Origin of the sequence: Paenarthrobacter sp. NPDC090517, from assembly GCF_044769165.1 — a bacterium.
GTDB lineage: Bacteria > Actinomycetota > Actinomycetes > Actinomycetales > Micrococcaceae > Arthrobacter.
Genome location: NZ_JBIVXN010000001.1, coordinates 1,859,553 through 1,917,223, shown reverse-complemented (window position 1 = coordinate 1,917,223; position 57,671 = coordinate 1,859,553). Strand labels below are relative to the sequence as shown.

General features: G+C 63.2%; 49 protein-coding genes (2 of these 49 cut by a window edge). 20 read left to right on the top strand and 29 right to left on the bottom strand.

Annotated elements, in window-relative coordinates:
• The 3 genes from ACIQTW_RS08895 to ACIQTW_RS08885 all read left to right on the top strand — a co-directional run.
• Window positions 1–570, top strand: partial view of a cytochrome c oxidase assembly protein gene (locus ACIQTW_RS08895; RefSeq protein WP_402936142.1) — the 3' end only. The gene continues 1,686 nt to the left of window position 1, outside the view; the window shows 570 of its 2,256 coding nt (coding positions 1,687–2,256); its start codon lies beyond the left edge, outside the window; the stop codon is at window positions 568–570.
• Window positions 570–2,543, top strand: coding sequence for an NHL domain-containing thioredoxin family protein (locus tag ACIQTW_RS08890; protein ID WP_402936140.1), 1,974 nt, complete (start codon window positions 570–572; stop codon window positions 2,541–2,543). Before ACIQTW_RS08895 ends, ACIQTW_RS08890 begins: the two co-directional genes overlap by 1 nt.
• A gap of 163 nt (window positions 2,544–2,706) precedes the next feature.
• Window positions 2,707–3,546 carry a DUF559 domain-containing protein gene (locus tag ACIQTW_RS08885; RefSeq protein WP_402936138.1) on the top strand — a complete coding sequence of 280 codons (840 nt, stop codon included), beginning with the start codon at window positions 2,707–2,709 and terminating at the stop codon, window positions 3,544–3,546.
• Window positions 3,547–3,638: 92 nt separating this feature from the next.
• Here the strand turns inward: ACIQTW_RS08885 and ACIQTW_RS08880 are convergent, their stop codons facing one another.
• The 4 genes from ACIQTW_RS08880 to ACIQTW_RS08865 form a co-directional block, all read right to left on the bottom strand.
• The gene (locus ACIQTW_RS08880; RefSeq protein WP_402936284.1) at window positions 3,639–4,667 is read right to left on the bottom strand and encodes a hypothetical protein; all 1,029 of its coding nucleotides are present in this window, start codon (window positions 4,665–4,667) and stop codon (window positions 3,639–3,641) included.
• 124 nt (window positions 4,668–4,791) lie between these two features.
• The gene (locus tag ACIQTW_RS08875; RefSeq protein WP_402936136.1) at window positions 4,792–6,534 is read right to left on the bottom strand and encodes a helicase HerA-like domain-containing protein; all 1,743 of its coding nucleotides are present in this window, start codon (window positions 6,532–6,534) and stop codon (window positions 4,792–4,794) included.
• A 3-nt stretch (window positions 6,535–6,537) separates the two neighbouring features.
• Window positions 6,538–7,056: a GNAT family N-acetyltransferase gene (locus ACIQTW_RS08870; protein WP_402936134.1), complete on the bottom strand. Its 519-nt coding sequence runs from the start codon at window positions 7,054–7,056 to the stop codon at window positions 6,538–6,540.
• A 57-nt stretch (window positions 7,057–7,113) separates the two neighbouring features.
• Entirely contained in the window at window positions 7,114–9,039 is a 1,926-nt protein-coding gene (locus ACIQTW_RS08865) for an FAD/NAD(P)-binding protein (RefSeq protein WP_402936132.1), read from the bottom strand.
• A 288-nt stretch (window positions 9,040–9,327) separates the two neighbouring features.
• Between ACIQTW_RS08865 and ACIQTW_RS08860 the strand changes: the two genes are divergently transcribed.
• Genes ACIQTW_RS08860 through ACIQTW_RS08825 form a run of 8 tightly spaced genes read left to right on the top strand, consistent with a single transcriptional unit; the run spans window position 9,328 to window position 16,772 of the window.
• Window positions 9,328–10,293: an amino acid ABC transporter permease gene (locus ACIQTW_RS08860; protein ID WP_192812011.1), complete on the top strand. Its 966-nt coding sequence runs from the start codon at window positions 9,328–9,330 to the stop codon at window positions 10,291–10,293.
• The gene (locus ACIQTW_RS08855; RefSeq protein ID WP_402936129.1) at window positions 10,290–11,195 is read left to right on the top strand and encodes an amino acid ABC transporter ATP-binding protein; all 906 of its coding nucleotides are present in this window, start codon (window positions 10,290–10,292) and stop codon (window positions 11,193–11,195) included. The genes ACIQTW_RS08860 and ACIQTW_RS08855 overlap by 4 nt, the downstream gene beginning before the upstream one ends.
• Before the next feature lie 8 nt (window positions 11,196–11,203).
• Window positions 11,204–12,202: an ABC transporter substrate-binding protein gene (locus ACIQTW_RS08850; RefSeq protein ID WP_402936127.1), complete on the top strand. Its 999-nt coding sequence runs from the start codon at window positions 11,204–11,206 to the stop codon at window positions 12,200–12,202.
• Entirely contained in the window at window positions 12,199–13,365 is a 1,167-nt protein-coding gene (locus ACIQTW_RS08845) for an LLM class flavin-dependent oxidoreductase (RefSeq protein WP_402936125.1), read from the top strand. Before ACIQTW_RS08850 ends, ACIQTW_RS08845 begins: the two co-directional genes overlap by 4 nt.
• Window positions 13,349–14,194, top strand: a complete 846-nt coding sequence (locus ACIQTW_RS08840; RefSeq protein WP_402936123.1) for a DUF1684 domain-containing protein — start codon at window positions 13,349–13,351, stop codon at window positions 14,192–14,194. Before ACIQTW_RS08845 ends, ACIQTW_RS08840 begins: the two co-directional genes overlap by 17 nt.
• Window positions 14,191–15,258 (top strand): LLM class flavin-dependent oxidoreductase, encoded by a 1,068-nt coding sequence (locus ACIQTW_RS08835; RefSeq protein ID WP_402936121.1) that lies wholly within the window; start codon window positions 14,191–14,193, stop codon window positions 15,256–15,258. Before ACIQTW_RS08840 ends, ACIQTW_RS08835 begins: the two co-directional genes overlap by 4 nt.
• A gap of 9 nt (window positions 15,259–15,267) precedes the next feature.
• Complete coding sequence (locus tag ACIQTW_RS08830) at window positions 15,268–16,611, top strand: NtaA/DmoA family FMN-dependent monooxygenase (RefSeq protein WP_402936119.1); 1,344 nt, start codon at window positions 15,268–15,270, stop codon at window positions 16,609–16,611.
• Entirely contained in the window at window positions 16,611–16,772 is a 162-nt protein-coding gene (locus tag ACIQTW_RS08825) for a hypothetical protein (protein WP_402936117.1), read from the top strand. Before ACIQTW_RS08830 ends, ACIQTW_RS08825 begins: the two co-directional genes overlap by 1 nt.
• Window positions 16,773–16,785: 13 nt before the next feature.
• Here the strand turns inward: ACIQTW_RS08825 and ACIQTW_RS08820 are convergent, their stop codons facing one another.
• A complete protein-coding gene (locus ACIQTW_RS08820) occupies window positions 16,786–18,003 on the bottom strand; it encodes an FG-GAP repeat domain-containing protein (RefSeq protein WP_402936116.1) in 1,218 nt (405 codons plus the stop codon).
• A 70-nt stretch (window positions 18,004–18,073) separates the two neighbouring features.
• Window positions 18,074–18,517: a GNAT family N-acetyltransferase gene (locus ACIQTW_RS08815; protein WP_402936114.1), complete on the bottom strand. Its 444-nt coding sequence runs from the start codon at window positions 18,515–18,517 to the stop codon at window positions 18,074–18,076.
• A gap of 77 nt (window positions 18,518–18,594) precedes the next feature.
• Here ACIQTW_RS08815 and ACIQTW_RS08810 point away from each other — a divergent pair, with 77 nt between their 5' ends.
• Window positions 18,595–19,524, top strand: a complete 930-nt coding sequence (locus tag ACIQTW_RS08810) for a threonine/serine dehydratase (protein ID WP_402936112.1) — start codon at window positions 18,595–18,597, stop codon at window positions 19,522–19,524.
• Between the two features lie 80 nt (window positions 19,525–19,604).
• Here ACIQTW_RS08810 and ACIQTW_RS08805 read toward each other — a convergent pair whose 3' ends face one another.
• Complete coding sequence (locus ACIQTW_RS08805) at window positions 19,605–20,594, bottom strand: ABC transporter substrate-binding protein (RefSeq protein ID WP_402936110.1); 990 nt, start codon at window positions 20,592–20,594, stop codon at window positions 19,605–19,607.
• 280 nt (window positions 20,595–20,874) lie between these two features.
• Between ACIQTW_RS08805 and ACIQTW_RS08800 the strand changes: the two genes are divergently transcribed.
• Window positions 20,875–21,864, top strand: coding sequence for an LLM class flavin-dependent oxidoreductase (locus ACIQTW_RS08800; protein ID WP_402936108.1), 990 nt, complete (start codon window positions 20,875–20,877; stop codon window positions 21,862–21,864).
• 13 nt (window positions 21,865–21,877) lie between these two features.
• Here ACIQTW_RS08800 and ACIQTW_RS08795 read toward each other — a convergent pair whose 3' ends face one another.
• The 5 genes from ACIQTW_RS08795 to ACIQTW_RS08775 all read right to left on the bottom strand — a co-directional run bounded on the left by ACIQTW_RS08795 (window position 21,878) and on the right by ACIQTW_RS08775 (window position 28,879).
• Window positions 21,878–23,314 (bottom strand): amidase, encoded by a 1,437-nt coding sequence (locus ACIQTW_RS08795; RefSeq protein ID WP_402936106.1) that lies wholly within the window; start codon window positions 23,312–23,314, stop codon window positions 21,878–21,880.
• Window positions 23,311–24,543, bottom strand: a complete 1,233-nt coding sequence (locus ACIQTW_RS08790) for a M20 family metallo-hydrolase (protein ID WP_402936104.1) — start codon at window positions 24,541–24,543, stop codon at window positions 23,311–23,313. The genes ACIQTW_RS08795 and ACIQTW_RS08790 overlap by 4 nt, the downstream gene beginning before the upstream one ends.
• Before the next feature lie 44 nt (window positions 24,544–24,587).
• The gene (locus ACIQTW_RS08785) at window positions 24,588–25,937 is read right to left on the bottom strand and encodes an MFS transporter (RefSeq protein WP_402936102.1); all 1,350 of its coding nucleotides are present in this window, start codon (window positions 25,935–25,937) and stop codon (window positions 24,588–24,590) included.
• A 342-nt stretch (window positions 25,938–26,279) separates the two neighbouring features.
• Complete coding sequence (locus ACIQTW_RS08780; protein ID WP_402936100.1) at window positions 26,280–27,197, bottom strand: LysR family transcriptional regulator; 918 nt, start codon at window positions 27,195–27,197, stop codon at window positions 26,280–26,282.
• 29 nt (window positions 27,198–27,226) lie between these two features.
• A complete protein-coding gene (locus ACIQTW_RS08775; protein WP_402936098.1) occupies window positions 27,227–28,879 on the bottom strand; it encodes a PucR family transcriptional regulator in 1,653 nt (550 codons plus the stop codon).
• Between the two features lie 113 nt (window positions 28,880–28,992).
• On the opposite strand from ACIQTW_RS08775, the gene ACIQTW_RS08770 reads away from it, so the two are divergent.
• From ACIQTW_RS08770 to ACIQTW_RS08760, 3 genes are all read left to right on the top strand, one after another.
• Complete coding sequence (locus tag ACIQTW_RS08770; RefSeq protein ID WP_402936096.1) at window positions 28,993–30,480, top strand: CoA-acylating methylmalonate-semialdehyde dehydrogenase; 1,488 nt, start codon at window positions 28,993–28,995, stop codon at window positions 30,478–30,480.
• Between the two features lie 26 nt (window positions 30,481–30,506).
• Window positions 30,507–31,868, top strand: a complete 1,362-nt coding sequence (locus ACIQTW_RS08765) for an aspartate aminotransferase family protein (protein WP_402936094.1) — start codon at window positions 30,507–30,509, stop codon at window positions 31,866–31,868.
• Between the two features lie 154 nt (window positions 31,869–32,022).
• On the top strand, window positions 32,023–34,659 hold the full coding sequence (locus tag ACIQTW_RS08760; RefSeq protein ID WP_402936092.1) for a trehalase-like domain-containing protein: 2,637 nt from the start codon (window positions 32,023–32,025) through the stop codon (window positions 34,657–34,659).
• A gap of 79 nt (window positions 34,660–34,738) precedes the next feature.
• On the opposite strand, the gene ACIQTW_RS08755 is transcribed toward ACIQTW_RS08760, so the two are convergent.
• From ACIQTW_RS08755 to ACIQTW_RS08730, 6 genes are all read right to left on the bottom strand, one after another.
• A complete protein-coding gene (locus tag ACIQTW_RS08755; RefSeq protein ID WP_402936090.1) occupies window positions 34,739–35,665 on the bottom strand; it encodes an AEC family transporter in 927 nt (308 codons plus the stop codon).
• Window positions 35,666–35,827: 162 nt separating this feature from the next.
• Window positions 35,828–36,259 (bottom strand): aspartate 1-decarboxylase, encoded by a 432-nt coding sequence (gene panD / locus ACIQTW_RS08750; RefSeq protein WP_026267226.1) that lies wholly within the window; start codon window positions 36,257–36,259, stop codon window positions 35,828–35,830.
• A gap of 151 nt (window positions 36,260–36,410) precedes the next feature.
• Window positions 36,411–37,928, bottom strand: coding sequence for a rhamnulokinase family protein (locus ACIQTW_RS08745; RefSeq protein ID WP_402936088.1), 1,518 nt, complete (start codon window positions 37,926–37,928; stop codon window positions 36,411–36,413).
• A gap of 9 nt (window positions 37,929–37,937) precedes the next feature.
• Window positions 37,938–39,989, bottom strand: a complete 2,052-nt coding sequence (locus ACIQTW_RS08740) for a bifunctional aldolase/short-chain dehydrogenase (RefSeq protein WP_402936086.1) — start codon at window positions 39,987–39,989, stop codon at window positions 37,938–37,940.
• A gap of 2 nt (window positions 39,990–39,991) precedes the next feature.
• Entirely contained in the window at window positions 39,992–41,158 is a 1,167-nt protein-coding gene (rhaI, locus tag ACIQTW_RS08735) for an L-rhamnose isomerase (RefSeq protein ID WP_402936084.1), read from the bottom strand.
• Entirely contained in the window at window positions 41,155–41,562 is a 408-nt protein-coding gene (locus ACIQTW_RS08730; protein ID WP_402936082.1) for an L-rhamnose mutarotase, read from the bottom strand. The genes rhaI and ACIQTW_RS08730 overlap by 4 nt, the downstream gene beginning before the upstream one ends.
• Before the next feature lie 126 nt (window positions 41,563–41,688).
• Here ACIQTW_RS08730 and ACIQTW_RS08725 point away from each other — a divergent pair, with 126 nt between their 5' ends.
• The gene (locus ACIQTW_RS08725) at window positions 41,689–42,705 is read left to right on the top strand and encodes a LacI family DNA-binding transcriptional regulator (RefSeq protein WP_402936080.1); all 1,017 of its coding nucleotides are present in this window, start codon (window positions 41,689–41,691) and stop codon (window positions 42,703–42,705) included.
• Window positions 42,706–42,784: 79 nt separating this feature from the next.
• Here ACIQTW_RS08725 and ACIQTW_RS08720 read toward each other — a convergent pair whose 3' ends face one another.
• The 7 genes from ACIQTW_RS08720 to xylA form a co-directional block, all read right to left on the bottom strand.
• On the bottom strand, window positions 42,785–43,681 hold the full coding sequence (locus tag ACIQTW_RS08720; protein ID WP_402936078.1) for an aldose 1-epimerase family protein: 897 nt from the start codon (window positions 43,679–43,681) through the stop codon (window positions 42,785–42,787).
• Window positions 43,678–45,207: an L-arabinose isomerase gene (araA, locus tag ACIQTW_RS08715; RefSeq protein WP_402936076.1), complete on the bottom strand. Its 1,530-nt coding sequence runs from the start codon at window positions 45,205–45,207 to the stop codon at window positions 43,678–43,680. Before araA ends, ACIQTW_RS08720 begins: the two co-directional genes overlap by 4 nt.
• 60 nt (window positions 45,208–45,267) lie before the next feature.
• On the bottom strand, window positions 45,268–45,975 hold the full coding sequence (locus ACIQTW_RS08710) for an L-ribulose-5-phosphate 4-epimerase (protein WP_402936074.1): 708 nt from the start codon (window positions 45,973–45,975) through the stop codon (window positions 45,268–45,270).
• A complete protein-coding gene (gene araB / locus ACIQTW_RS08705) occupies window positions 45,972–47,708 on the bottom strand; it encodes a ribulokinase (RefSeq protein ID WP_402936072.1) in 1,737 nt (578 codons plus the stop codon). The genes ACIQTW_RS08710 and araB overlap by 4 nt, the downstream gene beginning before the upstream one ends.
• Before the next feature lie 205 nt (window positions 47,709–47,913).
• Complete coding sequence (locus ACIQTW_RS08700) at window positions 47,914–48,900, bottom strand: LacI family DNA-binding transcriptional regulator (protein WP_402936282.1); 987 nt, start codon at window positions 48,898–48,900, stop codon at window positions 47,914–47,916.
• A gap of 69 nt (window positions 48,901–48,969) precedes the next feature.
• A complete protein-coding gene (locus ACIQTW_RS08695; protein WP_402936070.1) occupies window positions 48,970–50,400 on the bottom strand; it encodes a xylulokinase in 1,431 nt (476 codons plus the stop codon).
• A gap of 100 nt (window positions 50,401–50,500) precedes the next feature.
• Window positions 50,501–51,688, bottom strand: a complete 1,188-nt coding sequence (gene xylA / locus ACIQTW_RS08690; protein WP_402936068.1) for a xylose isomerase — start codon at window positions 51,686–51,688, stop codon at window positions 50,501–50,503.
• Window positions 51,689–51,833: 145 nt separating this feature from the next.
• Between xylA and ACIQTW_RS08685 the strand changes: the two genes are divergently transcribed.
• From ACIQTW_RS08685 to ACIQTW_RS08675, 3 genes are all read left to right on the top strand, one after another.
• A complete protein-coding gene (locus tag ACIQTW_RS08685; RefSeq protein WP_402936066.1) occupies window positions 51,834–53,039 on the top strand; it encodes an ROK family protein in 1,206 nt (401 codons plus the stop codon).
• A gap of 148 nt (window positions 53,040–53,187) precedes the next feature.
• On the top strand, window positions 53,188–54,297 hold the full coding sequence (locus tag ACIQTW_RS08680) for a YihY/virulence factor BrkB family protein (protein WP_402936064.1): 1,110 nt from the start codon (window positions 53,188–53,190) through the stop codon (window positions 54,295–54,297).
• A 20-nt stretch (window positions 54,298–54,317) separates the two neighbouring features.
• Window positions 54,318–54,527: a hypothetical protein gene (locus tag ACIQTW_RS08675; protein ID WP_402936063.1), complete on the top strand. Its 210-nt coding sequence runs from the start codon at window positions 54,318–54,320 to the stop codon at window positions 54,525–54,527.
• Window positions 54,528–54,553: 26 nt separating this feature from the next.
• On the opposite strand, the gene ACIQTW_RS08670 is transcribed toward ACIQTW_RS08675, so the two are convergent.
• From ACIQTW_RS08670 to ACIQTW_RS08655, 4 genes are all read right to left on the bottom strand, one after another.
• Complete coding sequence (locus ACIQTW_RS08670) at window positions 54,554–54,727, bottom strand: hypothetical protein (RefSeq protein WP_402936061.1); 174 nt, start codon at window positions 54,725–54,727, stop codon at window positions 54,554–54,556.
• Between the two features lie 695 nt (window positions 54,728–55,422).
• Window positions 55,423–56,262: a sugar phosphate isomerase/epimerase family protein gene (locus ACIQTW_RS08665; RefSeq protein WP_402936059.1), complete on the bottom strand. Its 840-nt coding sequence runs from the start codon at window positions 56,260–56,262 to the stop codon at window positions 55,423–55,425.
• Complete coding sequence (locus tag ACIQTW_RS08660; protein WP_402936057.1) at window positions 56,259–57,473, bottom strand: dihydrodipicolinate synthase family protein; 1,215 nt, start codon at window positions 57,471–57,473, stop codon at window positions 56,259–56,261. The genes ACIQTW_RS08665 and ACIQTW_RS08660 overlap by 4 nt, the downstream gene beginning before the upstream one ends.
• Window positions 57,473–57,671, bottom strand: partial view of a Gfo/Idh/MocA family protein gene (locus ACIQTW_RS08655; RefSeq protein ID WP_026543316.1) — the final stretch only. It continues 971 nt past the right edge of the window; 199 of the gene's 1,170 nt are visible here — the last part of the coding sequence; the start codon falls outside the window, past its right edge; the stop codon is at window positions 57,473–57,475. Before ACIQTW_RS08655 ends, ACIQTW_RS08660 begins: the two co-directional genes overlap by 1 nt.

Here is a 57,671-nt window from a genome sequence, read left to right as displayed (position 1 = left end):
CACGAGCTCATGAACGTGCACTTCCTGCTGACTGGCTACATCTTTGTGCTGAGCATGATCGGTAGCGATCCTCTTCCCCGCCGTGCCCCCTACCCCATGCGCCTGCTGCTATTGCTGGCCACCATGGGCTTCCACGCGTTCTTCGGTGTGGCCATCATGGGCGGGACAGGGCTGCTGGCAGCGGACTACTTCGGCAACCTGGGCCGGGCTTGGGGCCCATCGGCCATTGGGGACCAGCAACTGGGCGGTGCCGTAGCGTGGGGTATCGGCGAAGTTCCTACTCTGCTGGTGGCAATCGGCGTGGCCGTAATGTGGTCGCGCTCGGACGAACGGGAGACCCGGCGGGTTGATCGGGCAGCCGACAGGAATAACGACGCCGATCTCAGTGCTTACAACGATATGTTTGCCCGGCTTGCTGACCGCGACGCCAAGATGGCCAACCGCACCACCCAAGCAGCCAGGACGCCCCAAGCAACCACAACGGCGCAGGCGGAAGGCAGGAACGCCGAACGCCCCGCCACGGATACCTCCGGGCAAACTGAACCGAACACCAAGCTGGAAGGACGCTGATGAGCGAAACCGTACGTACCCAACACCGGGTCCGGGCCTCCGAACTGGAGGGCCGCGGCTGGCTCAACACGGGCGGGAAATCCCTTGACCTCGAGTCCTTGCGCGGCAAGATCGTGCTGCTCGATTTCTGGACTTTCTGCTGCATCAACTGCCTGCACGTGCTGGACGAGCTGCGCCCGCTTGAGGAAAAGTACTCGGACGTGCTGGTGACGGTCGGCGTGCATTCGCCCAAGTTCGAACACGAAGCGGATCCCGTAGCACTGGCTTCTGCCGTGGAACGCTACGAAATCCACCACCCTGTCCTGGACGATCCTGAGCTCGCGACGTGGAAGGCGTACACCGCTCGCGCATGGCCCACGCTGGTGGTCGTTGACCCCGAGGGCTATATTGTGGCCCACCTCTCCGGCGAGGGCCACGCCGACGGCCTCGCTGTCCTCCTTGAGGAACTCGTGGCCGAGCATGAAGCCAAGGGGACCCTCCACCGCGGTAACGGCCCGTATGTGGCTCCCGAGCCGACGTCGGGCACCTTGCGCTTCCCCGGGAAAGCAACCCAGCTTGCCAACGGCAACTACCTGGTAGTGGACTCCGGCCATCACCGCTTGGTGGAACTCCGCCCCGATCTTGAGACCGTGGAGCGCGTCATCGGCTCCGGCACCAAGGGGTACCTGGACGGACAGTCTGAGATCGCGCAGTTCAACGAACCCCAGGGTGTCACCCTGCTGCCCTCCGAATTGGCGTGGAAGCTCGGCTACGACGCGGTGGTCGCTGACACCGTCAACCATCGCCTGCGCGGCGTCACCTTGAGCTCCGGCTACGTGCAGACCCTCGCAGGCAACGGTGTCCAGCGGCTGCTCGACGCCGGTCCTGCCCGGGTGACAGACACGGGCGCCGGCACTTGGTCCGAACACCACGACGGCGGCCCGGCTGACTTCGCTGCCGACGCGATCGATGTTGGGGCGTTGGGTCTCGGCACCGAGGTTTCCCTGTCCTCACCGTGGGACGTGGTCTGGAGCGAAAAGCTGCAGCGGGTTGTGATCGCCATGGCGGGAACCCACCAGATCTTCGCCTTCGACCCCCTGGCCAACGAGGTTTCCATCCTTGCCGGGTCCGGACTTGAAGGCCTGCTGGACGGCAAGGCCGAGGAAGCCTGGTTCGCGCAGTCGTCCGGACTGGCCATCGATGGTGAAGACAACATCTGGGTGGCTGACTCGGAAACATCCTCGCTGCGTCGCTTGGTGGTCAGCGATTCCGGTGTGAGCGTGGAAACCGCCATTGGCAAGGGCCTGTTTGATTTCGGGTTCCGTGATGGAGAGGCTGCTGAAGCTCGTCTGCAGCACCCCTTGGGTGTCACGGTTCTGCCGGACAATTCCGTGGCCATCGCTGACACCTACAACGGGGCCGTCCGCCGCTACGACCCTGCCACCAAGTCTGTATCCACCTTGGCGAGGGGCCTCGCTGAGCCGAGCGACGTCGTCGTGGTTCAAGTAGAAGGCAGCGATCCGCTCCTGGTAGTTGTGGAGTCGAACAAGCACCAACTGGTTCTGGTTCCCATTCCCAAGGAAGCCCAGCAGGTGGATGAGGGAGCATCACAGACTCACCGTCCCAAGAGCCCCGTAACTCCCGGGAACCTTGAGCTCGCGGTGCGTTTCCAAGCTCCTACCGGCCAGAAACTGGACGACCGTTGGGGCGATCCCACACAACTGAAGATTTCCTCCACACCGCCGGAACTGCTGGTCTCCGGTGGGGGCACATCGGTGGGCCTGCTGCGCACCCTCGAGCTGTCTGCTGACGTTCCCGAGGGCATCCTTCACATCACCGCCCGCGCTGCAGCCTGCGATGGCCCCGAGACCGAAGACGGCGAAATTCCCGATCACGCGGCTTGCCACCTCTATCAACAGGACTGGGGCATCCCGGTAGTCCTGCAAGCCGACGGTGAGTCCGAGCTGGTGCTGGACCTGCGCGGCATGGACTAAGCCTTACAACTGAAATGGCCCGGGTCTGACTCCTCAGGGGTTGCCCCGGGCCTTTCTTATGCCCTGGGAGCCGTCAAAAGTGGGCTGCCCCGTAGCTCCGGCTTATCCACATAGCTCACTTTGGCAGTGCCGGCCTTATGCCTGAAACTGCAGGCTGGGGCTTATGGAGCCAGAGGAAGCCCTGCGACGATTGGGCGGCGTTGCCATGACCCGGCAGGTGCATGCTCAGGGTGCCAGCGACACGGCAATTCGCTCCGCGGTGAGGAGGGGAAGCATTCAGCGCGTCGAGCGCGGAGTTTTGGGTCTTCCCGGCGCGGATCCGGTCCTTGTGGCCGCGGTGTCGTCGAAATCCCTGCTGACGTGCGCATCAGCTGCAGACCGCTATGGCTTGTGGCTGCTTCATAAACCCATCGAGCCCCACTACTGGCAGAGCAACGGGCGACGCACGGCAGGGTGCATCAGTCATCGGTTGTCCCTGTCCCAACCGCGGCCGAGTGAGCCGTATGTCGCACTGCCTGATGTGCTACTACACGCCCTTTTCTGCCTCCCCAGGTTGGAAGCGCTGGTGATGGTTGAAAGCGCCTACATCCGTGGGGATATCACCCTTGATTACCTGAATCGCCACTTACCGGGCAACCGTGCCGGGCAGGCCCGCGACGTTTTGGCCAACGTGGACAGGGGTGCGGGGTCGCTGCTGGAAACCTTGGCGCGGGTCCTTTTCCGTGACGTTGGCATTCGCACTGAGACCCAGGTTTGGATCGAGGGCATAGGGACCGTCGACTTTCTCCTTGAAGGATTCCTCATAGTTGAACTCGACGGCATTGCTTTCCATCTGGATCCACGCCAATTCAAGAAGGATCGTCGGCGGGACAACGAAGCAATCAGGCAAGGAATGCTGGTGTTGAGGTTCTTCTACGACGACGTGGTGTACGAACCGGAGAAGATGCTCCGGCATGTGCGTGAAGTTCTTCTTCGTGGGCCGGCTCGCATGTGGTCGAACTAGCCCATTTTAGGTTCGCTTTGGTGCCGGTGAGAGCATTGACCGCGGTCCGTCTCCATGGAAACTGGGCCATTCCAGCGCGTGAACCAAAAAAATCAGAAGGTCAGCATGGGCGTGACGGTTACAGTGTCTGCGCCCACGTCCAGCTGGGTGGTGAAGCTGAAGTCGTGCTCCACGTTGAGGTCGTTGACCAACCCGGTGAAAAGGTTGATCTCCCGGGCAGTGAGAGTGGCTTTACCGTTGAGCGGAGCCACCACCCATTTACCGCTGAACGGCTCAATGGTGATCTTGGGGTACTCGGTGATTTGCCACTTGATGGTTCCGTCTACGACGCGGGCGTTGCTTGCGTGATAGAACGGGCAATCCGGCTGCAGGCGCTGTTGCTCGGTAGCTTGGGCGGCGCACGTGTCCAGGAATTCCCTGACCTTGCCAGCCACGGCTTCGTTCATGGCAGCGGTGGACCGTGTCTGCAGATTCAGGGGTGCCGTGCCGCCGTCGCGTGTTGAAACAAGGGCCGATGTGGTCGGTGCTTCGAAGTACGTACCATTCAGGCTTGCCTCGTACTTGCCGGGGAAGAACACGGCAAAGTTGTTGCGGCCGTTGGGCATATTCACGGGTACCCCGTTGAGCGTGGCCTCGCTGGCGTTGACCACGGTGACTTCAATGGTGGGAAGCGTTGTGGGCACGAACGCCCATTTTGCGAAGAACAGCCACTGGGTCCCGGTCCGTTCCATCAGGAATTCCGTATGAAGCCGGCTGCCGTCAAGGGTGTAGTCCACCGGCACAGCCATCCGGTTGCTGCCCCGCGGTTCGGGGTTTCCCACCTTGATATCGGACAACTTGGAGGCGGCCGTTTGTAAGGCTGTACCGTCCAGCATGGCGGGGTTCGCACTGGGCACTTTGGCGCGAAGCAACCCCAACGCTTCTTCGCCTTCGCCCTTTTGCAGGGCCTCCAGGTATTCCTTGACGGGCTGTTGAGGACTGGCCACAGAGGAGCTCACCAGGTTGATGCACACGATGGCTCCGGCGGCAGCAAGCATCAGACCGAGCAGCCATCCGGCTGCGGTCTTGACGAACGCTTGACTCAACTGCACGCCCTTTACGTTACCTGCCGCGGCCGCTATCGCCGCGCAGGAAGGCCTCGGAGCGACTTATATCCACCGATTGGAGAAGGCACGACGCCGGGCGGCAGCGGGCGCTGCTGCCACCCGGCGTCGTGGTTCCGCCGGCAAACAAGAGCAAACAGGACTAGCGGCGACGCCGCGAGGAAGTGCCGAAGACGCCACGCATGAGATCACGGCCAAGCTGCGTTCCCATGGATCGGACCATGCTCTTGAGCCCACCGCCCAACGCTCCACCGAGGGCGCCGGCGATGTCACCGAACACGCCGTCCTGAGGGGACGGCTGCGGGGATGAACGTGGGGAGGACTTCGGCGCTGGCACCGGCTCAGGCGGTGCCGGGAAAGGCTCAGGCGACGAGGACCGGGAGCTGGGACGGCCGAGGATTTCTTCCTCAATACGGCGGGCTTCGGCGTCGATGTCCGCTTGCGAATTACCGGAAGACGAAGAGGCAGACGCCGGTACCGGTGGCAACCCGGGCGCTGCGTCTCCGGTAGGAACGGCCGCTTGGCCAGTGAGTTTCTCGTAGGCGGACAGGTTGTCCACGGCCGTGCCGTACTTGACCAGCAAGGAGGACGCAGCAACCGTACTGCGAATGAGCTCGTCAGCGCTGGGCCCCATCACGGACTCGGGAGCGCGGAGCCGGGTCAGGGCAACGGGGGTGGGCGCACCCTTCTCGTTCATCACGGTGATGACGGCCTCGCCGATGCCAGCGGAGGTGAGGGTCTCTTCGAGGTCGTAGTCGCTGACAGGGAATGTGGACACCGTGGCCTTCAACGCTTTGGCGTCCTCCGGGGTGAAGGCGCGCAGAGCGTGCTGCACGCGGTTGGCCAGCTGGCCGAGGACGTCTGCCGGAACATCCTTGGGTGTCTGGGTGACAAAGAAGATGCCCACGCCCTTTGAACGGATGAGCCGGACCGTGGTGGTAATGGCTTCGAGGAAGGCCTTGGAAGCACCATTGAACAACAGGTGGGCCTCGTCCAGGAAGAAGACGAGTTTGGGCTTGTCCAGGTCGCCGGCTTCGGGCAGGTCCTCGAACAGGTCGGCTAGGAGCCACATGAGGAACGTGGAGAACAGCAACGGCTTGGTTTGCAGCGTGGGGAGCTCCAAGCAGCTGATGACGCCGCGGCCGTCGGGTGCGGTGCGGAGGAGTTCAGCGGTGTCGAACTCGGGCTCGCCGAAGAACTTTTCCATCCCTTGTGCCTCCAGTGTGACCAGCTCACGCAGGATCACACCGGCTGTGGCCTTTGACAGCCCGCCAAGGTTTGCGAGTTCGGCCTTGCCTTCGTCAGAGGTGAGGAATTGGATGACGGCGCGGAGGTCCTTGAGGTCGATCAGCTCGAGATTGTTCTTGTCCGCAAAATGGAAGATCAACTGGAGGCTGGATTCCTGGGTGTCGTTCAGATCCATGATGCGCGAGAGCAGGATGGGACCGAACGAGGTAATGGTGGCGCGGACGGGGATGCCATGACCGTCGCCGCCAAGGCTCAGGAACTCAACCGGAAAATTCTTCGCGGACCACTCCTGACCAAGCGCCGAGGTGCGGGCCGTCAGCTTCTCACTGCCAGTGGCCGGCGTCGCCAACCCTGACAGGTCACCCTTGATGTCCGCGAGAAAAACCGGAACACCCGCCGTGCACAGCTGTTCGGCGATCATGTGCAGCGTGACGGTTTTGCCGGTGCCCGTGGCGCCGGCCACCAGTCCATGCCGGTTCATCATGGCCAGCGGCAGGCGAACCTGTGCCTCTTTGTGGATTTCGCCGTCGACGATCGCGGCACCCAGCTCGATGGTTGCACCCTCCAGGGTGTAGCCCTGCTGGATGGTGGCGAGTTTTTCGGCAGTTGTTGCGGTGGGTTTGTTGGCCATGCGCATAGCTTAGCTGTGCACGGCAAGATCCTTGCTGAAGGCCAAATGCTTGATTTCCTCGGGGTCTGCGGCGAGGTCGAACAGTGCTTTGTAACCTGTGGCGAGGTAGAGGTTTTTCGCTTCGGGCTGGCGCGGACCCGTGGTCAGGTACAGCTTCCGGTAGCCCCGCCGTCGAGCCTCATTTTCCAGTTCGGCCAGCACCAGCCGCGCCAGACCTCGACGACGATGTGCTGAATGCGTCCAGATCCGCTTCAGCTCCGCGGTGTGCTGGTCGTAGCGGCGGAACGCGCCGCCAGCCACGGACTCGCCGTTCTCCTGGATGATGATCAACGCGCCGTGCGGAGCTTCAAATTCATCGGCAGGGTACCTGTTCAGTTCCTCCGCAGCGCCGCCGGTTCCGAACAGGTTGCCGTAGCGGGTTTCGTATTCGACGGCGAGCTCGTCCAGGAGCGGGCGGACGCGGGGATCGCGCATGGGCAGGCTGAGGACGGTAAGGCCCGACGTCGGCAGGGTTGGCGTTGTTGTCATGTCAGGCCTTTCGTAGGTGGAACCCAAGTAGGTAGCAGTTAACGTCGTTTTGAGGGCTCATAACGACGTTAACTGCGACTCAGTTGGGCGGGTGGCGGCAACCGTGGACAGGATCCGGCGGGCCAGGGCGTCGTTCTCCCGGAAGGGTGCGGCATTGGTGTTGGGACGGGCAAACGCCCCCGCGCCCCACCCCGACGTCCACGGGCCCACCGCGAAAAGACCCTTCCGAGGAGTAGCAACAGGGGACAGGACCTCGTGATTCCCGGAGACCAGGAGTTTGCCGGTGGAGTGGGCGCCCTCGGACGTGAGGAGCCTCTGCTCGGTGCCCCATCCGGCGTCGTGCAGGTCAGCCAGTGCGGGATTCGCCGAACGTTCCACGGAAGCGGCCGGCAGCCGCGCCTCAATGTACGCAGCGGCATCCACCACCACCGGCGACTGGAACGTCCCGGCCACGAACCTGCCTACGGAGTCATCAGCTCGAACCCACATGCCCGGTCCCAGGAACTTCAGGAGCCCGGCCCTGTGCAGGGCAAGCATCTCGCGAAGCCGGTGCGCGGGCGGCCCCGAGTCCACGAAACTGAAGAAGCCATGCCACCAACCATGGATGGTCTGCTGGGAGCGCGCGTTGAGCCGCTCCTGGGGGACCAGGCGACCCAGGTCCATATAAACGAACAATAAAGCGGTGAACAGGGCCAGGGTCTCCGAATGGTCGGGGCTGGTCCGGAGGTCAAGGTCGTTCTGGATGTACGCGGCCACGGAGCGCTGGACCGATTCATGGCTGGCGAACGCGCAGCCGCTCAGCGGGTGGTCCAATTTTTCGAGGTCCAGGCGCAGGGCAGGGTCCGGCACGGAAAACGCCACCAGTTCTTCCCGATCGGCGCTGTACCAATCAACGGCGTCGAACCTCACCTCGAAGCTGGCCCACGTCCCGAGCACCCGCGACGGGTACCCGGTAAACAGCTCGCGGTAATAGGCGTAGCCCGCATCCTTGGCGATCAACGGCCACAGGTGTGCACGGAAGTCGAGTTCCTGGTGCTCTGCGAGCAGGGCACCGATGGCCTCGGCCGTGAAGTACTGCGGACGGTTGACCGGCTCGCCGCGCAGAACGGAAGAGATCTTGGAGTGGTAAGGCACACCTCGTCGCGACCCGGCCCAGACCCGCGGCTCGGCACCGGAGGGCACGTACTCGAGCTCGCCGTCGGGCTTTTCTTCAAAGCGGCCGCCGCGACCCTCGAATAACAGCACCATCAGGTCCACAAAGGCGAGCCCCATGCCGGAGACGATCACGTCCTGCCCGGGTTCAATCGCGGAGTAATCTACATCCGTGGTGTACGACGGCGGCGCATGGAACCCGCCGTGCCGGGCGGCGAACTCAGTGAGCCTGGCCGATTCGGGATCAGGCAGGGAATCGGTGTGGCCCAGGGCGTAAACCACGACGTCGGCAACCACCTCGGTGCCCGAGGCCAAGTGCACGCCGTGCACACCGCCATCCGAAGAACGCACGACGCCGGTGGCCGTGTCGCGATGCACTGTCACGGTCACGTCAGGACCAAGTGAGGAAACGGCCCGGCGGAAGAACCACTCAAGATACTTACTCTGCAGCTGCCGCGTGGGGAATGTCGCGGGAGTCAGTGCGCGAAGTTGGGCAAGGATGTGGGGCTCGAAAGCGGGAACGTCCCGGATACTGCCATCCAGCACCCCCGCAGCCCAGGTGGAGAGACCGGGTCCGTCAATCGAAGGTCCGTCGCAGGCAACCGACGCATCCGTGAACATGGTGACGTCCGCAGCCGTGGAGTTCAGCAGCAGCCCGGGATCCTGGTCATAGCGCCAGATCCTCCCGGAGCCGGGTTCGTGCGGTTCGATGACATGGACTTGCAGGGAACCGTGGAACAGTGCGGGACGGTTGGCCGCGAGCCGTTCCAGGACGCCGGCCGTGCGCGGGCCGCCGCCAATGAAGGCGATAGCGGGTACTCGTGGCGGCATGGGATCTCCTGAAAAGCAGTGGGTGGTGATGCCCAATCTAGGGACGAAACAGGCTGCCGGTCGAGGCGGCGGTAACCGCCGTTCACCACACGTCACGAAGCGTTAAGACGCGCAAAACCACGTCTCATTTCAGGGTTCGGGAAGGAAATTGTGACGCTGTGCGAACTCCTGCGAAGCCACGCGAAGTCCAGTGAAGAAGTGCAAATTCCCGCCTTGCTGCCGGGTTTCGCGCGGCCCTAGATTGGCAGCCATCCGATAGTCAACAACCGATCTGAAATGAGGTGGCGCATGAGTGCAATCGCACCGCCTGCCACGGCGGAAACGTCACCGCCCACCCCGGACTACTCCGAGTACAAGCTGGTGCCGGCCCGGCATCCCTGGCGATGGGTGGGCACCGTTCTGGTAGCCGCAGGTGTCGCAGCCATTGCATGGTCGCTGGTTACCAACCCGCGCTGGGAGTGGGGAGTGGTGGCTGAATGGTTCACTGCCCAGTCGGTGGTCAACGGACTCATCGAGACCCTTAAGCTCACTGCCATTTCCGGGGTCCTTGGCTTCGTCCTCGGGTTCATCCTGGCCCTCATGCGCCTGTCCGCCTCGCCGCTGCTGGTCTCGGTGTCCTGGACGTTCTCATGGATCTTCCGCTCTACGCCGCTGCTGGTCCAACTTCTGCTTTGGTACAACCTGGGCTACCTGTACGAGAAGATCAGCCTGGGCATCCCGTTCACTGATGTCCGCTTCTTCGAGGCACAGACCACAACGCTGATCAGCCAGTTCGCCGCAGCCGTCCTGGGGCTCACCCTGAACCAGGCAGCCTACTCCGCCGAAATTATCCGCGGCGGCATCCTCTCCGTGGACCAGGGCCAGCTGGAAGCTGCTTCCGCCTTGGGCATCCCGGCATGGAAGCGTTCCACCAGGATCGTGCTGCCGCAAGCCATGCGCGCCATTCTGCCCAACGCGTTCAACGAGATCATCGGCCTGGTCAAGGGCACCTCGATTGTTTACGTCCTGGCCTACTCCGAGCTCTTCTACACTGTGCAGGTCATCTACAACCGGACCCAGCAAGTGCTTCCACTGCTGCTCGTCGCCACGCTCTGGTACGTGGTGATCACCTCGGTGCTGAGCGTTTTCCAGTACTACATTGAACGCCACTTCTCCAAGGGCGCCCTGCGGACCCTGCCGCTCACGCCGTTGCAGAAGGCCCGGAAGTTCTTCACCACCCACGTTGCTGCCACTCCCACCAAGGACGCCCGATGAGCATCATCGCTGCACGCAAAGAATCCACGACGGCGGCCCAGGCTGGCGGTTCAGCCGGCGGTTCAGCCAGCGTTCCTGCGGGTACGACGGCGGCCCGGCCCGCCTCGGCGGACAGGAAGGCCACCCGCGGTCAGGTGGACATCACCAACGTCCGGAAATCCTTCGGCGCTACCGAGGTCCTCAAAGGCGTTTCGTTGTCCGTGCCGCCGGGAGGCGTTGCCGTGATCGTCGGTCCGTCCGGCTCCGGCAAGTCCACCCTGTTGCGCACCATCAACCACTTGGAAAAAGTCGACGGCGGTTACATCACCATCGACGGCGAACTGGTGGGTTACGAGGTCCGCGGCAACAAGCTCCACGAGCTTCGTGAGAAGGACATCCTCAAGCAGCGCACCCACATTGGCATGGTGTTTCAGAGCTTCAACCTGTTCCCGCACCTCACCGCCTTGGAGAACGTCATCGAGGCACCGATCGTGGCTCAGAAGCGGTCCAAGGCCGAAGCCCGGAAACGCGGCCTCGAACTCCTGGACAGGGTTGGCCTGAAGGATCGCGCCGACGCTTACCCTCGGCAGCTTTCCGGCGGCCAGCAGCAGCGTGTCGCGATTGCCCGGGCGCTGGCACTCGATCCCAAAATCCTGCTCTTCGACGAGCCAACCTCGGCGCTGGACCCTGAACTCGTCAATGAGGTCCTGGACGTCATCCGTGAACTGGCCAAGTCCGGCACCACTCTCATTGTGGTGACACACGAGATGGGCTTCGCCCGGGACGTCGCGGACACTGTGGTGTTCATGGACCAGGGCCAGATTGTCGAGTCCGGCACGCCGCAGGAGATCTTCGCCAACCCCCGCGAGGAACGCACCCGCAGTTTCTTCTCCAAAGTCATCGAACCAGCTTTCAACATCTAGGACATCCCATGCTTCGCAACACCCGCGCCTTCACCTCCAACAAAAGCAGGCTTCTGGCACTTGCTGTACTTCCCGCCGTCGTGCTTCCAGTGCTGGCCGGGTGCTCCGACCCTGGGGCGTCGGCAGCCCAACCGGAGTCCGAGGCTGCCAAGAACGGGATCGTCTACAACACGTCCGTAGAGCAGAACCGGATCCGCGGCGAGAAAGACGCTGCTGCGGCGGGGGCCGTTCCTGCCGCCATCGCCAAGGACGGCAAGCTGACCGTTGCCACCACCGCGGGTTCCATTCCGCTGTCCTTCCACGCCACGGATGACAAGACGCCGATCGGTGTTGAGGTGGACATCGCGCAGCTCGTGGCCGACAAGCTCGGGTTGGACCTGGACCTCCAGGTGACGTCGTGGGAGAACTGGCCGCTGAAGACCCAGTCCGGTGATTTTGAGGCCGTCTTCTCCAACGTGGGCATCAACGCCGCCCGCGTGAAGTTGTTCGACTTCTCCACCTACCGCGCCGCGTACATGGGATTCGAAGCGAAGAAGAGCTCCACATACGACATCAAGGGTTCGGACGACATTTCGGGCTTGAAGATCTCCGTCGGCTCGGGCACTAACCAGGAGAAGATCCTGCTGGCGTGGAACAAGGAGCTTGAGGCCAAGGGTAAGGCGCCGGCCACCCTGCAGTACTACTCCTCCGACGCCGACACCATCCTGGCGCTCTCCTCGGGCCGCACGGACCTGAACCTGGCACCATTCCCATCGGTGACCTACCGGGAGAACACCCGCGACGACCTCAAAGTGGTTGGCAAGGTCAACGCCGGATGGCCTGCAGAAACACTCGTTGCTGCCACCACCCTCAAGGGCAACGGGCTGGCTCCTGCCATCACCGATGCCCTGAACTCCACCATCAAGGACGGCTCCTACGGCAAGGTCCTGGAACGCTGGGGGCTCTCCGAAGAAGCCATCCCGGAATCCAAGACGGTCACCGAAGCCACGTTCGGGACCGGCAAATGAAGTTCCAAGTCCTGGACATCATTCCCCACGTGAAGAACCCGGTCACGGGGGAGATCGTCTCTACCTCTGACCGGCTGAACCAGGTGGTGGAAACGGCCCGGCGTGCCGAGGAACTCGGCTTCGACAGTTTCTCCGTCGGGGAACGCCACGCAGGCGGGTTCGTTTCCTCATCCCCGACGACGGTCCTCGCCGCGATTGCCGCGGTGACCAGCCGAATCCGGCTCCAAACCGGTGTCACCGTGCTCTCCGTGCTTGACCCGTTGCGCGTGGCCGAAGATTACGCCACCATCGACCAACTGAGCCGGGGCCGTTTGGAACTGGTGATCGGCAAAGGCAACGAAGTCCTGCAGTACCCGCTCTTCGGGCTGTCCCTGGACGATCAGTGGGACCTCCTGGCCGAGAAGTACGCGCTCCTCCGCACGCTGTGGCGCAAGGAAAGCGTCACCTGGTCCGGCCGCTTCAGGTCACCGCTCGCCGAGCCAACCACGACGACGCCCCGCCCCTTTGCGGGGTCGCCGCGGATTTGGCACGGCTCGGCTACAACCCTGACGTCCGCTGCGCTCGCCGCCAAATGGGGTGACCCATTGTTTACGGCCAACGCCATCCAGCCCCGCGGGAACTACAAGGTCCTGATCGACCACTACCGCGAAGAGTACGGGCGTCACGGGCACGATCCGCGGCACCAGTACCTCGGCGCGGGCAGTGGCGCAGGAGGTGTTTTCATCGCGGACACAACCCAGGAAGCCATCCGCCAGTACGGGCCTGTTTATGAAGGGCTAACCGCCAGCCGAAATGTCCCCGGCAACAACTCTCCCTTCAGGGACATCCAACACGCCGTAGCCGAAGGTCCGGCACTCGTGGGCAGCCCTGAGCAAGTGATCGACAAAATCCTCAGCTACCACTCCCTGTATCAACACGACCTTCAGTCGATCTCCTTGCCCACCACGCTGCCTTTTGAACAGCAGCTGGAGATCCTGGAGCGCTTCGCGCTGGAGGTTATTCCGGCCGTCCGGGCTTCCGCGCCGAGCACATTGTGGGAAGCCGAAGATCCCTTCGGAGGCCGGCCAGAATTCGCCGGAGCCACCGAACCCGACGCCGCAGCAACCGTCACAGCTGACCACGCCTTCAACAGGAGCGATACCGCCAATGTCTTTGCACACTAAGAGCGCTACGCACGCCGCAACCGCCTCGGAATCCTTTGACGAGGAATGGCAGGAGTGGCACGAGGCCCATGAGCGGCACCGTGCCCACCCGCATGGTTTCCTCGCCGTGACCCACCTGCATTGGCTTAGCAACGAGGCGAAACCGCTGGAAGGCGTGCCCGGCAGCTGGAGTGCGGAGGACGACGTCGTGCGTGTTGTCCTCAAGCCGGGCGAAAGCCTGCAGCAGGACGGCGTTGAACTGAACACCGGCAAGACGCTTGAGTTCGGCCCTATAGAGGAACGCGGCGGCATCAACCTGGTTTCCGGCGATACCGTGATCGAGGTGGCCAAACGCGGCGGCGAGTACATCGTGCGGCCACGGAACCCGTCCAACGCTCTCTTGAAGGAATACCAGGGCACACCCGCCTATACGCCCAATGCCGCGTTTGCCGTAGCCGGTACGTTCGTCCCGTTCGAGGCTCCGCGCCCCACCACGGTGGGCGCCGCCGTCGAAGGCATCCACCACGTCTACGAAGCGCCCGGTGAGATTCGCTTCAAGCTGGCCGGTGAGGAACTGGCGCTGACGGCGGTCAACGGCCATGAGCCGGGTTCGTTGTCCGTGCTGTTCACGGATCAGACCTCCGGCAAAACCACCTACGCGGCCAACCGTTCGCTCTCCGTGGTCCCGGCCGCCGATGGCTCCGTGCAACTCGACTTCAACCGGGCCGTCAACCTCCCGTGTGCCTACACCGACCTTGCCACCTGCCCTTTGCCACCCGCCGAAAACCGGCTTCCGGTGGCCATCGAGGCGGGCGAGAAGATTCCCTACGAACGTCAGGACCAGCAGTGAGCACCTTCGAAGAACGCAAGGCCGGATTCCTTGCCATTGAACTCGACGACGCGGGGTATGGGAACCTTGCCGCCGCCGTCCTCGCGGCCGAGTCGGCCGGTTTCCATGTGGCAACTTTCAAGGACACGCCGGAGGCCGGAAGGGTCAACGCCCTGCAGCGTGCGGCTTTCGCCGGACCAGTGACCCGGACCATCGCCGTGGTCCCCGAGGTGGATACCGTCTATACGGAGCCTTTCCACGTCTCCACGCAGCTCGCGAGCCTGGACTACGTGTCGCGCGGCCGGGCCGGGTGGATCGCGACCGCGGCGGAGTCACCCGAGGCTGCTGCCGCCGTCGGACGCTCTTTTGTCCAGGGCGAGGCGCTGGCACAGGAAGCAGCGGCGTCCATCGAGGTTAGCCGGAGGTTGTGGGACTCCTGGGAGGACGACGCCGTGATCCGCGATGTTCCCACCGGGCGGTATATCGACGTCGACAAGCTGCACTATGCGGACTTCGAAACTCCCGCGGACTTTGCAGGACCGGCCTATTCGGTGAAGGGCCCTTCCATCATTCCCCGGCCGCTGCAGGGTCAGCTGCCCGTGTTGGCCGCGGCATCGCTGGTGGGGGAGGGTTTGGTGCCGGTGGAGTCTGCGGACGCCGTGCTGGTGACGGCGCCGACGCCGGAGCTGCTCACTGCCGAGATCCGCGACGTGCGGGCCCGGCTTGGTGCTTCGGTAGCGATTGTTGCAGAGCTCGACGTCGTACTGGACGCGCGCGGGCAGGCTGCGGACTCGCGTTCCGGAGCCGCAGAGGAGACCGGACAAGCGCGTTTTGTCGGTTCGGCTGCCGGCCTCGCCGATCTCCTCGATTCGCTCCTCCAGGAAGCCGACGGTGTTCGACTCCACCCGGCTGTCCTGGAAGTGGACCTGGAAGAACTTTCACGGCTCGTCCTTCCCGAGCTGCGACGCCGCGGTGCCCTGCAACCTCCCATCCAAGACGGCACGTTCCGTAACGTGCTGGGTCTTGCTCCGGCGGAGAACCGCTATTCGACCACTGCCGCGGCTACTGTTGCCGCCGGAAAGTAGGGGAACACCATGACACGCCACATTTTCCAGCCAAGCGGCAGGATCCAGTTCGGGATCTTCTTCCAAGGGGTCAACTCCGGCACCATCTGGAAAGCACCCCAAGCAGGCTCGCAGACGGACTTCGAATCGTTCCGCCACATCGCCCAGACCGCGGAACGGGGCAAGTTCGCAGCGTTCTTCCTGGGTGAAGGGCTCCGCCTCCGCGAACATCTAGGACGTCCCCATGCGCTCGATGTCGTGGGCCGGCCCGACGCGCAGACCATGCTTGCCGCATTGGCAGCAGTCACCAGGAACATCGGCTTGGTGGCTACGCAGAACACCACGTACAACGACCCCGCGGACCTCGCGCATCGCTTGTCTTCCCTGGACCTGATCTCCGGTGGCCGGGCCGCATGGAACATCGTCACCACAGACAACGCCTGGACCGGTGCCAACTTCCGCCGTGGCGGATACCTGGACCATGCTGACCGGTACAAGCACGCCGAAGCGTTCGTGGAAACCGCCAAGCGTATTTGGGACTCGTGGGAAACCCCCACCGGACCTGCGCGACGAGTACTTCACGAAGGCCAGCACTACACCGTTGACGTCACTCCGCGCCTGCCACGTAGCGCCCAGTACCGCCCCGTGCTCTTCCAAGCCGGCGATTCCCCGGACGGGCGCGACTTCGCAGCCCGCCAAGCAGATGTGATCTTCTCCGCCCACCCCAAATTCGACGACGCTGTAGAGTTCCGCCGCGACATCGTTGCACGCTCCGTCGCAGCCGGCCGCAGTGCCAACTCCGTGCAGATCATGCCTGCCAGTGAGTTCATCCTTGCCGCCACGGACCAGGAAGCCCAGGAGAAGAAAGCTTGGGTGCGGAGCCTGCAGATCGGCCCGCAACAGGCCATTGCTTATTTGGAACAGTTCTGGGGCCGCGAACTCTCGTCCTACGATCCCGACGGCCCTCTTCCGGAGATCGATCCCGTGGTGGAGGAAACTTCCGAAACCCGCGGCAGCGGCTTCCATGGTGCCAAGGCCCGCCAGCTTGCCGATCAGTGGAGGGCCGAGGCCAAGGACAAGGGCCTCTCCATCCGCCAGTTCGTCACCTCCAAGACGGCACGCATCGACGCCACTTTTACCGGTTCGTACACGGCGGTGGCCGACCACCTCGCCGAATACGCCCGCGTGGGCGCCGTGGATGGATTCAACATCTCGCCATGGCTCATCCCCACAGGTTTGGACGACATCGTGAACCACCTGGTGCCCGAGCTCCAGGAACGCGGCGTTTACCCTACGGAATACAGGGGCACTACGCTCCGCGAAAACCTGGGACTGGAGACGCCGGTGCGGTCCGAAGATTCGGTGCACGTCTGATGAGGGCAGAACGCCTGCTGAAGAACTTTCTGCGTCGGCTCGGCTTGCATCCGGGCCTACGCGGGACAGAGCCCGACGGCGGCGGCTCGAGTGCCGCCGTCGTCGACGTTTCGCGCGGAGCGGTCAGCCTCCAGCTGACGGTGTGGGGGCAGGCGCTTTAGCGGCCCAAGGGCGCTAGAGGAGTTCCCTGAATACGTTCCAGCCGGTGCCGATGGGTCCGTACGGACCATAAAGGCTTGTGGTCGCGGCGCCCGTTGAGTACAGGACAAGATCACCATCTCGATCGATGGCAGCAAGATTGTTGTATTTCTGATGGGCGGCACTACCTAGGCCCGCCACATCCAGGAAGTCATTCCAGCCGCCACCCATGTACGCCTGGGCGCCCCAGCCGCCTTGACCGTCGGCGGAGTACAGCTGCAGGCCACCACTGTGATCGCGGCCGAAGACCTCCACGGTGCCGTCGCCGTTCATATCGCCGCCGGGGATGATCTTGTTCATGACCTGCCAGCCCCAACCCACCTTGGTTGGCGCGAGCCAGCCGCCGTTTCCATTGCCCGGGTACAGGAACAGATCGCCGCCCGCGTTTCGTGCCAGGACGTCGTTGGTGCCGTCGCCGTTGAAATCCCCAGGGCCCACGATGGAATCGAAGATGTTCCACCCGGCACCTACTTGGCGGGTAGGAAGCCAACCGCCGTCGCCGTCTCCGCGGTAAAGGAACAACTGGCCGGACGCGTTCCTCGCCAGGAGGTCATTGAATCCGTCGCCATCAAAATCTCCGGGAGAGAAGACGATGTTGAACATGTTCCAGCCGGCCCCGACTTGCCGGGGTTCATCCCACGAACCGATATAGGCCGGGCAAGGGCCCTCGCACCGGCCTTCGTTATAGACGTACGTCCTCGGGTACAGGATGAGCCTGCCATCATGCGTGCGGGCGAGGGGTTCGAAGTTGCCCCGGCCTGTCCAGCCCATGGCGCGACTGGAGGCTTTGATGGGTTTGGTCTCGGCGCTCAGCTGTGTCCCGGTGGGGCAGCCTGGTTCGCCGGGGGTTAGCGGGTAGACCCTCAGGGAGATGCGGCTGCCTTGATCCTCGGGGAGGACCCGCAAGGTTTCACCCTGACGCTCGGCAGGAAGTGGTTCGCCGTCGCGCAACCATTCCAAGGTGATCGCATCGCCGGAGCCGTCCGGGTTCCTGCACCCCCAATAGTCATAGTTGTACTGTCGTCTCATCTCAGAACCGACGTAAGGAACGCCGTCGATAATCGGTGTCGGCTGGGACGCTGCAGAGGCTGGCCCCACCCCCAGCACCCCCGCCCCCAGCACGGAACCCAAAAGTCCCATTGCCATTACGGTCGTGACAGAGCGCCTCAACGAGCGCGATCGAAAGATCCCCATTTTTCCCCCCGGAAAGTATCGCGTCGTTGCCGCGTGGTGTGCTGAGGTTACCGCACTTCCGTCCGTGGAGTCAGGGGGTTGACGGGGCCACCATGAACACATCGATGGGGTCCTCGGATTCCAGCACGAAGCCGTGACGCTCGTAGAGGCGACGGGCCGCGCTTCCCTGCAACACGTCCAGACGGAACGGGCGTTCGTCCACGGATGCAGACATAACGTGGCGGAGCACTGCACTGCCCAACCCTTTGCCCTGATGTGCCGGAGCAACATAGAAGTGTTCAATCCACCGGCTATCCGGCTCGGGGCGGACAGCAATCACGCCGGCGTCTACGCCGTCCGAATGAATGATGTACGTGTGCTCGGGCTGGAATCCGTTCAAGAAGCGCTCGCGGACCCGCACAGGATCGAAACGCTGTAACCGCTCAAGGTCGGCTCGCATCACTACAGCACGAAGTTCGGCAATCCACGCGGCGTCGGTAGCTACGGAGGGGCGGAGGACAAAGTCAGCGGACATGCCATCAAGCCTATGCCGACCAGTTCGAGGCCGCCCACGAAAACCATAGGATGAAACCGACGAAAGGTGCAGCCACGATGGTCACACGCGAAGAAGTAGAAGCAGCGTACTCCCGGACAGCCGGCTGGGTTCGCCACACGCCGCTCGCCGAGAGTGGCAACCAGGAGCCGTACCACCTGTGGTTCAAGTGCGAGTACATGCAGCACACCGGCTCCTTCAAGGCCCGTGGTGCTTTCAATCGCCTGCTCACGGCGAAGGAAAGCGGGGAGCTCAATCCGGAGGTGGGCATCGTGGTCGCTTCAGGTGGCAACGCTGGCCTGGCCAACGCTTACGCCGCAGCCAAGCTGGGAGTCCCTGCAACAGTTTTCGTTCCAGAATCGGCCCCGGCAAACAAGGTCCACAAGCTCTACGCAAGTGGTGCGAAGGTAGTTCAAGGCGGCGCAGAGTACGCGGAGGCCTATGCCGCTGCGATCCGCTTCGCTGAAGAAAAGGGGGCCGTCTACTGCCATGCCTATGATCAGCCCGAGATCGTGGCCGGCGCAGGTGGCGTTGGGCTTGAGCTCCTGGACGAACTGCCCGACGTCGACACGATCCTGGTTGCTGTGGGCGGTGGTGGGCTGATGGGCGGCATCGCTGCGGCCGTCGAAGGAAGGGCGCACGTGGTGGGCGTCGAACCTGAAACTGTCCCAACCTTGCACACCGCGTTGGCCAAGGGCGAACCGGTGGATGTGGCGGTCTCCGGGATTGCCGCGGACTCCCTCGGAGCCCGGCGGATCGGAGAGATCGGCTTCGGAGTTGCCCGGCGTACGGGTGTCCAAAGCCTGCTGGTCACGGACGAGGACATTGTCCAAGCCCGCCGTGCCTTGTGGGAGAAGCATCGCATCGTGGTGGAGCACGGCGCAGCCGCAGCCTACGCCGCGCTGCTGTCCGGCGCCTACACCCCACGAGCAGGCGAAACCGTTGCTGTCATTCTTTGCGGCGCCAACACGGACCCCGCCCACTTCTAACCGCACCCAACTGAGTGACAGCAAACGCTCCATTGAGCGTTCATTGCGACATGTGCTGTTACTCAGTTGGGTCAGCGAGCTTACTTCTTGGGCAGGCCTGCCGGGTTCAATTCGGACGACGGAATGGCCTCGGAGGAAAGTCCCCAGCGGTCCAGGATCCTGGCGTAGCTTCCATCCTTGATGAGGGTGTTGAGTGCAGCCTGGGCGGCGACGGCGAGTCCGTTGCCCTTTTGGGTGGTGAAGGCAATTTCGGCCTTCAGCGGCCAGCCGCCTTCGAGCGTGCCCACTTCCTTGGTCTTTCCATCTTTCGCAGCCTTGTACGCTGCGGACGCATTGGGTCCGAACGTCAAGTCCGCGCGGCCTGACTGGAGGGCGAGCTGGGACGCGGAGTCGTCGTCGTAATACTGGAACTCAACCGGCTTCAAGCCGTTCTTCTTGTTCTCCTCGTCCCAGCGCACCAGGATGGCTTCCTGGTTGGTGCCCGAGCCGACGATGATGCGCTTGCCGGCCACGTCCTTGGCTTCCTTGATGGTTGCGATGTCCGAGTCGGTCTTGGCATAGAAGCCCAGGAGGTCATTGCGGTACGTGGCGAAGTCGAACTTCTCCTTACGCGCCTCGGTCACGGTGACGTTGGAGAGGACGGCCTCGTACTTGCCGGATTCGACGCCAAGCGGCCAGTCCGCCCACGCCACCGGCAGCACTTCCACTTGGAGGCCCAGGCTCTCACCCACTGCGTAGGCAATGTCCACTTCACTGCCAATGAGCGTCTTGTTATCCGTGGCGAAGGTGCTCAGCGGGGGAGTGCCGCCGGTGGTCACAACGGTCAGCTTGCCGTCCGCTTTGATGGCGTCGGGAACCAGTGCGGCCGCGGCGGAGTCCACCGTGACCTTGATGCGATCCTGCTGCGGGGTCAGGTTGAACTCTTTGGTGGCATTGGATGAAGCGCTCGACGCCGGGGCGGTCGCCCCTGTTGCGGCCGTCGCCCCGGGATCGGAGCAGGCCGCCAGCCCCAGTAACGCCGTAGCGGCCAGCGCCGCGGTGACGCCGGTCTTGAGAGCAAAGCGTGCCATTATTTCTCCTTGGTTTGCCCGAATCGGGAAGGCTGATGCGTACTTGTGGCTGCAACTATCCGGCAGCTATCAGGAGGGGTCAAAGCGATCTGAAACGCTGGGATACAGGGGTTCACGGCGGTTAATCGGGCGTCGAACGGTGTCACAAAACTGTCGCTAAACCTTGGGGAAAAAGCGCGCGACGCAACTCACAGAAATAAGCCAGGTGTCGTCGTCGTTGTCGCTAGAGTGCCCGGCAATCAACGGTGCGGGCACAAAAACGTATCGAAAGGCTTTTCCTGTGACTGTTCCTCTTTCCATCCTCGACCTGGCAACCATCGGGAAGGGCCAGACGGCGGCGGAAAGCCTCGCAGGCAGCGTCGCCATGGCGCAGAAGGCCGAAGAGCTGGGCTATCGCCGGGTTTGGTACGCCGAGCACCACAACATGTCCGCCATTGCTTCCTCCGCTACCAGCGTGCTGATCGCCCACGTCGCCGCCCACACCAACACCATCCGCCTGGGTGCCGGTGGCGTCATGCTGCCCAACCACTCGCCCCTGACCATCGCTGAGCAGTTCGGCACGTTGGAGACGCTGCACCCGGGGCGGATCGACCTCGGCCTCGGCCGTGCACCCGGGAGTGACCAGAACACCATGCGCGCGCTGCGCCGCGACCACACGTCCTCGGACAGGTTCCCGCAGGATGTGCTGGAACTGCAGGGCTACCTCACTGGCCCTACCCGCATCCAAGGTGTTGAAGCGACGCCGGGCAAGGGCACCAACGTGCCGCTGTACATCCTGGGGTCCTCGCTGTTCGGTGCCCAGCTGGCCGCCCAACTTGGCCTTCCGTACGCTTTCGCTTCACACTTTGCCCCGGCCGCGCTTCAGGATGCCGTAGCTGTTTATCGCCGCGAATTCCAGCCCTCGGACCAGCTGGCCGAGCCGCACGTGATCGCCGGCGTGAACGTTACGGCCGCGGACTCCAACTCCGAAGCACAGGCGATCCACCTCGCCGTGAAGCGGGCCCGCGTTTCACTGTTCTTCGGCGGCGGGCGCGAGTTCACCGACGACGAAGCAGACATGGTGCTCGACTCCCCGCAGGGCCAGCACATTGCCCAGATGATGAAGTTCTCCGCCGTGGGCACCAAGGATGTGGTGCGCGATTACCTCGACGAGTTCGCGGCGTTCGCTGATGCCGATGAACTGATCGTGGCGCACCAGAGCATCGGCACCGAAGAGCGCCTCCGGTCGGTGGAACTCGTGGCCGAGGTTGCGGGGCTTGTCCGCGCGTAGGGCCTAGGCTCCGTCACCCCAAACGCCCTGCCAGTTCGGGTGCCATGGGGTGGCGATCAGCCCACGGAAGCGCGGATTCCACGGCTGCACCGATGTGGAATACGGTCGCGTCGTCGAACGGATGGCCCACGATCTGCACCCCTGTGGGGATGCCGCAGTCTGCCATCCCACTGGGAACGGCCAGGACCGGGCAGCGGTTGGCAATGTTGAACGGCGCGGTCATATGTGCCTGCCAGTAATGGCTGAGATGTTGGCCATTGGCGTCGATTCCGTTGAGATAGTCGGCGTCGGCGTCCAAAGCTGGAATAGCCGATGCCGGACACAGCAGCGCGTTGAACCCGGTCATGGCCTCTGCCAGCTGCGCCTGCAGGAGGGTTTCGGCCCGCAGCCCGTCTACATATCGGTTAGCCTCGGCTGCCGCTCGGGCGTCAGCCATGAAGCGCTTGGTGTAGGCGGCAAGCTGGGGTTCGCTACCGGCCGTTTCGTCCTCCATGGCTGGGCCCAGCAGATACCCGAAGTGGGTAAACATGGTTCTGCTGATCTGCTCGACGGTCCAGGGGAGGACGATCTCCTCCACCACGGCCCCCGCCGCCGTCAGTGCTTCCGCCACTCGACGGGTGTTGGCCTCGACGTCGGGAGCTACCGCGTAATTGCCCAAACGTAGGCAAAGGGCGATCCGTAAGCCGGCCACCGATGCCGGATCCGGAGTTATCGACGCAGCGTCGGCCACTGTGGTGTGATCACCGGGGTGCCGCCCGGACATGATGTTCGCCAGCAATGCCGTGTCTGCCACGGTACGTGCCATGGGCCCATCACCCCGGTAGTGGTCCGCTGACAACGGGGCTAACCCTGGAATCCTTCCGTAGGGCGCCTTGTAGCCAACTGTTCCAGTGAACGACGCCGGTAACCGGGTTGATCCAGCGATGTCAGACGCCGTAGCCAGGGGTGCGAACCCCGCAGCCAATGCCGCACCGGAGCCCCCCGATGACCCACCGGGGGAGAACTGCTGGTTCCACGGGTTCCGGGTGACGCCCCAGAGCGGGCTGTGCGTGATAGTGGCACAGCTCAATTCCGGTGTGGTGGTTCGCGCATGGATGATCCCGCCGGCCCGTCGAATCCTGTCAATCACAGGATGGTCCGCCGCTGCAATGGTGTCCTTCCGCGCCACTAGCCCCTGGGAGAGTGTGCGGCCTTGGAGCCCGTGCTTTTCCTTCGCGGCCACCGGTAATCCCAGCAGGGGAGTTAGGTCCCGGCCGCGGGCATAGCGGGTGGCTGCCTTTCGTGCCGCCGGCAGGGCCTCCTCAAAGAGTGTCTCCGTCAGCGCATTGACGCCGCCATTTACCTCCCCGATGCGGTCGATCACCCCTTGCAATAGTTCCACCGGAGAAAGCTCACGGCGCCGGAACAAACCCAGGGCCGTACTGGCGTCGAGGTAATGCAGCGCGGTCATGCCAGCTCTCCCTGCACCAGCTCCCGGGCAACACCCGTCAGCATCTGCACGCCCGTCACCATATCCTCGTCGCTGGTGAATTCGCGCTCGCAGTGGGATACGCCGTCCACGCTCGGGACAAACAACATCACAGAAGGAACGGCCGTGTTCATGGCTACGGAATCGTGCCCGGCCATGGTCTGGATACGGCGGGAAGACAGCCCAAGGTTGGCCGCGACCTTGGCTGATAGTTCCAGCCCGGCTTCCGGGAAACGCCGGATGGGGCGGATATCGAAGTCTTTGACGTTGACCTTGATGTCATGTTCAGCGGCCAGTTTCCCGATGTCGGCCAGCAACCTGGCTCGGGCCGCATTGACGATCCCGGGGTCGCCGGACCTCAAATCCGCCACCAGGTGCACACGCCGGGCGACGACGATGGGCGAATTGGGCTCCAGCGTCAGCTGGCCTACGGAGGAGACCAATGCTTCCTCGTCGAAGTCTTTGGTGACCTCGTGAACCATCAGGATGATTTTTGATGCCGCCACCAGGGCATCGTGCCGGTCTGCCATGGCGGTGGCACCAGTGTGGGACTGTTCGCCCAGCACTTCAATGTCCAGCTTCTGCGTGTACCAGCTGCTGTCCACCAAACCGATGCTGATTCCTTCCCGTTCCAGGATGCGGCCCTGCTCTATATGGATTTCCGCGTAGCCCGCGGCTTTCGGTCCGGCGTCCGTACCGAGGTAACCAATGCCTTCCAGAGCCTCGCGGACTGAGACGCCCTGGAGGTCTTTGACGGACAACATCTGTTCGCGGTCAAACAGCCCCGTGAAAACAGAACTTCCCATGACGGAAGGGGCGAACCTGCCACCTTCCTCATTGAACCAGTTGACAACGGCCAGGTTGAAGCGGGGCGCAGTTCCGGCCGCCCTGACGTCGAGGTCAATGGCCCGGGCCGCGTGCAGGGCGGCAATCACACCGTAGGCGCCGTCGAATCGGCCACCCAACGGCTGACTGTCCAGATGGGAACCGATCAGGATGAAGGGCGCTCCGGGCGTCCACTCAAGCAGCCCGAACATATTGCCGATGCCATCCACCTGAAGCTGCCATCCGGCGTCGTGAATCCACTGCCCAAACCAGGCGCGGGTCTTTGCGTCATCAGGCGTTGCGGCTTGGCGGTCGACGCCGTTGTTGGCTGTGGCACCGATGGTGGCCACATGGTGGAAGTCCTGAAGAAAAGCTGAGGAGGTCATGGAGGTCCTTAGAGTGCTTGGAAGGGCAATGGGTGCGGTGGGTCTTAGCCCATGCGGCCGCGGGTCTCAGGCACCTTGGTGAAGAGGATCAGGAGAAGCACGACGGCGGCAGCTGCCGCCATGTAGAGGCCTGGCGCATGCGGTACCCCGGTAGCGCCTACCAGTGCAGTGCCGATCAGTGGAGCGGTGCCGCCGAAGATCGCGTAGGCGCCGTTGTAACTAACAGCTGCCGAGGTGAAGCGTGTTTTGGTGGTGAAGATTTCGACGAAGAACGTGTAACACCCGCCCCCGTAGATGCAGAGTGCCACCACGAAGATTGATTGGCCGAGCAGTGCAAGGGGCAGGCTGCCGCTGGTCACGAGCATGAAGCTCGGGATGGACAGCAAAGCCAGGGCAGCGGAACCGGCGATCAACATTGGCTTGCGGCCGAAACGATCCCCGAGTCGCCCGCCGATCGGCAGGAGTACGGCATAGAGTGCCAGTGCCGCGGCGTTGACCATCAATGACTGCTCGCGGCTTAGTTTTCCTGTCGTCTGGACATAGGAGACGAAGTAGGCGGAGAGAAAGTAAAAGCCCATTGCTGTCAGGCCCATCACGAAGACGACCTGCAACATGCGGAGCTTGTTTTCGCGGAAGGCCTCGCGGATGGGGCTGAATTCCTTGGTCTGCCCGTCCTGTGCCTTCTTGAAGACATCGCTTTCTTCGGTGCGGCTACGGATCCACACTCCGAACAAGGCAAGGGGGAGGGCGAGCAGGAACGGCAAGCGCCAGCCCCATTCCATGAATGCCGAATTGGGCATGGATTGGCTGAGGATCAGGATCATTGAGCCCGCCACCACCGATGGCAGCGCCGTTGCTGCGATGGTGATGTTGAGCCAGAAGCCACGTTTGCTGACGGGCGCATGTTCGAACACGAAGGACGGTGCACCAACGGATTCGCCACCCGCGGAGAATCCTTGGATCAGCCGGCAGAGAACCAGGAGGGCCGGTGCCCAAGCTCCGATTTGGGCGTATGTGGGGAGCAGCCCCATGAGGGCCGTGGCTCCGCCGATCGCGATGAGGGTGATGGTGAGGACCCGGCGCCGACCGATCCGATCGCCCAGTGCGCCGAAGAACAGCCCGCCGAGGGGACGGACCACGAAAGCTACGCCGAACGTGGCGAACGTGGCGAGCATTGCTGTCAGCGGGTTGCTGCCCGGGAAGAAGAGTTGAGAGAACACCACGGCCGTGAGGCCGTAGAGGGTGAAGTCGTAGAACTCGATGAACTGGCCTACGCTGCCGCCAGCCAGGACACGCTTCTGCATGGTTGTGGACTTGTGCTGGTGCTGGACACTGCCGCTGGTGGCGGGCGTTGAGGGGGTCGATTCTTGCTCGGCAAGCTTATTGAGGGTCATGACTGCCACGCTAGGTTGCTCAGATTTCCTGCTGCCGATTCGGTGTTTCGGCTCTGGGAAATGATTTCGGCGAATATTGCATGGTTGTTGCGGATGGGACCGCGGGCCGAAACCACGCGGACACTTTCAACGCTGTTCTGTACCATCGAATCTCCTCTGATCAAGATGGCAAACGGAGGTCCGGCTGTGGGGACTTTACTGCAATAGCAGGGACTCTGAGGCCCTTGCCGGGGATGCAGATGCTGGACTGCTTCAACCTTCGGTGACGCACATCACATCTGTCCAATTGATTGTTTTTGATTCTGCGATCGACTTCTTCGATAGCTCTTGGGTTGTGCAGATCTAGTTCCGGACGGCGCCGTACAACTTCAGGCAGGTGTCTTCGAAGGCCAGCACCCGCTGGGTGGCCTGGACTCCTTCCGGGCGCACCAACATCACCTCGATCGGCGGGAAGGCATCCGTCAATGCCAGGGGGACCACCTTTCCACCTGAGTAGGTGACGTCACTGTGCAGTCGCTGGTTGAGGATGGCATAGCCGTGGCCCTTGGCTACGAATGAGCGTACCGTCTCATAACCCGCGAATCGGTGCCGCACGTTCTGGACTACCCCGGCCATGGCATACAGCTGCTCGTAGTACTCCCGGCTGTGCGGAAGGTCCAACACCACGGAGGGCTCGCCGTCGAGCTCCCTCAGGGAGATTTCACGTTCCGGGCGTGCCGCGGCCGGGTGCCCCTCGTGGACCAGGATGTGTGGCGGGACCCGCTCCACCACTTTGTACGCGAAACCCTTGCCAAGGCCCAGGCCGTAGGTGAGGGCAACGTCGCAACGGCCGTCCATCAGCGCGTCTTGCAAGGTAGCCAGATCCGCTTCCAGGATGGAAACCTCGACGCCGGGATGCCGGGTTTCGAACGTCTGCAGAATGGCAGGAAGGCGGAAAGGCGCCAGCGGGGCGAAGACGCCAACTTTCAGCTCGCCAACCAGCGTGGTGGACAGGCCTCGCGCGGATTCATACAGCGAATCTGCCTGCTCAAGGAAGGACTTGATGTCTTTGGCGAATTGTCGGCCGCTCTGTGTCAGTCGAAGGCCCCGGGACTTATGGCGAACGAACAGTTGCGTGGCCAGGCTCGTTTCCAACTGTGCCATCGCCGCTGATAGCGCGGACTGTGTCACCATGAGCCGCTGGGCCGCCGCCGTCATGTTCTCGAGTTCCGCCACCACGGCGAAGTATCGCAGCTGCGTGAGGGTGAAGGGTTTGGCCATCCGTCCATGGTCGCACCAATGGCGCTTGGTTACTGTCCCCGGATGAGGTGCGCCAGAAGCGCCACATGCAGTGAGGTGCGCGACTCGGCGTCGTCCAGGTCCACGGCCAGCAGTTCCTCCAGTTTGGCGAGCCGGGCATAAAGGGTGGGGCGGCTGAGGTATCCGCTGCGTGCCATGGCTGCTTTGTTGCCACCGGACCCGAGGTAAAGCCCCAGCAGTTCCAGGTATTCGCCTTTGCCCTCGGCTTCCGCTTGGAGAACGGCAGACAACTCCGACTCCACGAATTGTTGGACGCGGGGATCCTTGCGCAGGAGGGACAGGAGTCCGCGAAGGCGCACATCCGTGGCTCGGTAATAGGGCTTGCCCGCTTCACGGAGCGTGGCGGCGCTCTCGGCCACATGGGCGGCTTCGTCGATGCCCGCTGCGGCTTCCAGCAACGTTCCCTTCATGCGGCCTATCCCGATGATCCAGGCAGGGGGCACCGCAGAGCTGGCTTCAACCGTAGGTCCTGCGGCAGCCTCGGCCAGGATTTGCAGGGTCGCCTCCTCTTGCTGGCGGGCGGGGAGGGCGAGGATCATCCCCACCGAGCCGGATTGGATGCTTGCCGCCAAGGCTGTGCCGGCGCTGGACTTCAATGCCTTGGCCAGCCGCTCGAGAAGTTCGCGTTCGTCCTGCTGCCCGGCGAAGGGGTCCGCGGGCAGGACCGGGGAACCCCAAGCCTGGAGGGCGGTCCTGAAAACCAGCGGGACGTAGTAAGGCGCGCGTTTCAGGCCCAAGGAACCCGCGCGTGCCAGTGCCTCGGCTTCGCTGAGTCCACGGGGCTGGCGGAGCGCGTTCAACAGCCCGGCCTGTGCATGATGGCTGAGCTCGCGTTGATCGCGGTCGGCCAAGCGGTTGATCGCCAGAGTCTGGGCCGCCCGCTCAAGAACCATGATCGCCATATCCTCATCGGCGTCGAAAGCTGCGGAAGGTGTAGGGACCACCAGCCTGCCCCAGACCTGTTGCCGAACCCCGACTGCTGCCTGCAGCCATTGCTCTGGTCCGGACCGTGCGGTGTGTGCCGGGAAGGGCGTGGTCCTGGATCGTCGCTCCCAGTCGTCCAGAAGATCCGTGGTGGAGACGTGCTGGCCCGCATAGGCAAGCACCAGGTGTGAAAGGTCCTCCAGCACCACTGAAGCCCCAATCATGGAGGCCGCTTGCTCCACGACGCGTTGGGTGTCGGCGCTTTCCAAGCTGAGGACGGTGAATGCTTCATGCACGTCCCGCGCGCGTTCGACGCGCTCCAGTTGTTCGGCCACGATCATCCTGTGGACGATCTCCGTGACCTGGACGAACCGCATCCGATGTTCCACAACGACTACCGGCAATGTTGCTGTGCGGGCGGCTTTCTCCAAGGCCGTTCGGCTGCGTTGACGCTGCCCGACGAGCTCCACGATCAATCCTGCGGCTCCTGCCGCCTCCAATGAGCGGATGAACGACGCCGATTCTTCCGGAGATTTCTCAAGCTCAAGGCCCGTGGTCAGAACCAGTTCCCCGCCCGACAGCAGGTTGCCGACGTCGAGGATCTCGCTGACGTGCACCCAGCGAACCGGCGCGTCCAGTCCTGTCGTGCCGCCGAGCACCTTGGGGGCGGCGGCTCGCAGCACAGGAAGCTGAAGGATATGGCTAACGGTAGGCAGCATTTACACAGTGTAAGGCTTGACGAATATTCCTTTACACGTAGGGCCTTCTGTGCGGACTCGACGGCGGACAGACTGATTCCAACCTTCGAAACCACCCGCACCAAGGAGAACTCTTGAACACCATCGAGCACTGGATCAACGGCAGCTACGTCCCCGCCGGCGAGCGCACAGCTCCCGTCACGAACCCGGCCACCGGGAAGGTGACCGGGCAGGTTGCTTTGGCCAGCGTCGAGGACGGCAATGCCGCCGTCGCCTCCGCGAAAGCTGCGTTCCCGGCATGGCGCGATACTTCACTGGCGCGCCGCACCCAGGTCCTATTCGCTTTCCGTGAGCTCCTCAACTCCCGCAAGGACGAGCTCGCCGCGATCATCACTTCCGAGCACGGCAAGGTCTTGGATGATGCCTTGGGCGAGGTATCCCGTGGACAGGAAGTAGTGGAGTTCGCTTGCGGTATTCCGCACCTGCTCAAGGGCAGCTATACGGAGAACGCCTCTACCAAGGTGGACATCCACTCCATCCGGCAGGCACTGGGCCCTGTGGCGATCATCAGCCCGTTCAATTTCCCGGCAATGGTTCCCATGTGGTTCTTCCCGATTGCGATCGCGGCAGGCAATACCGTCATCATCAAGCCAAGTGAGAAGGATCCCACGGCCGTCAATTGGGTTGCCGAGCTCTGGAAGGAAGCCGGCCTGCCCGACGGCGTCTTCAACGTCCTTCACGGTGACAAGGTGGCGGTTGATACCCTGCTGACGCACCCGGACGTCAAGGCCGTATCCTTCGTGGGCTCCACCCCGATCGCCAAGTACGTCTACGAGACCGCTACTGCCCACGGCAAGCGGGTCCAGGCGCTGGGCGGCGCTAAGAACCACATGATTGTCCTTCCCGACGCCGATCTTGACCTCGCTGCCGACGCCGCCATCAACGCCGGCTTTGGTTCCGCCGGCGAACGCTGCATGGCTGTCTCGGCGCTCCTGGCCGTCGGCGACATCGCCGATGTGCTGGTGGATAAAATCGCGGATCGGGCCCGCAGCCTGCGCACCGGCGACGGACTGCGCGGCTGCGACATGGGCCCCCTGGTGACGTCCCAGCACAGGGACAAGGTTTCGGGATACGTCGACGCCGGTGAAGCGGCAGGTGCCACCCTCGTCGTCGACGGTCGCGGCGTTGTGCCCGATGCTGAAGGTGACGGCTTCTTCGTAGGCCCAACCCTGTTCGACCACGTCACCACCGATATGTCCATCTACCAGGACGAAATTTTCGGACCCGTGCTCTCGGTGGTCCGGGTGGACAGCTACGACGACGCCCTCGCCACCATCAATGCCAACCCGTACGGCAACGGCACCGCAATTTTCACCAACGACGGCGGTGCAGCCCGCCGCTTCGAGAACGAGGTTGAGGTGGGAATGGTGGGCATCAACGTCCCCGTCCCGGTGCCTATGGCCTACTACTCATTTGGCGGGTGGAAGAACTCCTTGTTCGGAGACACCCATGCCCACGGTTCTGAAGGTGTCGGATTCTTCACCCGAGGCAAAGCCGTCACCACCCGCTGGCTGGATCCCAGCCACGGCGGAATCAACCTCGGCTTCCCGCAAAACTCCTAAGCGCCGACGACGTCAGGACAACCAACATGACCGCCACCCTTGAACCAACACAAACGGACCGCGACGCAGCCCAACGCGCCTACGAATTGGACCGCAAGCACGTCTTCCACTCCTGGTCCGCTCAGGACACGCTGGATCCCATGGTCGTCAGCGCAGCAGAGGGATCACACCTCTGGGACGGTGAGGGCAACAAGTACCTGGACTTCTCCTCCCAGCTGGTCAACACCAACATCGGACACCAGCACCCTGCCGTTGTGGCGGCGATCGCGGCACAGGCAGCAAAGCTGTGCACGATTGCTCCCAGCTATGTCAACGATGCCCGATCCGAAGCCGCGCGGCTGATCGCTGAGCGAACCCCGGGGGAGTTGAACAAGATCTTCTTCACCAACGGCGGGGCAGATGCCAACGAACACGCCGTCCGTATGGCGAGGCTGCACACCGGCCGCCATAAGGTCCTTTCGGCCTACCGCTCCTACCATGGCGGAACGCATCTGGCGGTCAACATCACCGGCGACCCACGCAGGTGGGCCAGCGACAACGGGTCTGCAGGCACCATCCACTTCTTCCCGCCATATCTCTACCGCACGGCGTTCCACTCCACCACCGAAGCAGAGGAATCCCAGCGGGCGCTGGAACACTTGGAACAGCTCATCGAGTTCGAAGGTCCGTCCGGCATCGCTGCGATAATGCTGGAGAGCATCCCCGGAACGGCGGGCATCTACGTTCCTCCGGCCGGATACATGCAGGGAGTGCGGGAACTGTGCACCAAGCACGGCATTGTCTTGATTGCCGACGAAGTCATGGCTGGCTTCGGACGCACAGGCAAGTGGTTCGCCGTCGAGCATTTTGACGTTGTTCCGGACCTGCTCACCTTCGCAAAGGGCGTGAACTCCGGCTACGTACCCCTCGGTGGCGTAGCAATTAGTCCGGAAATCGCAGCTACCTTTGGTACCCGCGCATACCCGGGCGGACTGACCTACTCCGGCCACCCGCTGGCTACGGCGGCCGCCGTAGCCACCATCAATGCCATGGAACGCGAAGGCATGGTGCAGCACGCAGCGAGCCTCGGCACTGACGTGATCGGGCCGGCGCTCGCCGGATTCGCCGAACGTCACCAGTCCGTGGGCGAAGTGCGGGGCCGGGGTGTCTTCTGGGCCATCGAGCTGGTCAAGGACCGTGCCACCCGCGAACCCTTGGCTCCGTACGGTTCTTCCAGCCCCGAGATGAACCAACTCGTGGCAGCCTGCAAGTCACGTGGACTCATCCCGTTCGCCAACTTCAACCGTATCCATGTGGTTCCGCCGTGCAATATCAGCGTTGAGGATGCCCGGACGGGCCTGGCCATTCTGGACGAGGTCCTGGACATGGCGGACACGTTCGCAGCTTAGTGGTTGCATCAGGTCCCGCCTCGCTCCGGAAAAGCGAGTGCGGGACCTCGCCGCATAAATCCAAGGAAAAGCTTTACTTAATTGCAATCTACTAGGTAGTCAAGCGAAACCGTCCGGGCGGAAACTGTAGCTATCCGCTTCGGAAGGATTCGCCATGCCTACGCACCTGAACCAGGCAGTAGCCGACTCGGCGCTGCTCATGAAATCGCTCCCGCTTGGCCTCCTTCGCTCTGTCCTCCAGTCTGACGTGGAGAACGGCATCACGCCGCAGCTATTCGCGGAGCTCAGGGCACTGGCCAGGGTTCCCGGCCTGCTGGTGGCGTGCAACTATGGCGGAACGCTCTGCTCCGCTGAGGGCGTGTCAACGGAAACACTGCCACTGGATAGCGCCGCCGTGGCGCTCCGCGCGCTCGCCGCTTTGCCCAACACGCACACGGCCATCATCTCCGGACGCTCACTGCGGGATCTGGCAGCAGTTTCCCGGCTCCCGGCCGAGGTCCATCTGGTGGGTTCCCATGGCATGGAGTTCGACATGGGCTACGCCTACACACTGTCGCTCGCGACGGAGCAGTTGCTTCAACACGTGGCCACGGCGCTGACCGAAGCCGTTGCTTTCGAGAAGGGCATCAGTATTGTCCGAAAGCCCGTTGGGGTTGCCGTGCACACCCGGCCGGCGACGCCCGAGGTAGTGGAGCGGGTGATCTTCGTTTCGCAGAAGATCGCCATCGAGTTCGGGCTGTATTTCATCATCGATGGAACGGTGCTGGATTTGACCGTGGAGGAACCAGCCAAAGGCCAGGCGCTGGAGCAGCTCCGGGCACGGCTTGGGGTAAGTGCTGCGCTGTATGCCGGCGATGCCGAGAGCGACGAAAAAGCGATCGCCACGCTCCGCGGACCAGACCTTGGCCTGCATGTGGGACCGGGGGATACGACGGCGGCCCACACCATTCCGGATCCGGAATCCTTTGCGCACGTGCTGGCTTTGCTGTTCGAACTGCGGCGGGCGTGGCTGTTCGGCGAGGATGCGGTGGGGCTGGAACGGCATTCGATGATTGGCAATGGAAGCTCCACGGCGTTGCTCACCCCGGACGCGAAGGTCTGTTGGATGAGCCACCCCTTGCCGGACTCCGGGTCGATATTCGCCCACATTCTCGGGGGTGAGCCTGCTGGCCACTTCAGCATCGAGCCGGTGAAAGCATCGCAGGTACTGGCGCAGCGATACGTGGATAACACCATGATTGTTGAGACGCGCTGGGCTGATGTCACGGTGGTTGACTACTTGGAGCCGGCACCTGAGGGCATCACCAGCCTGGTGCGCGTCCTCTCCGGGACGGGCACTGCCCGCGTGGTGTTTGCGCCCCGACCGGACTACGCCAACGCGCCTTTCAGCATGGAGATCCGGGGCGACGAAGTCCACATCATGGGTACTTCGGATCCCATCATCCTTTCCGCACCAGGGGTTCCTTTCCTGATCACCAGCGACGGCAAGTACGCTACTGCCACCGCTGAAGTTCCCCTCTCCCATGGTCCTGTGGTGCTGAACCTGCGCTGCGGTGACACTGAGCCGCCGCCCGCGGATCCAGCGGGGGAGCCGAACCGTCGCGCCGGCGTCGGGCAGTCTTCCCGGGAGTGGATTAAGGCACTGCAGCTGCCCACCATCAAAACTTCCCTGGTGCGCCGCTCCGCTCTGGTGCTGAAGTCCCTCGTCCACGAGCCCACCGGGGCAGTCCTGGCCGCGCCCACCACATCGCTGCCTGAGGGCATTGGCGGGACCCGCAACTGGGATTACCGGTATTGCTGGCTGCGTGACGGATCAATGACCGTGAATGCGCTGGTGTCGTTGGGCTCCACCCTGGAAGCCGATGGGTTCCTGGCCTGGCTGGACCGGATCCTCAAGAATGCTCCGGGGCCCGAGTGGCTGCATCCCCTCTATTCGGTGACCGGGGCACCGCTCTCCACGGAGGCAATCGTGGAAAGCCTGCCCGGTTACGCGGGTTCGCGACCCGTCCGGATCGGCAACGCGGCAGATCATCAGGTGCAGTTGGACGTGTTCGGGCCCATTGCCGAGCTGATCCACGATCTTGCCGAGCGGCGTGGATTCCTGCCCGATGAACACTGGTTCCTGATGGAACAGATGGCACATGCGGTGCTTGCCCGTTGGCACGAGCCCGACCACGGGATTTGGGAAGCCCGCAGGCCCCCGAGGCACCACGTGTACACCAAAGTAATGTGTTGGGTCACGCTGGACAGGGCCCTCCGGGCTGCCGCTTTGCACGGGCGCCCACCCCACGCTGATTGGGCTCCCACTGCCGAAACCATCCGCGAGGAAGTCCTGCGCGAGGGCTGGGATTCGTCTGCAATGTCCTACACAGTGGCTTACGACAGCCCTGACCTGGACGCCGCCGTGCTTCACATAGGACTTTCCGGCTTGCTGGATGTCCAGGACCAGCGGTTCCTGGACACTGTCACAGCCGTTGAACGCGAGTTGCGGGTGGGGCCCACCGTTTTCCGGTACAGGTATGACGACGGGCTGCCTGGTTTGGAGGGCGGCTTCCACATCTGCACCACTTGGCTGATCGAGGCGTACCTTGCCGTTGGCCGCTTGGATGATGCCCTGGAGCTGTTCAATCAGTTGGTGGCGTTGTTCGGACCCACGGGCTTGCTTCCGGAGGAGTATGACCCCGGCACGGAAACGCACTTGGGCAACCATCCCCAGGCGTACTCGCACCTGGGCTTCATTCGCTGCGCGCAGCTCCTGGACTACTACTTGGCCAGCGCGGACGTGGAGTAACCCAAGTAAGTCGCAGATCAGGCCGTTCTGACGTCGCTAAACGGCCTGATCTGCGACCTACTTGGGGGAAGTGGTGCGGTTAGGCGAGGAGCAGCGCCACGGCGATCATGGCCGGCACCGCCACGATGGTGGTGATGAGCACGGTGTCCTTGGCCACGGTGATTCCCGCTTGGTAGCGGTTCGCCGCCACGAACACGTTCTGGGCTGTGGGTAGGGCGGATGTCACCACCACGGCGAATAGCGCGTGCCCATCCATGCCTAGTGCGAAGCGCGCGAACAGGTAGGCGATCAACGGGTGGACAACCAGCTTGAACCCGCTGGCCAGCAAGGTATCCAACCTGCGGCCCGCGGCTTTTTGCAGTGGTTTTGATCCGTTCAGGCTCATGCCGAAGGACATCAGCATGGCCGGAATCGCGGCACCGCCAATGAGGTGGATCGGCTCCATGATCAGCGTTGGCACCTGGAAGCCGGTGCCCGCAACCAGAAGTCCCAGCGCCGAGCCCACGATCATGGGGTTCTTGACGATCATCACCATGAACCGAAGAAAAGTGGTGCGGTGCGTGCTGGTGCTGGCGTCGAGGGCCATCAGGTACATCGGCGTGAAGAAGGCCAACTGGAAAATCAGCAGCGGCGCCACATAGCTGGCGTCGCCCAGGACGAACACAGCAATAGGGATGCCGAGGTTGGCGGAGTTGGCTAGCGAGGCGCTCATGGATGACATTAAGGATTCCGGCAAGCTGCGCTTGAGCCAGAACTTCACGATCAGGAAAAACAGCAGGCCCGTTACTACGGCGCCCACGGCAGCGACCAATAGGGGAGCAGCGAAAACGTCTTGAAGTTTGGCTTTGCTCAGGGTCTCGAACAGCAAAGCAGGGCTGGCCACGAAGAATGTCAGTGAGCTCAGCACCGACCGGGCGTTCTCGCCCAGGATATTCCGCCGTCCAACAAACATGCCCACCAGGATGATGGCCCACACCACGAAGAATCCGGACAGGACGCCGATCATGGGGCTGTGCGGGCGAAGGCTGATTGGGTCACGAATGACAGCTTAGCCACAAACGCGATCTGAGTAAGCGCTTTCTCGCGAGAGTTCCGTCATGCGGACCAGGGAAACGCGTTCGACGTCGGCACTCACCCGAGTGCCGACGTCGAACGTTGTTGTGGAGCCTTAGCTGAGGTGCGCTGCGTTACTGAGCGCGTGGGGCGGGCGCATGAGCCCGGGGGTGTGGCCCTCGGCGGGGTCGTTGCCGAGCTGCAGGATCTTGTTGTCCTTGCCCACGTGGACAACCCGGGGCTCGTAGGCCCGTGCCTCTTCCGTAGTCATCTCCGCGTAAGTGATGAGGATGACGGTGTCGCCAACGTGGACCATGTGGGCTGCCGCGCCGTTGATCCCGATCACGCCGGAACCGCGCTCACCCGCAATTGTGTAGGTTTCCAAGCGGGCGCCGTTGGTGACGTCCACAATGGAGACCAGCTCACCGGGAAGGATGTCGGCCGCATCCAGGAGGTCCAGGTCGACAGTGACCGAACCGACGTAGTGAAGGTCAGCATGGGTCACCGTTGCACGGTGGATCTTGGACTTGAACATTGTGCGGATCATAATGCGATCAGTTTAGCGCGGCACCCTCACCCGGCGCTGTGACGTACCAGACTCCAGAGGAGCATGTGGCTTCCTGACTTCCTTTGAAGCCAGGATGGCCGCGAATCAACCTCACTCGGTTGCTTCGCGGCCTTTTCCCGTGCAAACAGGGTCACGAACGGATGGACTGCAGGGCGGTCGTCGGCTCGTAGCGTTCCAGTGCGGTTCCCGCCACCACCAGCGCACGCATCTCGGCCAGATCGCCCGCCACCACCCCGGCTGCGCGTGCCTGGACCAGGACATTGCCTTGGGCGGTTGCCTCAACCGGGCCGGCGATCACGGGCTTGCCGGTGGCATCCGCCGTGAGTTGGCACAGAAGCCGGTTCTGCGAACCACCGCCCACGATGTGCACCACGCTGGTGCTGCGGCCGGTGAGCCGCTCGGCGTCGGCCAAGGTGCGCGCATATCCGGCCGCGAGGCTATCCATGATGCAACGCACGACGGCGGCAGGCCGGTCCGGGAGCACCGCGCCTGTGTTGCGCACGGCTGCGCGGATTCGGTCCGGCATGTTGTCGGGCGCCGTGAAGGCGGGGTCGTCGGCGTTGATCTGCGGACCGCCAGCAGGAAGCGCAGCAGCGGAGTCGAGCAGGGCCGGCAGCGACTGGCTGAATCCCTGGGCAGCCCAAGAGCGCTGGCACTCACTCAGCAACCACAGGCCACCGACATTGCGCAGGTAGCGGATAGTGCCGTCCACGCCGCGTTCGTTGGTGAAGTTGGCCTTGCGGCTCGCTTCGGTGAGCACCGGGGCGTCCAACTCCACGCCCACCAAGGACCAGGTCCCGGACGAAATATAGGCAAAATCTGCTGGCCCGTTTGTACCCAAAGTCTCTGCGGGTACTGCGGCCACGGCGGAAGCGGTGTCATGCGAACCGACAGCCACAACGGTGGTGTCGACGGGCAGTCCCGTTTGCCCGATTACCGATGGCAGCAGCGTGCCCACGGTTTCGCCGGGCTGGATGAGCGGCGGGAAAATGTTCCTCGGCAGTCCCAGAGCATCCAGGAATTCCGTAGCCCACGCGCCCGAAACGGCGTCGAAAAGCCCGGTGGTGGAAGCGTTCGTGGCTTCGGTCCGGCGCTCACCCGTGAGGAGGAAGGCGATCAGGTCCGGGATCAGGAGTGCCTGCACCCCGTCCAGGTTCGGCTCTGCTGCCAGCTGGTACACCGTGTTGAACTGCAAGTACTGCAAGCCGGTAGTGGCATACAACTTCTCCGGCGAAATGATCGCATGGACCCGCTCTACGGTGGCGCGGCTGCGCTCGTCCCGGTAGCTATACGGCTGCGCGGTGAGCGCGCCGGCTTTGTCCACGAGGCCGTAGTCGACCGCCCACGTGTCAATGCCAATGCTGACAATCCGCTCGCCGTTCTCACGCGCCACGGCAGCGGCAGCTGCCAGGCCCTTGAGTACCTCAGCGAACAGGGCGTCGAAATCCCAGCGGAGGCCGCCGTCGAGGTTTACAACACCATTGGGGAAACGATGAATGGTCTCGAGGGACACCCCGGACGCGGTGGAAACGCGGCCCAGCATGACACGGCCGGAGGAGGCGCCGATGTCGACTGCGGCGAACACGTTGGGCGAGGACACCGCCCCGGCTTGTGCCGGAGCGGTGCCCGCAGTGGTTCCGTTGTTCAACCGTCAGTCCTAGCGGAGGAATGCTGCCGCGACGCCGGCGTCCACGGGGATGTGGAGGCCGGTGGTGTGGGACAGCTCGTTGCTGGTGAGCACTGCCGCAGCGTTGGCCACGTGCTCCGGGAGGACTTCGCGCTTGAGGAGCGTGCGCTGGGCGTAGTACTTGCCCAGTTCCTGCTCGTCCACGCCATACACCGCTGCGCGCTTGGCGCCCCAGCCGCCGGCGAAGATACCGGAGCCTCGGACCACGCCGTCGGGGTTGATGCCGTTGACGCGGACACCGTACTCGCCCAGTTCGGCGGCGAGCAGGCGGACCTGGTGGGCCTGGTCAGCCTTGGTGGCCGAGTACGCGATGTTGTTCGGGCCCGCGAACACCGAGTTCTTGGAGGAGATGTAAACGATGTCCCCGCCCAGGCCCTGATCGATCATCACCTTGGCCGCGGCCTTGGAGACCAGGAACGAGCCCTTGGCCATGACGTTGTGCTGGAGGTCCCAGTCCTTCTCCGTTGTTTCCAGCAGCGGTTTGGAGATGGACAGGCCGGCGTTGTTGACCACCAGGTCCAGGCCGCCGAACGCGAGCACGGCTTCCTGGATCGCAGCGGCGATCTGGGCTTCGTCGGTCACGTCAGCCTGGACGCCGATGGCGACATCGGAACCGCCCAGTTCCTCGGCAACCATTTGTGCGTTCTCAAGGTTCAGGTCGGCAATCACTACGCACGCGCCGTCGGACGCCAAACGGGTGGCGATCGCCTTGCCGATGCCCGACGCCGCACCGGTCACCAACGCGATGCGCGTGGCGTGGGACTTCGGCTTAGGCATGCGGGCGAGCTTGGCTTCTTCCAGCGCCCAGTACTCGATGCGGAACTTTTCGGATTCCTCGATCGGGGCGTAGGTGGAGATGGCCTCGGCGCCGCGCATCACGTTGATGGCGTTGATGTAGAACTCGCCCGCCACGCGTGCGGTTTGCTTGTCCTTGCCGAAGGAGAACATGCCAACGCCGGGAATCAGCACGATTGCCGGGTCAGCGCCGCGCATGGCGGGGCTGTTTTCGTCGGAATGGCGGTCGTAGTACGCCTGGTAATCCTCGCGGTAGGCGGCGTGAAGTTCCTTCAGCCGGTTGACTGCTTGTTCCAGCGGGGCGTCGGCCGGGAGGTCCAGGACCAGCGGCTTGACCTTGGTGCGCAGGAAATGGTCCGGGCAGGACGTTCCCAGCGCACCGAGACGCGGGTGCTCTTCCGCAGCGAGGAATTCAAGCACGACGGCGTCATCGCTGAAGTGCCCCAGCTGCGGCTTGTCCGTGGAAGCCAGGCCGCGGATCACCGGTGCCAGGGCGGCAGCCCTGGCTTTGCGCTCAGCTTCAGGGAGGGCGCCGTATCCGGGGAGCTGAGCGCCGAAGGGCTCGGCTTTGCCGTTTTCGTTGATGTAGTTCTCGGCCTGATCGATGATCCATAGCGAGTTGGCCTCAGCCTCTTCGCTGGTGGCGCCCCACGCGGTGATGCCGTGGCCGCCCAGGATGGTGCCGATGGCCTGGGGGTTGGCTTCCTTGATCGCGGCGATGTCCAAGCCCAGCTGGAAGCCAGGGCGGCGCCAAGGCACCCAAACAACCTTGTCGCCGAACACCTTGGACGTCAGCGCCTCGCCGTCCACTGCGGTAGCGATTGCAATACCTGAGTCCGGGTGCAGGTGGTCAACGTGCGCGGCGTCCACCAGGCCGTGCATGGCGGTATCGATTGACGGTGCTGCGCCGCCCTTGCCGTGCAGGCAGTAATCGAAGGCGGCCACCATTTCGTCTTCACGCTCGACGCCGGGGTAAACGGACTTGAGTGCCTGCAGCCGGTCCAGCCGGAGAACTGCAAGGTTCTCAGCCTTCAGTGTGCCGAGGTCGCCGCCGGAGCCCTTGACCCAGAGGAGCTCCACGTCCTGGCCGGTGACGGGATCCTTTTCAACGCCCTTGGCGGAGGTATTGCCGCCGGCGAAGTTGGTATTCCGTTTGTCTGCACCGAGGCGGTTGGAACGGGAGATCAGGTCTTCAACAGTCTTGTTGGCTGTGTTCTGCATGGTCATGCTTATGCGCCCCATCCGGCTTGCTGGCCGCCTGCGCGGTCCTCGTTGATCTTCTTCTGGTAACCGCTGGCCTTGTAGGCGGCCATCGGATCGGCGGGGAGGCCGCGGGATTCGCGCCACTCGGCCAAAGCAGGTCGGACATCGGTGTAAAAGGCATCGTTGAAGATGCCGTTCGCGGCCAGCACATCGCCGGCACGCTGGGCTTCGGACAACGCTGCGGTGTCCACGAGCAGCGCACGGGCCGTCATTTCCTGAACGTTGAGCACCGAGCGGATCTGGCCCGGAATCTTCTCTTCCAGGTTGTGGCACTGGTCCAGCATCAGCGCGACACCGGAGCCCTTGCCAAAGCCGCCACCGCGAATGACCTCGTGCATGATGCGGAACAACTGGAACGGATCAGCCGCGCCGACAATCAGGTCGTCGTCCGCGTAGAAGCGGGAGTTGAAGTCGAAGGAACCCAGCTTGCCCAGACGCAGGAGCTGCATCACGATGAACTCGATGTTGGTCCCCGGAGCGTGGTGGCCGGTGTCCAGGCAGACGAAAGCCTTTTCGCCCAGGGCAAGGGTCTGCGCGTAGGAAGTGCCCCAGTCCGGAACATCGGTGTGGTAGAAAGCGGGCTCGAAGAACTTGTACTCCAGTACCAGTCGCTGCTCGTCGCCGAGGCCTGCGTAGATTTCCTGCAGGGACTCCGCCAGGCGGTCCTGGCGGCCTCGGATGTCATCCTGGCCCGGGTAGTTGGTGCCGTCTGCGAGCCAGATCTTCAGGTCCTTGGAACCAGTGGCGTGCATGATCTCGATGCACTCGAGGTGGTGGTCGATTGCGCGACGGCGCACGGACTCGTTGGACGAGGTCAGGGAGCCGAACTTGTACTCGTCATCCTGGAAAGTGTTGGAGTTAATCGTGCCCAGCCCAACGCCCAAGCCGGCGGCGTACTCGCGCAAGGCGGCGTAGTCATCCACCTTGTCCCACGGAATGTGCAGCGCCACGGTGGGGGCCAGGCCCGTCAGCTCGTGGACCTTGGCGGCGTCGGCGATCTTTTCCTGAACGGTGCGCGGAGTACCCGGAGTGCCGAAGACCTTGAACCGGGTCCCGGAATTTCCGTAGGCCCAGGACGGCACTTCAATGGCCAGTTCCCCTAGACGGCCCAGGGCCGATTCTGTGGTGTTCATGCTTGTTCCTTCTGGTATTCGTGGGCGGAGTCTTTATCTATGTGTGCGGTGCCGGGGGCCTCTGTGACGACGCCGGCAGCGTCAAGCTGGTCTTCGAGGTTGAAAACTTCTTCGACGACTTCAAAGCCTTGGTCGGGAGGTAAGTCGCTGTTCGCGAAAAGTGTGGCCATCTCGGCTTGCCAGCGGGCATTTACCTCTGTCACAGCCATGCGGGCCTGGGCTGCCTCAAAGTCTTCGCATTCCAGATAGCCGATCAATTGGCCGTCCGGCGCGAGGAACAGTGAGTAGTTGTTCCACCCGGCGTTCTTCAGTGCTGACAACATCTCCGGCCATACGGCTGCGTGGCGTTGCTTGTACTCGGCCATCAGTTCTGGCTGGACTGAAGAGCGGAAACAAACCCTCATGTGCGGATCTCCAGGGTCACTCGTCTTTGAATCGTTTCATTTGTTACGATTCAAATTACCCTCGTAAACGGGAGGGTGTCAAGGCGTTTCCAGCACATTGACGTCAGCCAGCGGAGATCGGAAAGCATGTCCCAGACAGCGAGCATCAAAGACGTTGCCACCCACGCCCAGGTAGCAGTGGGAACTGTTTCCAATGTGCTGAATTATCCGGACCGGGTTTCCCGGAAGACCAAGGAACGGGTCCTGAAATCCATTGCTGAACTTGGCTTTGTCCGCAACGACGCCGCGCGCCAGCTCCGCGCCGGCCAGAGCCGGACCATTGGCTTGATCGTGCTCGACGTTGGAAACCCCTTCTTCTCCTCTGTGGCTCGCGCGGCGGAAGATGCGGCGGCGGCCTTGGGCAGCGTGGTGCTGGTGGGGGATAGCGGCCAGGATGCTTCGCGCGAAGCCCACTATATGGACTTGTTCCAAGAGCAGCGTGTCCAAGGCCTGCTGATTTCGCCGGTCGGCGACGTGGGGCAGCGGATCGATACCCTGCGCGAACGGGGGGTCCCCACCGTCCTTGTGGACGAACTCGCGGACACCGAGCGCTGCAGCTCAGTCTCCGTGGATGACCAGGAAGGCGGCTACCTGGCCGCCAAGCACCTGCTGGACTTGGGCCGCCGTCGTCTGGCCTTTGTTGGCACGCCCTCCATCCGTCAGGTGGCCAGCCGACTCAAGGGCGCGCAGCGTGCTGTAGGTGAAGTATCGGATGCCAGCATCGAGGTGCTCGACTCCGAAGGGCAGACCGTCCTGACAGGCCGAAAAGTCGGCAACAGCTTGGTGGAACGCTCCCCGGAAGAGCGGCCCGAAGCGGTCTTTTGCTCCAACGATCTCCTGGCCCTCGGAGTGATGCAGTCCCTGACGATGCTGCGGACCGTTCGTATTCCGGAGGACATCGCCCTGATTGGGTACGACGACATTGATTTCGCCATCTCGGCAGTGGTGCCGTTGTCGTCCATCCGCCAGCCTACTGAGGAGCTTGGCCGGACGGCGATCGAGCTGCTCGCGGAGGAGCAGGAAAGCGGTGGATCCAAACACCGGTCCGTGGTGTTCACCCCCGAGTTGGTGGTCCGCCAAAGCACTGCGGGCGCAGGTAGCTAACCCCGGCGCACCCAAGTAGGTAGCAGATCGCGCCGTTTCCAGCGCGCATAATGACGCGATCTGCTACCCAGTTGGGTTTCTACAGGGCGTAGATGCTCCAGGACGCCGTGTGTTGGGCGCCGGGTTCCAGCCGGATCAGATCCGTGCCGCTGTTGAAGGCATCCGGCGGGCACGTCATGGGCTCCACGGCCAAGCCGATTCGGTTCGGAGCGGGCGCGGGCTTGTCTGCCGTATGGATTTGCAGCCAAGGGCAGCTTTCGTCCCAGGACATCCCGACGCCGGTGCCCGCCGGGTCGCGTAGCGACAGCCGCGCCAGCCCGCCGTCGAACGCGATTCCCGTGAAAGCGTGGTCGATTTCCGTGTTGCCAATGGCCCGCGGCGCACGGAAGTCGAACCCGTGACCTTCCAACCCCACGACACCCACGGGCAGAAGCCGGTCCGGCGTGACCTCCAGGAAAGAGTCGGCGGCGAACTCGAGAATCCACTCATCCAGCGGTGACGTACCCGCCACAAGGTAAGGGTGCGGGCAAACGCCGTAAGGGGCGGCGACGTCCGCCGCATTGACTGCCGTGACGGACGTATGAAGTCCGGCATCGTCCAGCATGAATCGGGCCGACAGCTCCAGCACGAACGGGTATCCAGCCGTGGGTCCTACCGTGCAGGTCAAGGTCAGCGACCCGGCGTCGGACTCTTTCAGGGCCCAATCGCGCGGGAACGCAAGCCCGTGAAGCGCAGTAGCCCGCTCCGGTTCGTTCATCGCCACGTGGTGCTCGGCGCCGTCGAAGCTGTATGTACCGTCCGCGATCCGGTTCGGCCACGGCGCGGCAATCACGCCACGGTAGTCCGGGATCGGACCGCCCTCGGGAAACGGGACAACGAGGTCCCGGCCTTCAAACTGCAGGACGCGCAGCGCAGCCGCGCGGGCGGTAACAACTGCCGTGTAGCCGCCCGCGCTCAGCGTGAATTCGGTGCTCACAAGCCGCCGGCCAGCTTGTAGTAGGCGGCGTTCCAGGCGAGCTCTTTCTTGAACTGTTTGATGGTGGTGCCTTCGTCGATGGTGAGGAGCTCTGTCTTGGCGATTTCGGCGAAGTCCTCGAACACGTCCAGGCCCACCTGCGTGGACAATACCGTGTGGTGCGCGGCGCCCGCGGTGAGCCACGCGGCGGCAGAGGTAGCGAAGTTGGGCTTGGGCTCCCAGAGTGCGCGGGCTACGGGCAGGTTGGGGAGCGGCTGGTCGAGGTCGACGACGTCCACCACGTTGGCCACCAAGCGGAACCGATCGCGCATATCGGACAGCGCCACCACGATGCCGGGGCCGGCGTCGGTGTCGAAGACCATACGAACGGGGTCTTCCTTGCCGCCAATACCCAGTGGGTGGATCTCGACCCGGGGCTTCTTGGCGGTGAGCGACGGGCAGACCTCCAGCATGTGCGCACCCAGGATCTTCTCCGAGCCCGGCTCAAGGTGGTAGGTGTAGTCCTCCATGAGCGAGGCACCGCCGGGCAGGTCGCCACCCATCACCTTGGCGGCGCGGACCAGGATCGCGGTCTTCCAGTCGCCCTCGGCGCCGAAACCGTACCCGTCGGCCATGAGGCGCTGAACGGCCATTCCCGGCAGTTGACGCAGCGCGCCCAGGTCCTCGAACGACGTCGTGAAAGCTGCGGAACCGTTTGCTTCCAGGAAGCTGCGGAGACCCAGCTCGATCCTGGCGCTGTAGCGCAGCGACTCGTGACGGTCGCCGGCTGCTTTGAGTTCGTCAACCACTTCGTACAGGCGCTCGTATTCCGCAGCCAAGGCATCGACGTCGGACTCTGCGGCGCCATGTACGGCGTCGGCGAGCTCGTTGACGGACCACGTGTTGACGGAAACGCCGAAGCGGAGCTCGGCTTCAGTCTTGTCGCCTTCCGTGACAGCTACGTTGCGCATGTTGTCGCCGAAACGGGTCAACTTCAGCGTGCGCACGGCGGCCCAACCGGCCGAAGCGCGCTGCCAGGCGCCAACTTGTCGGGCAACCTCTGGGTTGCTGACATGCCCGACGACGGTCTTCCGCGGCACGCCGAGGCGCGATTGGATATAGCCGAATTCGCGGTCGCCGTGGGCAGCCTGGTTGAGATTCATGAAGTCGAAATCGATGTCAGCCCATGGAAGGTCCCGGTTAGCCTGCGTGTGCAAGTGAAGCAAGGGCTTGCGCAGGGCATCCAGGCCTTGGATCCACATCTTGGCGGGACTGAACGTGTGCATCCACGCGGTGACGCCGATGACGGAATCGTCCGAGTTTGCTTCCAGCGCTGTGCGACGGATGGCGTCGGAATCGGTGAGGACAGGCTTCCAGACGAGCTTGACCGGAACGTTGCTGTTGGCGTTGAGGACGTTGGCAATCTCCTGCGACTGCGCTGCGACCTGCTTGAGGACGTCCTCACCGTAGAGGTGCTGGCTGCCCGTGAGGAACCAGACCTCGTACTGATCGAGGGAAGTGCTGTTGGCGGACGTATTGACGGGCATGAGGTGCTCCTGGAGTGTGGTGGTCCGAATGGTTTCTACGACGCAGTAGGCGGCCGCGCCTTAACGGCCGTAAACGTTCTGGTACCGGTGGTAGAGGGACTCGATCTTGGTTTGGTCGATGGGCAGCGGCTCGCCGAGTTGACGGGAAATGTGGACCGTCCTGGCCACTTCCTCGCACATGACCGCAGCCTTGACGGCGTCGCGGGCGGACTTGCCGATGGTGAAGGGGCCATGGTTCTGCATGAGCACCGCGGGGGAGTTGGAGTTCTTGAGCGTCTCCACAATCCCTTGCCCGATGGAATCGTCGCCGATCAAAGCGAACGGTCCCACCGGAATGGGCCCGCCGAATTCGTCGCCCATCATGGTCAGCACGCAGGGGATTTCTTCACCGCGGGCAGCCCAGGCCGTGGCATAGGTGGAGTGCGTGTGGACCACGCCGCCCACCTCCGGCATGTGGCGGTAGACGTACGCATGCGCGGCGGTATCCGATGACGGTGAGAGATCCGGGTTGCCCCAGTCCACGGTCCCGGCGCTTCCTGTGTTGATGCCTCGGACGGGTGTGCCGTAAAGGTCGGTGACAACCATGAGCTCGGGTGTCAGGTTGTCATAGGAGACGCCGGAGGGCTTGATGACCATGAGGTCATAGCCCGGGATCCGGCCCGAAACGTTGCCCGCGGTCCAAACCACAAGTTCGTACCTGGTCAGTTCGGCGTGCAGCTCGCAGACTTCCTTGCGCACCCTCGCGATGGTTTCCAGAAGGGTGCTCATGCCGTGGCCCCTTCCAGGGTGCTGGACTGGGTGTCTGAACCTTGTTGCCCTGAACCTTCGATAGCTGCGCGCTGGATGGCCTTGAGGCGGTGCATGACGTTGTTGGTACCGCGGCCGAAGTAGTCGTGCAGAGCCTTGTATTCCTGGAACAGGACCTCGTAGGCGGCCACGTTTTCGGGGATGGGAGTGTAGACGGCGCCGGGAGCAGTTGCCATGGCGGCGGCGGCTTCACGGATGTCCTTGTACTTTCCGGCAGCAACAGCGGCGTGGATTGCGGAGCCCAAGGCAGGACCCTGCTCGGATCCGATAGTGGAGAGCTGCAGGCCGGTGATGTCGGCGTAGACCTGCATCAGGAACTTGTTCTTCAGCAGCCCGCCGGCAACTATGAATTCTTTGACTGGAACACCCGAATCGCGGAATGCGTCCACGATGGTGCGGGTTCCGAAAGCGGTGGCTTCCAGCAGTGCCCGGTACGTGTCTTCGGGCTTGGTAGCCAAGGTCTGGCCCACCACCACGCCGGAAAGTTCGTGGTCAACCAGTACCGAACGGTTGCCCGAGTGCCAATCCAAGGCGATCAGTCCATGCTCGCCTATTGCCTGCTTTTCTGCGAGTTCGGTGAGGTATTCGTGGATGCCCAGACCTTTGTCTTTGGCGGCCTGGTGATATTCCGGCGGGACTCCGTTCTTGGTGAACCAACCGAAAATGTCGCCTACACCGGACTGGCCTGCTTCGTAACCCCACAGACCATCCACGATGCCGCCGTCGACTACCCCGCACATGCCGGGGACTTCGCGGAGGACGTCCCCGTTCATTACGTGGCAGGTGGAAGTGCCCATGATCGCTACGAGCTGTCCTGGTTCAACGGCGTTCGCAGCCGGCGCGCTGACGTGGGCGTCCACGTTTCCTACAGCTACGGCGATTCCTGCCGGAAGCCCGGTCCAAGCCGCGGCTTCTTCAGTGAGGTAACCGGCGGCGTCGCCCAAACGGCCGATGGTGTGTTCGAGTTTGCTGCTGACGAAGTCCTTGAAATCAGGGTTCAGTGCGGCAAGGAAGTCCTGGGACGGGTACCTTCCATCCTGGTAGATGCCTTTGTATCCAGCGGTGCAGGCGTTGCGCACGTAACTGCCGCAAAGCTGCCAGACGATCCAGTCCGCGGCCTCAACCCAGTGGTCCATGGCTCCGTAGACTTCAGGATCTTCTTCGAGGAGTTGCAACCCCTTCGCGAATTCCCACTCAGAGGAAATCAGCCCGCCGTAACGGGGAAGCCAGGACTCGCCACGTTCTTCAGCGAGATGGTTGATGCGGTCCGCCTGAGGCTGGGCCGCGTGGTGGCGCCAAAGTTTGACGAAGGCGTGCGGCCGGTCAGCGAAGCGTTCCAGTTCGTTCAGGGGCGTGCCGTCCGCCGTCGTCGGAACCATGGTGCAAGCGGTGAAGTCGGTGGCGATACCTACCACGTTTTCCGGGTTGATTCCGGCATCGGCGACGGCGGCCGGTACAGCATTGCGCAGGACCTCGCGGTAGTCATTGGGCACCTGGAGAGCCCAGTCCGCGGGGAGCCGCTGGCCGGTGCCCGGGAGCTTTTCCGTCACGACGGCGTGCGGATACTCGAACACGCCGCTGCCGAGTTCGGCTCCGTCCGAAACGCGCACGACGACGGCGCGGCCGGACAAAGTGCCATAGTCCACGCCGATGACGAACTGCTCGTCCAGCGGGAGGTTTTCAAAGGTATTCATGGGGTCTCCATCCGGCTGGCCAAGGCCTCATTGCCGGGGGTCGGGGTGGAAAACTAAAGAAGGTCTGATGCAATTGTTAGCGCTCACAACTTTGATGTCAAGAGGAAGCCCCTCGGAACGGGTGCTCATGGCGGAGGTCAGTCCCCGGTGTACCCAAGTAGGTAGCAGCAGACGCCGTTTTGGGCGCTCAGAACGACCTCTGCTGCTACCTGGTTGGGGCGGGGGCCGTGGTGGATCGGACCACGAGCCGGGGCGCCACCGTGGCGGGTGTGCCGGTGGTGCCGTTCTCCAGCCGATCCAACAGCAAAGCAATGCAGCGCTGTCCGAGCTCCTCGAAGTCCTGGGCCACGGTGGTCAACGGCGGTATGAAGTATGCCGACTCCGGTTGGTCATCGAAGCCCACCACGCTGATGTCCTCCGGCACCCGGACGCCATGTTCGTTGAACGCGCGGAGAACGCCGAGGGCCATCTGGTCATTTGCGACGAACAAGGCTGTCACAGAGCGGTCGGCGGCGATTTTCAAGCCTTCGCGGTACCCGCATCCGGCGCTCCAGTCGCCCTCGATGAGCGTCACGGGTTCAATCCCGGCCTCTGTCAGGGCATCCCGCCAACCCTCGATACGGGCAGCGGCGTCAATCCAATCGGAGGGTCCGGATAAGTGTCCGATCCGTTGATGCCCCAGTTCCAACAGATGCTCGACGGCGAGTCGCGCACCCTGCCGCTGGTCCACGGTGGCGCCTGTAAGGTGCTCATCGCCTATAGACCCGACAGCGACCAAGGGAACTTGGGCAGTGATGTCTTTGAGGACGTCAAAGGTTCCCGGGTGGGGAACCGTAACCACGATGCCGTCGACGCCTTGGTCCATGAAGTGCGCCATGGCGTCCCTAATAGTCTCCGGCGTTACTTCCCGCAGGGCCGCGACGCTGACGAAATAGCCCGCCTCCCTGGCCGCCTGCTGGACTCCGAGGAGCGTGTGAGACGGTCCATACTGCGCCATCTCACTGCCGAGTACGCCAATGGTCTGGGACCTTCGTGTAACCAGGCTTCTCGCAGCGGTGTTCCGGCGATAACCCAGCTCAGTGATGGCCTGCTCCACGCGCTCGCGGGTCTTGGAACTCACATTGGGGTGGTTGTTCAATACCCGGGAGACGGTCTGGTGGGAGACACCTGCTACTCGGGCAACGTCCTCCATGACGGGAGGCCGGGGCTGTGCGGATTCTTCAGTGCTCACCCTGTCACGATAGAGCACCCGCGACGTCGATCAGCCTTTGGCCACCATGGCAGCGTAATGGCGGTACCTCGTCAGAAATTCGGGACTCCCGGCGGTACTTCCGCGAACAACCTCTACTCCCTGGAGTGGCCATTCCGGCAAGCTACCTGTCAGGACCCCTGCAGCTTGCCTTGCTGCGCCGTCCGCCACGTACTCTCCGGGTTCGGGGACGAATACGGGCAAAGCGAAGGCTGCGGCGGCGATCTGCTGGACCGCAGCCGATTGTGCACCGCCGCCCACAAGGATGATGCGCTGGGCTGAGACGCCCTGTGCCTGCAAAGCGACCAGCCCGTCGGCCAGCGAACACAACACGCCCTCTATGGCTGCCCGTGCCAAGTTGGCGGGGGTGTAGTTGGAAACCGTGATGCCGTGGAGGGAGCCGGTGGCTTCCGGCAAATTAGGGGTCCGCTCGCCCTCGAAATATGGGACGAGGGTCAGCCCTTCAGCGCCTTCCGGGGCGGACATGGCCAAGTCGCCGAGTTCCTGCAGGGACACGCCCAGCAGTGCAGCCGTGGCGTCGAAGATCCGCGTGGCATTGAGCGTGCAGGCCAGCGGCAAATAGTTGCCGGTAGCGTCCGCGAAGCCGGCAACGAGCCCGCTTGCATCCATCGCCGGAATATCTGACACCGCGAAGACCGTCCCCGACGTTCCGATCGAAATGACGACGTCCCCGACGGCGGCGCACACGCCCAGCCCTGCTGCAGCGTTGTCGCCAGCGCCTGGGCCGATCAGTGCCCCGCCTGGCGTCTTGCCTGCAGTCTCCAGGGGTCCGACGACGACCGGCAGCGTGGGGATGTGACCCAGCGTGTCGTTGAGGACCTCTGGAAGGTAATGGCCGCTGCTGGCAGAGAAGTAGCCCGTGCCGGAAGCGTCCGAGCGGTCTGTACGGAGGAGACCGAGGGCGGCCGGCCCACTTCCGGGACCATGTCCGGCCAAGCGCCACGACAACCAATCATGGGGTAGGCATACCGCTGCCGTCCGTTGGGCGTTAGCGGGTTCGTTACGCGCCAACCATCGGAGCTTGGTGGCCGTCAACGATGCCACCGGCACGGTTCCGGTGCGAGATGCCCAGTAGGAAGCTCCGGCCGTGGCATCACCGTTACCGGCGTCGAGGATCAGCTCTTCCGCATCCGGGGCCGAGCGGGTGTCGTTCCACAACAAGGCTGGCCGGACAACGTCTCCGGACTCGTCAAGGCACACCATTCCGTGTTGCTGACCGCCGACAGACACAGCGTCGACGTCATCCAAGCCGCCTGCCTGTGCGATTGCTTCCTGGAGGGCTGACCACCAATGGTCCGGGTGGACTTCGCTGCCCTCCGGATGGGAGGCCCGTCCTTGACGTACCAGGGCACCAGTGACTGAATCCCGGATGACCACTTTGCAGGACTGGGTGGAGCTGTCGATCCCGGCTACGAGAGGCATGCGTTCATTCCTTTATGGGGACCGCCGCCGGGCTGCAAGGAAACCTGTAAGGAGAAACCTTGGGGAGCCCGGCGGCGGGACGGCGGTGAGTGGGAGTAACCTAACGGGCGCCGAGCAGGTGCTCGATGGCCAACTGGTTGAGGCGGACAAACGCGAACGAGCGCTCGGCGGCCTTATCGGCGTCGAACGTGTCGAAGGCACTGGCGTCAGCCAGCAGGTCCGCAGTGGTCTCTCCATCATTCAGTGTTGGCTCGCCCAATTCGAAGACACCTGACGTGGCGAGCGCTTCCTGGACGTCCGGGTCAGCCCGGAAGGCCAGGGCGCGTTCCTTTAACAGGAGGTACATGGACATGTTGGACTTAGCCGATTCCCACACGCCGTCGTAACCATCGGTACGGGACGGCTTGTAGTCGAAGTGGCGCGGTCCGTCGTATTTGGGACCACCGTTGGGGAAGCCGTTCTCCAGAAGGTCCACGGTGAAGAAGGCGCTGGTGAGGTCGCCGTGGCCGAAGACAAGGTCCTGATCGTACTTAATGCCGCGCTGGCCGTTGAGGTCGATGTGGAAGAGCTTGCCCGCCCACAGGGCCTGGGCGATGCCGTGGGTGAAGTTCAGCCCGGCCATCTGCTCGTGGCCCGTTTCCGGGTTAAGGCCCACGATGTCGCCGTGTTCCAGCTGAGCGATGAATGCCAGGCCGTGGCCGACGGTGGGCAGGAAGATGTCGCCGCGGGGTTCGTTCGGCTTGGGCTCGAGGGCAATCCGAAGGCCGTAGCCCTTCTCCTTAATGTACCCAGCGGCGGTGTCCACGCCTTCCTTCATGCGGTCCAGCGCTGCGGAAAGGTCCTTGGAACCGTCATATTCGCTGCCTTCACGGCCGCCCCACATCACGAAGGTCTCGGCACCAAGTTCAGCAGCAAGGTCAATGTTCCGGAGGATCTTGCTCAGGGCAAAGCGGCGGATGGAGCGGTCGTTCGAGGTGAATCCGCCGTCCTTGAACACCGGGTGGCTGAACAGGTTAGTGGTGACCATGGGCGTCTTTAGGCCGGTTTCTGCCAAGGCTGCCTTGAAGTTCTTCAGGATCAGGTCCCGCTCGGACGCTGTGGCATCGAAGGGAATCAAGTCATTGTCGTGGAATGTGATGCCATAGGCGCCAAGCTCGCTGAGCTTGTGAACAGCTTCCACCGGATCCAATGCCGGACGGGTGGCGACGCCGAACGGATCGGCGCCCGTCCAGCCGACGGTCCAAAGGCCAAAGGTGAAGCGATCCTGCGGGGTGGGCTGCGGGGTCATTTTTTGCTCCTTTGCAAAGCACTGGGAAAGAAGTGGAAGAAAAGCCATTCCAATTAGTTTTCAATCTGAACTATATGGGGGATGATGGATCATGGTCAATGGAAGCCGGAAAAATTCTTAGAAGCTGCAGGGAGGTCCCACGCCAGTGAATGAGCAGACCGCGCCCGGACGTGTAGGTGACGTCCGCCGTCGAAATCTTTCGTTGGTGATGGACTCCATCGCGAGGACCGGGGATGCCAAGCCCAGCCGGGCGCAGTTGGCCGCCGGAACCGGACTCACCAAAGCAGCGGTTTCAAGCCTGGTGGCCGACCTCGTGGAATCCGGGCTGGTCTCGGAAGTGGGCCTGTACCGCGACGGAGAGCGGGGACGGCCCGGCCAAGGCTTGGAACTCAGTGCCCGCCGTGGCGTAGTGGGCATGGAGATCAATGTGGACTACCTGGCCGTTGGCCTCGTGGACCTGGGAGGGAACCTCCGCTTCCACTCCACGGTTGAATCGCGAAACCGGGGTCTGGCGCCTGAAAAGGTCATGGAACGCTTGGGCGGCCTGGCCGCCGAAGCAATAGCCGCCGCGGCCGCTGCGGACATCTCGATCCTCGGTGGCGGACTGGCGGTTCCGGGCTTGGTTGATGCGCGGCGCAACCTCGTGTTGTCCGCTCCTAATTTGCACTGGGAGCACGAGGCACTGAATCCGCAGAACCTGCTGGAAGGCGCACCCCTTGGCGTCAGGTTGTCCAACGAGGCCAATAGCGCAGCACTTGGAGAGCTTTGGTATGGCGGAGGTCAGCCGGACTTCCTCTATGTTTCAGGGGAAGTGGGTGTTGGTGGGGGCGTCATCATCGGCTCGGAACTTTACACCGGACCTGGCGGATCGGCCGGCGAACTTGGCCACATCGTGGTCCACCCCGACGGGCCGGGCTGTTCCTGCGGTGGCGCGGGGTGCTTGGAAACCTTCGCCGGCCAGGAAGCCATTTTCGAGGCGGCAGGCATCCCCGAAGGATCGCTGGGACGGCGCACGGAGCTGCTGCTGGCGGCCCTGGCTGCCCGTGAACCGCAAGCCACCCAGGCAGTTCACGACGCCGGGAGGTACTTGGGCGTCGCGCTCGCCTCTTCTGCCCGGTTGATGGACATTGAAGCCGTAGTCCTCGGCGGCCACTTCGCCGTGCTGGCGGAATGGCTCAGGCCGGCGCTGCTCAGCAGTTTGGATCGCTACGCGCCGGGTTTGCTGGATCCGGGCAACCTGACCGTTTCCGCCCTTGAGCATTCCGGAACGCTCCTCGGCGCTGCCGGCCAAGTGATCCGGTCAGTGATCGAATCGCCGTTCGAGTTCCTGCTGGCGAGCAATTTGGCGTAGCCTGCGCAGTAGGTTCCGGGCCAGTCCTTCCCGGGTGCAGGTGGTAGTCAGTGTGGATTAACCGGCGTGGGTGCTTCCTAGTATTCATCAGCATGCTTACTATTGAAGGGTCAGTTGTTCGCGCAAACTACCCACGGACGAGTGCCCCATGACTACAAAAGACTCAGCCCACACCAGTACAGCCAAAGCGCAGAGTGCTCCTTCTCCCGAGGACTCGCGCAAGCCGGACAGTCCCAATGATCTGGCCAAGCCCACATGGATGTACGTTGCCAAGCGGACGCTGCGGGAGTTCACCAAGGATCAATGTCCGGATGCCGCAGCAGGCCTGACCTACTATGCTGTCCTCTCGCTGTTTCCCGCGCTCCTGGCGTTGGTTTCGCTGATTGGCATTTTCGGCGACGCCGGACGCACCACCTCCGCGCTGCTGGACATCGTGCAACAGTTCGCGCCGGGGCCGGGCGTTGATGCCATGCGCCAGCCAATCGAGGAACTGACACAGTCCAACACGGCAGGACTGGCGTTGGTTTTCGGTATCTTGGTGGCGCTCTGGTCAGCCTCCGGCTACACCACAGCCTTCAGCAGGGCCATGAACCGCGTGTACGAGGTGGATGAAGGCCGCGGCTTCGTTAAGCTGCGCGGCACCATGCTCGCCGTCACCATCGTCGCCGTCGTGGGTGCAGGGATCGCCGCAGCCATCCTCGTCCTCAGCGGCCCAGTGGCAGAGGCCATTGGCGGCGCCATCGGATTGTCGGAGACCGCCCTCACCGTATGGAACATCGCCAAGTGGCCGGTCCTCATCCTCATCGTGGTCGCGATCATCGCTGTGCTCTACTACTTCACCCCCAACGTTAAGCAGCCCAAGTTCCGTTGGATGAGCATGGGTTCGTTCATTGCACTGATCATTTTCGCCCTGGCATCCCTTGGTTTCGGTTTCTATGTGGCCAATTTCAGCAACTACAACAAGACGTATGGTGCGCTGGCAGGCGTCATCATCATGCTGCTGTGGCTCTGGATCCTGAACATGTCCCTGCTGTTCGGTGCGGAGTTCGACGCCGAAATGGAACGCGGACGCCAACTGCAGGGTGGCATCGAAGCTGAGAAGAGCATCCAGTTGCCGCCACGCGATACCAAGAAGAGCGACAAAATGCAGGAAAAGGAAGAAGAAGTAGTTCGCCGCGGTGAGGAACTTCGCGAAAACCACGGGAAGGAAACCCGCGGGAACGAAGCTCGCGATGACGATTCCCGAAAGAACAGGTAGCGGCAATGGAGGGTCTGGCCATGGCATCCGGTACAAGGAGCAAGAAGCTCAAAGCCATCAAGAACGGCGACAGCGTCCGGATCAGCGGTGAGGTTTTTCAGGTCAACTCCGTGGCGCCCCAAGACGGCTCGCGGAACATCAGATTGGAACTGGAAGGGCTCGACGGCGGGTCGGTCACCTTTATTGGCCTGCCGAAGGCAAAAGTGCAGCTCGCTGCGCGAGCCTCCTGAACCCGGCCCAGTGGCGGGTTGAAAGCTCAGGCTTCGGCTGGAAAGCCCTGGTCGGCGTCATCCCACCAGCCCTCCCAGGCGCTGGAAGTCAGGCGCTTCGTAGGAATGGCGGGGGAGTGCTCGGGGCTGGATTCGCCGGACGGGCCGCTGTGGCTGCCGCTGGCGTCGAGGAAAAAATTCAGGGTCTTCAAGAGCATCATGGTGGTGTCCTTTCAGTGGTTTCGTGGACTTCTTTGTCCAGGTAGAACCAGCGTAGGTGGCCATTGTTTCCTCTCATCGACGCAATGTTTCAGCTGTGTACCACTTATCTCACCTGCCCATTTCCCGACTCACGGCGGACACAAAGTGGGTGTGCCGTCACCACCTTCTTTGGACCCGGAACTGCCGCGACACACCCGCAATGCGGCGTGTACGGGCAGTTTCAGAATCAAAGTGGGTGGTGGCCGCACCTTCGCAGCAGCCAAGCACGCTAGAAGATGCGACGGCGGCGCTGGCGGGCCGTCGGCGTCGAGCCTTTTCCGGCAGCCGGGATGGCTAACGTCATCCAAAGCCCATTGCGCCTCCGAAAGCGAATCCCGCCGCTGGAATCCCAGTGTCGCCGGCATTCAAGCGCGGCGCGGGTGGATAGGACTCGGCCACGAGATGCTGGAAACAGGGTGTGCCGTCACCACCTTCTTTGGACTCGGAACTGCCGCGACACACCCGCAATGCCGGGTGTCCGGGCAGTTTCAGAATCAAAGTGGGTGGTGGCCGCACCTTCGCAGTGATAGCTGTGGCCCGGAGGAACATGGGTGGCGCAAAAAAGCGGGCCCCTGCCGTGACCTTGGCAGGAACCCGCTGGTTTTTGGAGTGATCCTCCCGCGGAGCTTAGGGCATCCGCGGGAGGATCACGTTGTTACGCGAACGGGAGGACGAGCTCCGCGTAGCGCTGCTTCATGGTTTCCAGGACGGTGTCGCCGTCGGCGTCCCAAATTTCCTGGTTGAAGATCTCAACTTCGATGTCGCCTGTATAGCCGGCGTCCCTGACCCAGGTGCCGATGGTCGCGAAGTCGATGACGCCGTCGCCCATCATGCCGCGGGACAACAGCGCGTCTGCAGCGATCGGCAGGTTGAAGTCACACACCTGGTAGGAGGCGATGCGGTTCTCGCGGCCGGCACGTTCAATCTGCGCCTTAAGCTCGGGATCCCACCAGACATGGAAGGTATCGACGGCGACGCCCACGGCCTTCGCGTCGTACGGCGCGGCGAGATCGAGGGCCTGGCCAAGGGTGGAGATGAGCGCGCGGTCTGCGGCATACATCGGGTGCAGGGGTTCCAGCACCAGTCGCACACCGTTCTCGGAAGCGAACGGGACCAGTTCTTCGAGACGATCGGCGACGCGCTGGCGTGCAGCGACAACGTCCTTCTCACCCGGAGCGAGCCCGCCGACCACCAGGAATAGCTCCTGGGTGTCCAGCGCTACTGCTTCGCGAACGGCCTCGAAGTTGTCGGCGAGGGCTGCGGCCTGCCCTTCAGCGTCGGCCGCTGTGAGGAAGCCGCCGCGGCAGAGCGAGGAAACACGGAGGCCTGCATCCTTGATGAGCTTGGCTGCCTTATCCAGTCCGGCCTCCGCCACCCGGTCACGCCACGGTCCGATCGCGGGGATTCCGGCGCGGGCGCAACCGTCCACAGCCTCGGCGAGCGTCCACTTCTTGGTGGTGGCACTGTTGAGGGAGAGTCGTGAGAAATCGCTCATGCGCCCACTCCGTTGATCCGCAGGAAGTCAGACATCCGGAACGCGGCCAGCGACGGATCCTTCAACAAGCCGGCTTGGTCTGCCAGCTCGAAGGTCTTGGCCAGGTGCAGCACGGAACGGCCGGAATGCAGGCCGCCCACCATCTGGAAACCGGGCTGCTTGCCGTTGAGCCAGGACATGAAGGCGATGCCGGTCTTGTAGTAGAAGGTGGGTGCGCTGAAAATGTGCTTTCCAAGCTCCCGGGTGGAGTCCAGGATCGCGCGCCCTTCGGCATCTTGACCGGCGTCGTACTTCTGCAGGGCAACCGAAGCGGCCGGGTAGATAGCGGCGAAGATGCCCAGCAGGGCGTCCGAGTGATAGGTCTCGTCGCCGTCGATCAGCTCCGGGTAGTTGAAGTCGTCGCCTGTGTAAAGGCGGACCGCTTCCGGAAGTGCGGCGCGCAGGGCTACCTCGTGCGAGGCGTCCAGCAGCGAAACCTTCACGCCGTCAACCTTGTCCGAGTGTTCGCGGATCAGGCTGAGGAAGGTTTCAGTGGCGACCGAAACGTCGTCGGAGCCCCAGTACCCGGCCAGCGCGGGGTCGAACATGGTGCCGAGCCAGTGCAGGATTACGGGCTGATCCACTTCCTGCAGGAGCGTCGAGTAGACGTGCAGGTAGTCGTCGGCACCGTTGGCAACCTTGGCCAGGGCTCGGGACGCCATGAGGATGACCTTGGGGCCGGCCTCACTGACGACCGCGATCTGCTCACGGTAGGCGTCGATGACCGCCTGGATACCGGCCGCACCCTCGGGAAGCGTGGCGATGTCCAGTTGATCAGTGCCTGCGCCGCAGGATACGAGGTCGCGGACGGATTTGCCGGTGATGGCGGCGTTACCGGCTGCAACAACGGATGCTGCCTCGGCGCCGGTGCGCTTGATGAGCTGCTGGGTGGCTGCCCAGTCCAATCCCATGCCGCGCTGCGCGGTGTCCATGGCATCAGCTACGCCCAGGCCGTAGGACCACAGCTCGTGCCGGTAGGCCAACGTGGCGTCCCAGTCGAGCTGTGCCGGTGCGCCGGGAGTGTTGTCCGCAGCGACCTCGGGGATGACGTGGGCTGCTGCGTAGGCGCGGCGGGCCGTCAAAGGAGCGGTCGGCTTGGCCCACGAGGCGGCGGCCTGAAGGCGGTACTCGCGGGTGCCGCCGTCGTTGGTAGGAAGAATGAGTGACGTCATTAGAGGGTGATCTCCGGGATGTCGATGGTGCGGCGCTCAGCCGAGGACTGCAGGCCGAGCTCGGCCAGCTGGACGCCGCGTGCTGCGGAGAGCAGACCGAAGCGGTGCTCGCGGCCGGCGACGACGTCGCGGAGGAATTCTTCCCACTGCAGCTTGAAGCCGTTGTCCAGCTCAGCGTTGGCCGGGACTTCCTGCCAC

Coding starts and splice junctions, on each gene's coding strand:
- ACIQTW_RS08890 (WP_402936140.1), top strand. CDS start 570: ATGAGCGAAACCGTACGTACCCAACACCGGGTCCGGGCCTCCGAACTG.
- ACIQTW_RS08885 (WP_402936138.1), top strand. CDS start 2,707: ATGGAGCCAGAGGAAGCCCTGCGACGATTGGGCGGCGTTGCCATGACC.
- ACIQTW_RS08875 (WP_402936136.1), bottom strand. CDS start 6,534: ATGCGCATGGCCAACAAACCCACCGCAACAACTGCCGAAAAACTCGCC.
- ACIQTW_RS08870 (WP_402936134.1), bottom strand. CDS start 7,056: ATGACAACAACGCCAACCCTGCCGACGTCGGGCCTTACCGTCCTCAGC.
- ACIQTW_RS08865 (WP_402936132.1), bottom strand. CDS start 9,039: ATGCCGCCACGAGTACCCGCTATCGCCTTCATTGGCGGCGGCCCGCGC.
- ACIQTW_RS08860 (WP_192812011.1), top strand. CDS start 9,328: ATGAGTGCAATCGCACCGCCTGCCACGGCGGAAACGTCACCGCCCACC.
- ACIQTW_RS08855 (WP_402936129.1), top strand. CDS start 10,290: ATGAGCATCATCGCTGCACGCAAAGAATCCACGACGGCGGCCCAGGCT.
- ACIQTW_RS08850 (WP_402936127.1), top strand. CDS start 11,204: ATGCTTCGCAACACCCGCGCCTTCACCTCCAACAAAAGCAGGCTTCTG.
- ACIQTW_RS08845 (WP_402936125.1), top strand. CDS start 12,199: ATGAAGTTCCAAGTCCTGGACATCATTCCCCACGTGAAGAACCCGGTC.
- ACIQTW_RS08840 (WP_402936123.1), top strand. CDS start 13,349: ATGTCTTTGCACACTAAGAGCGCTACGCACGCCGCAACCGCCTCGGAA.
- ACIQTW_RS08830 (WP_402936119.1), top strand. CDS start 15,268: ATGACACGCCACATTTTCCAGCCAAGCGGCAGGATCCAGTTCGGGATC.
- ACIQTW_RS08825 (WP_402936117.1), top strand. CDS start 16,611: ATGAGGGCAGAACGCCTGCTGAAGAACTTTCTGCGTCGGCTCGGCTTG.
- ACIQTW_RS08820 (WP_402936116.1), bottom strand. CDS start 18,003: ATGGGGATCTTTCGATCGCGCTCGTTGAGGCGCTCTGTCACGACCGTA.
- ACIQTW_RS08815 (WP_402936114.1), bottom strand. CDS start 18,517: ATGTCCGCTGACTTTGTCCTCCGCCCCTCCGTAGCTACCGACGCCGCG.
- ACIQTW_RS08810 (WP_402936112.1), top strand. CDS start 18,595: ATGGTCACACGCGAAGAAGTAGAAGCAGCGTACTCCCGGACAGCCGGC.
- ACIQTW_RS08805 (WP_402936110.1), bottom strand. CDS start 20,594: ATGGCACGCTTTGCTCTCAAGACCGGCGTCACCGCGGCGCTGGCCGCT.
- ACIQTW_RS08795 (WP_402936106.1), bottom strand. CDS start 23,314: ATGACCGCGCTGCATTACCTCGACGCCAGTACGGCCCTGGGTTTGTTC.
- ACIQTW_RS08790 (WP_402936104.1), bottom strand. CDS start 24,543: ATGACCTCCTCAGCTTTTCTTCAGGACTTCCACCATGTGGCCACCATC.
- ACIQTW_RS08785 (WP_402936102.1), bottom strand. CDS start 25,937: ATGACCCTCAATAAGCTTGCCGAGCAAGAATCGACCCCCTCAACGCCC.
- ACIQTW_RS08780 (WP_402936100.1), bottom strand. CDS start 27,197: ATGGCCAAACCCTTCACCCTCACGCAGCTGCGATACTTCGCCGTGGTG.
- ACIQTW_RS08775 (WP_402936098.1), bottom strand. CDS start 28,879: ATGCTGCCTACCGTTAGCCATATCCTTCAGCTTCCTGTGCTGCGAGCC.
- ACIQTW_RS08765 (WP_402936094.1), top strand. CDS start 30,507: ATGACCGCCACCCTTGAACCAACACAAACGGACCGCGACGCAGCCCAA.
- ACIQTW_RS08760 (WP_402936092.1), top strand. CDS start 32,023: ATGCCTACGCACCTGAACCAGGCAGTAGCCGACTCGGCGCTGCTCATG.
- ACIQTW_RS08755 (WP_402936090.1), bottom strand. CDS start 35,665: ATGATCGGCGTCCTGTCCGGATTCTTCGTGGTGTGGGCCATCATCCTG.
- panD (WP_026267226.1), bottom strand. CDS start 36,259: ATGATCCGCACAATGTTCAAGTCCAAGATCCACCGTGCAACGGTGACC.
- ACIQTW_RS08740 (WP_402936086.1), bottom strand. CDS start 39,989: ATGACCATGCAGAACACAGCCAACAAGACTGTTGAAGACCTGATCTCC.
- rhaI (WP_402936084.1), bottom strand. CDS start 41,158: ATGAACACCACAGAATCGGCCCTGGGCCGTCTAGGGGAACTGGCCATT.
- ACIQTW_RS08730 (WP_402936082.1), bottom strand. CDS start 41,562: ATGAGGGTTTGTTTCCGCTCTTCAGTCCAGCCAGAACTGATGGCCGAG.
- ACIQTW_RS08725 (WP_402936080.1), top strand. CDS start 41,689: ATGTCCCAGACAGCGAGCATCAAAGACGTTGCCACCCACGCCCAGGTA.
- araA (WP_402936076.1), bottom strand. CDS start 45,207: ATGCCCGTCAATACGTCCGCCAACAGCACTTCCCTCGATCAGTACGAG.
- ACIQTW_RS08710 (WP_402936074.1), bottom strand. CDS start 45,975: ATGAGCACCCTTCTGGAAACCATCGCGAGGGTGCGCAAGGAAGTCTGC.
- araB (WP_402936072.1), bottom strand. CDS start 47,708: ATGAATACCTTTGAAAACCTCCCGCTGGACGAGCAGTTCGTCATCGGC.
- ACIQTW_RS08700 (WP_402936282.1), bottom strand. CDS start 48,900: ATGGAGGACGTTGCCCGAGTAGCAGGTGTCTCCCACCAGACCGTCTCC.
- ACIQTW_RS08695 (WP_402936070.1), bottom strand. CDS start 50,400: ATGCCTCTCGTAGCCGGGATCGACAGCTCCACCCAGTCCTGCAAAGTG.
- xylA (WP_402936068.1), bottom strand. CDS start 51,688: ATGACCCCGCAGCCCACCCCGCAGGATCGCTTCACCTTTGGCCTTTGG.
- ACIQTW_RS08680 (WP_402936064.1), top strand. CDS start 53,188: ATGACTACAAAAGACTCAGCCCACACCAGTACAGCCAAAGCGCAGAGT.
- ACIQTW_RS08675 (WP_402936063.1), top strand. CDS start 54,318: ATGGCATCCGGTACAAGGAGCAAGAAGCTCAAAGCCATCAAGAACGGC.
- ACIQTW_RS08670 (WP_402936061.1), bottom strand. CDS start 54,727: ATGATGCTCTTGAAGACCCTGAATTTTTTCCTCGACGCCAGCGGCAGC.
- ACIQTW_RS08665 (WP_402936059.1), bottom strand. CDS start 56,262: ATGAGCGATTTCTCACGACTCTCCCTCAACAGTGCCACCACCAAGAAG.
- ACIQTW_RS08660 (WP_402936057.1), bottom strand. CDS start 57,473: ATGACGTCACTCATTCTTCCTACCAACGACGGCGGCACCCGCGAGTAC.